Below are 57,253 nucleotides of genomic sequence, written 5' to 3' on the forward strand. Positions count from 1 at the left end.
AAGTCCGGGATGAGTACGACGACGGCGGCGCCGGTACGGGCCGACGCGGACGGATACGTCCTGCGTACCGCCGGACCGGCCGACATCGACGGGGCGCGTGCCGTGATGCTCGACACCGTCTACCGCGATCTGCGGTCGGGATACGTGCCCCGCTGGCACGCCGACATCATCGACCCCGAGGCCGCCTATCTGCGCCCGGCGCGGTGCACGCTGCTGGTGGCCGAGCGGGCGGGCGAGATCGTGGCGACGGGCGCCGTGCGCGACCGGGGGCCGCAGGCGCCGCCCAATCCGCAGTGGGTCGCGGACCGTTTTCCCTCCGGCACCACCGCCCAGCTCTGCCGGATCTATGTCGCCCCGGAGCACCGCAGGCGCGGACTGGCCCGCCGCATGGTGCGCGAGCTGCTCGGCTTCGCGGCGCGGACCGGCGGCTACGAGGCCGTCTACCTGCACACCGACCCGGCCGTGCCCGGCGCCGAACCGTTCTGGCGGTCCCTGGCGATCGAGGTGTGCGACGAGCGCACGCTGCCGGGCGGCGGCCAGGGCATCGTCCACTTCGAGCTGCCGCTGCCCGGGGCCGGTGCACCCCTCCCGGTTAAATGACAATCGTTTTCATATAAGGTCGTTGCCATGCCCCCGCCCCGACGCTCCACGCTGCCGCTGATCCTCTCCGCCACCGCCCTGCTCGTCCCCCTCGCCACCGCCTGCTCCGGCGGCGCCTCCGACGGCAGGAGCGCGGACGGCGGGCAACGGCTCCGGGTCGTCATGGCCTTCCCGCCCGCCCAGGCGATGTCCCCCTACGGCGACGACGCCGTCACCCTCAGCCGCCTCGCGGTCGTCGAGGGCCTGACCACCCTCGGCCGCGACGGCACGGCCCGACCCGCCCTCGCCTCCTCCTGGAAGCGCGAGGACGCGAGGACATGGACGTTCACCCTGCGCCAGGCGGCCTTCCACGACGGCACGAAGGTCGACCCCGCCGCCGTCGTCCGGTCGCTGACCGCCGCCGAGAAGGCGTCGCCCAAGCCCCGCGTCCTGTCCGACACCGGCATCACCGCCACCGCCGAGGGCGCCGACACCGTACGGATCGCCACCGACGAGGCCGACCCCCTGCTGCCCCAGCGCCTCGCCAACCCCTCCCTCACGATCCTGTCCGCCGCCGCGTACACCGGCCGCACCGTCGACCCGGCCGGACACGCCACCGGCCCCTTCGTCCTGACCCGCGTCAAGGGCGCCGTCAGCGCCACCCTGGAACGCAACGACACCTACTGGGGCAACAAGGCCGAGGCCCCCGGCGTCGACGTCACCTTCGTCGCCGACGGCACCGCCCGCGCCAACGCCCTGCGCACCGGATCCGTCGACATCGCCGAGTACGTACCGGTCTCCCAGGCCTCCCTCCTCGGCGACCGCCTCGCCCACGGCTTCCCCTCCGCCCGCACCAACGGCCTCTCCCTCAACACCCGGCGCGGCGTCTTCGCCGACCCCGCGATGCGCGCCGCCGCCCGCGAGGCCATCGACTCCAAGGCCCTCGTCAAGGCCGTCCACGAAGGCCGCGCCGACACCGCGCGGGGCCTCCTCGGCCCCGGAGTGAGCTGGGCCGCCGAAGCGCGCACCGCCCCCACCGGCCGGACCGGGGCCGCCGACCGCGCCCGGGTGGCGCGGACGAAGCCGATCGTCCTCGCCACGTACACCAACCGGCCCGAACTCCCCGAGGCCGCCACCGTCGTCCAGCAGCAGCTCACCGCACGCGGCTTCACCGTCGAGCAGGTCGTCCGCGACTACGCCCAGCTGGAGGCCGACGCCCTCGCCGGGAAGTACGACGCCTTCATCCAGGCCCGCAACACCCTCCTGGACACCGCCGACCCCGCCTCCTACCTCGCCTCCGACTTCACCTGCGACGGCAGCTTCAACATCTCCCAGCTCTGCGACCCGCGCGTCGACGCCGCCGTGGACAAGGCCGCCGCCGCCACCGGCACCGACGCCCGCCACACCGCCGCGGCCGCCGCCGAGGCCGCCGTCCTCGGCACCGACGCACTCGTCCCGCTGCTCCACGAACGCTTCATCCAGGGCTACGACGACAGCCGCGTCCACGGCGTCGCCCTCGACCCCCTGGAACGCACCCTCGTCACCGCGGACACCCGCGTCGGATGACCGGGTGAAACACCTCACCGGCCGGACCGCCGCCCTCCTCGCGGTCCTCGCCGTCATCGGACTGCTGCCCCGGCTGACCCGGACCGACCCCGCCCGCACGATCCTGCACGCCCGCTACCCCGACCGGCCGCCCACCGCCGAGACCCTCGACGCCATCCGCGCCGAGACCGGACTCGACGGCGGCCCGCTCCACCTCCTCGGCGGATGGCTCGGCGGGCTCCTCCACGGCGACCTCGGCACCTCCTGGGTCTCCGGGCAGCCCGTCGCCCCCGACGCCCTGTCCGCCCTCGGCGTCTCCCTGACCCTCATGGGCGCCTCCCTCGCCGTCGCCCTCGCCGTGGCCGCCGCCCTCACCGCCCGCACCCTGCGGCGCGGCGCGCGGAACCGGACCGCCACGGGGGCCGGCACCGGCGCCGCCGTCCTCGCCGCCCTCCCCGAATTCCTGCTCGCCACGGTCCTCGCCGCCGTCCTCGCCGTACGGCTGGACTGGCTCCCCGCCCTCGGCTGGGGCACCCCCGAACAGGCCGTACTGCCCGCCCTCGCCATGGGCATCCCCGCAGGCGCCCTGCTCGGCCGGCTCCTGGACGACGCGCTGCCCGCCGCGTTCGCCGAACCCTGGGCCCGCGCCGCCACCGCGGCCGGACTCCCCGGACACCGCACCGCCCGCCACGCCCTGCGCCGCACCCTGCCCGGCCTGCTGCCCCAGCTCGGCCTGACCGTCGTCGGCCTCACCGGCGGAGCCGTCGCCGTCGAAACCCTCTACGCGATACCCGGCCTCGGCGGCACCGCACTCGCCGCCGCCCTCGCCCAGGACCTCCCCGTCCTCCAGTCCTGCGCCCTGCTCCTGCTCCTCCTCGGCACGGCCGCCGGACTCGCCACCCGCCTCACGGCCCGCACCCTGCTCGGCCCCGCCCTCCACGACGGCGCCCTGCCCGCCCTCGTCCCGCCCGCCCCCCGCGGCCGCCGGTCCCTCGTCGCGGGCGCCCTCCTCCTCGCCGCCCTCCTCACCGCCGTCACCCTCGCCGGACTGCTCCGCGACCCGCTCCACATCGACGCCGCCGCCCGCCTCGCCGGCCCCTCCACCGCCCACCCCCTCGGCACCGACTCCCTCGGACGCGACCTCCTCGCCCGCCTCGGGCACGGCACCGCCCGCACCGTCCTGACCGCCGTCGCCGTGTCCGGCGCCACCCTGCTGCTCGGCCTCGCCCTCGGCGCCGCCGGGGCCGGCGCGCTCACCGAGACCGCCAACGCCCTGCCCGCGATCCTCACCGGCCTCCTCGTCGCCGGCCTCGCCGGCCCCGGCCCCTGGAGCGCGGCCGCCGCCGTCACCGCCGTCGCCTGGGCACCCCTGGCCGCCCACACCGCCGCCCTCTGCGCCCAGGAACGCGCCGCCCCGCACCTCACCGCCGCCCGCGCCCTCGGCGCCGGACGCCTCCACCTGTTGCGCCGCCACCTCCTGCCCGGCGTGCTGCCCCCCGTCGCCCGCCACGCCGTCCTGCGCGTCCCCGCCGTCGCCCTGGCCCTCGCCTCCCTCGGCTTCCTCGGCCTCGGCACCGAGCCCCCCGCACCCGAATGGGGGCGCATGCTCGCCGAGAACCTCCCCTACGCCGAACGCGCCCCCTGGTCCGTCCTCGCCCCCGCCGCCGCCCTCGCCGCCCTCGGCGCCCTGGCCGCCCTCACCACGGCGGCGGTCCGCGCCCGCCGCACCCGGACACGACGCCAGGACGGGAGCGCCCCGGTGGGATAGACGTAGAAGGAACGACGACCCGACCGGAAGGACGCACGCCATGACCGCCGCACTCTCCGAAGAGCTCAAGGCCCTGCTCGACTCCCCGGTCTTCGTCACCGTGGCGACCATCCAGCCCGACGGCAGCCCCCAGGTCTCCCCCGTCTGGGTCAAGCGCGACGGCGAACACGTCCTCATCTCCACCACCACCGGCCGCCGCAAGGAACGCAACCTCGCCCGCGACCCCCGCGTCTCCGTCGTCGTCCAGCCCTTCGACGCCCCGTACACGTACGCCGAGATCCGCGGCACCGCCACCCTCACCACCGAGGGCGGCCAGGCGCTCATCGACGAGCTCTCCCTGAAGTACACCGGCAAGCCCTACGCCGAGTTCAACCCCTCGGCCGACGACGACGCCCCCCGCGTCGTCGTCCGGATCACCCCGCGCAAGGTCGTCGGACGCGTCTGAACCGCGCACCTCGCACCAACAGGCCCCGCATTCCCCCAACGGGTCGCGGGGCACTGGTGCGCGCCCACTACCCTTGAGGCGTGACTATTCGCCTGTACGACACCAGCGCCCGGCAGATCCGTGACTTCGTCCCGCTCACAGCGGGCTGTGTCTCGATCTACCTCTGTGGCGCCACTGTCCAGGCCGCCCCGCACATCGGGCACATCAGGTCCGGACTGAACTTCGACATCATGCGCCGCTGGTTCGCCCACCGCGGCTACGACGTGACGTTCGTCCGGAACGTCACCGACATCGACGACAAGATCATCACGAAGTCCGCCGAACAGGGACGGCCCTGGTGGGCCATCGGCTACGAGAACGAGCGCGCCTTCAACGACGGCTACGCCGCCCTCGGCTGCCTGCCGCCCACCTACGAGCCCCGCGCCACCGGGCACGTCCCCGAGATGATCGAGATGATGCGCGGCCTCATCGAGCGGGGCCACGCCTACGCCGCCGACGGCAACGTCTACTTCGACGTCCGCTCGTTCCCCGGCTACCTCGAACTCTCCAACCAGGACCTGGACGACCTGCGCCAGCCCTCCGGCGACAACGAGACCGGCAAGCGCGACCCGCGCGACTTCGCCATGTGGAAGGCGTCCAAGCCCGGCGAGCCCAGCTGGGAGACCCCCTGGGGCCGCGGCCGCCCCGGCTGGCACCTCGAATGCTCCGCCATGGCGCACAAGTACCTCGGCACCGCCTTCGACATCCACGGCGGCGGCATCGACCTGATCTTCCCCCACCACGAGAACGAGATCGCCCAGGCCAAGGCCTACGGCGACGACTTCGCGCGGTACTGGGTGCACAACGGCTGGGTCACCATGTCCGGCGAGAAGATGTCGAAGTCCCTCGGCAACTCCGTCCTCGTCAGCGAGATGGTCAAGGCCTGGCGCCCCATCGTGCTGCGCTACTACCTCGGCACCCCGCACTACCGGTCCATGATCGAGTACAGCGAGGAGGCCCTGCGCGAGGCCGAGTCCGCCTTCGCCCGCATCGAGGGCTTCGTCCAGCGCGTCACCGAGAAGGCCGGCGAGACCGTCGCCCCCGCCGCCGAGGTGCCGCCCGCCTTCGCCGAGGCCATGGACGACGACCTGGGCGTCCCCCAGGCCCTCGCGATCGTCCACACCACCGTCCGCCAGGGCAACTCCGCCCTCGCCGCCGACGACAAGGAAGCCGCCGTCGCCCGCCTCGCCGAGGTCCGCGCCATGCTCGGCGTCCTCGGCCTCGACCCGCTCGACGAGCACTGGGCCGGCGAGAACGACCGCGGCGACGACCTCCACGGCGTCGTCGACACCCTCGTACGCCTCGTCCTCGACCAGCGCCAGGCAGCCCGCGACCGCAAGGACTGGCCCGCCGCCGACGCCATCCGCGACGAGCTCAACCAGTCCGGACTCGTCATCGAGGACAGCCCCTCCGGACCGCGGTGGACCCTGGGCCCGCGCCCGTAGCGCCCCGAGTGCCGCCCGGCCCGCCGGGCGGCACACTTTCACTTACACGTACGCACGACGAAGCAAGAAACAGGTAGGTCATGGCCGGGAACAGCCAGCGCAGGAACCGCCGCACGTCCAACAAGAAGGGCGCGACGACCGGCAGCGGTGGCCAGCGACGCCGTGGCCTCGAAGGCAAGGGCCCCACCCCGCCCGCCGAAGCCCGCAAGAAGCACAAGAAGAACCGCATCGCCACCGCCAAGGCCAAGCAGGCCGCCAACCGCCGCCCCGCCCCCCGCCGCGGCGGCGTCAAGGGCACCTCCGAAATGGTCGTCGGCCGCAACCCCGTCTACGAGGCCCTGCGCGACGGCGTGCCCGCCACCACCCTGTACGTCCAGCAGTACATCGACAACGACGAGCGCGTCCGCGAAGCCCTCCAGCTCGCCGGCGAACGCGGCAACATCAACCTGATGGAAGCCCCGCGCCCCGAGCTCGACCGCATGACCGGCGGCCTCAACCACCAGGGCCTCGTCCTCCAGGTCCCGCCCTACGAGTACGCCGACCCGCAGGACCTCCTCGAAGGCGCCTACGACAACGGCGAGGAACCCCTCGTCGTCGCCCTCGACGGCGTCACCGACCCGCGCAACCTCGGCGCCATCGTCCGCTCCGTCTCCGCCTTCGGCGGCCACGGCGTCGTCGTCCCCGAGCGCCGCGCCGCCGGCATGACCGCCGGAGCCTGGAAGTCCTCCGCCGGCACCGCCGCCCGCACCCCCGTCTCCCGCGTCACCAACCTCACCCGCGCCCTGGAGGCGTACAAGAAGGAAGGCATCGCCGTCGTCGGACTCGCCGCCGACGGCGAGCACACCGTCGAGGACCTCGAAGCCCTCGACGGCCCCGTCTGCATCGTCATCGGCAGCGAGGGCAAGGGCCTCGGCCGCCTCGTCGGCGAGACCTGCGACTACCGGGTCCGCATCTCCATGCCCGGCGGCGCCGAATCCCTGAACGCCGGCGTCGCCGCCGGCATCGTCCTCTACGAGGTCGCCCGCCGCCGCGCCTGACCACCCGCACGGGCGTCGGCCGACCGGAGCACCACCCCCACCGGCCGACGCCCCCGCACGCCCCCCACAGGGGCGCACTCCGGCACCCGCGCGCCCCGGCACACCCCGCCACCCCCTGTTGACGGGTCTCGGACACTTCGGGCCCGTCAAGGCAGTGTCCTAAACACACATCACTCGGTTAGATGAGTGTGGACACCAGAACGCCTCGGTTCGACGAACAACCCGCCCTGAGCATGGCCAAGGTGGACTGCGACCCCGCGCAGGTCATCGTCAACCACGCCAGCTTCCGGGTGCAGCTCGCCCCCGGCCAGCGCACCCGGCTGCGCGGCGTGGGCCCCGCCGTCGCGCCCAGGATCCCCGCCATGAGCGGCGCCGGAACAGCCCGCGGCCGACGCGCCCCCGTCGTCTGGAGCGGCAAGTCCGCCCCCGGCGACCCCGGCGCCACCGGACTCCTCCAAGCCGTACGCAACTCCACCGCCGGCCACCCCACCACCGGCTACGACCCGTACGAGCCCTACGCCCCGTACGCGTACGACAGCGGCCCCGGCCACCTCTCCCCCCGCGACACGCTCCTGGAGGAGACCCAGCCCAACCCCGTCGTCACCGCACCCCCGCCCCGCACCGGCGGCCCCCTGCTGCCGCCCATGCGCCAGGCCGTCGGCGCCTACGACCCGGTCGAGCCCGGACCGTACGACCCGCACGCCCCCCGCGACGCGTACGACGACCCCTACGACGACCCGGCCACCGACCTCACCGACGACCACGAGGACACCCGCGACCGCCGCGCCGACGACGTCCGGCACGCCTACTACCCCGGCCGCCGCATGAACCTCGGCGTCGTCCTGCTGCCGATGCGCGTCTTCCTCGGCTTCATCTCCATCTACGCCGGCATGGGCAAACTCTGCGACCCCGTCTACTTCGACGGCGGCGAACGCGGCTCCATGGTCAAGTGGCTCAACTCGCTCCACCCCTGGGCCCTCGCCGAACCCCTGCGCGAATTCGCCCTCGCCCACCCCGTCGGCGCCGGACTCAGCATCGCCTTCCTCCAGGTCGTCGTCGGCGTCCTCACCGTCCTCGGCCTCTGGCAGCGCGTCGCCGCCACCATCGGAGCCCTGCTGTCCGCAGCCCTCCTCGTCACCGTCAGCTGGCGCACCGTCGCCGCCTACGACGCGCCCGACATCATCTACCTCGCTGCCTGGAGCCCGCTGATCATCGCCGGCGCCCCCGTCTACTCCATCGACGGACGCCTCGCCGGAGAAGCCTGGCGCAAGCTCGGACCCCGCTCCGAGATCTGGGAGCTGCGCCGCCGCGTCCTGCGCCGCGGCGCCGTCGTCGCCTCCGTCGTCGTCGGCCTCACCCTCCTCATCGGCTCCATGCTCGGCGGCGCCGTCCGCTCCACCGAGGTCGTCACCGTCCCCGGACCCAACGGCGTCCCCACCAACCAGCTCCCCGGCTCCCCCCTCCCCGAGAAGTCCCACCGCGGCAAGGCCTCCCACACCCCCGCAGGCCAGCGCCCCACCCCCTCCCGCAGCACCGCCCCGCAGACCCCGACCGCGGACGCCTCCACCCCCGCGACCGGCGGCAGCCGCCAGACCGCCGGGGCCGGCACGGGAACGAGCGCCGGACAGCCCAGCCAGACCCAGGGCACCGGCCAGACCACCCCGCAGCAGTCCACGCCCCAGCAGCCCCCGTCCACCAGCTCCGGCCCCAGCTCCTCCGGGCCCACCGGCAGCGCCGGAGGCGCAGGCAGCGGCGGCTCCGACCCGGGCAGCGGCTCCTCGGGCGGCTCCTCCGACGGCGGCGGCAGCAGCGGTGGCCGCAACCCCATCGGCGGCCTCCTCGGCTGACGAGCCCCGCACCGCACGACACGAAGGGGGCGGGCACCGGATCCCATCCGGCGCCCGCCCCCTTCCTTCTGCCGTACGGCGCGAGGCCGCCTACTGCCCGTTCAGCTCCTTCGCCGCCTCGGTCAGATCCTTCGCGGTGTCGATGGCCCGCCAGTACGCCCCGTGCGGCAACGGGAACCCGGCCAGACTGCGCTCACGCGCCAACCGGGGAAACGTCGTCCGCTCATGGTCGCCCCGGTCCGGCAGCAGCCCCGTGAACGCCGGCGAGAACACGTACACCCCGGCATTGATCAGATACGGCGAGGGCGGCGCCTCGATGAAGTCCGTGATGTGCCCGAAGGCATCCGTCTCGACGGCACCCCACGGAATACGCGGCCGGGCCAGCGCCAGGGTCGCCGTCGCATCGCGCTCCGCATGGAACGCGGCCATCTCGCGCAGGGAGAAACGGGTCCAGATGTCACCGTTCGTCGCGTACCACGGCTGCCCCGGATCCGGCAGCCGGGCCGCCGCGTACTTCAACCCGCCACCACGCCCCAGCGGCTCGGTCTCCACCACCGTCGTCACCCGCAGCGGCAGCACCGCCTCGGCGAGCCACTCCTGGAGCACCTCGGCGAGATGCCCGCACGACACCACGGCATCGGTCACGCCCTCGGAAGCCAGCCAGGAAAGCTGATGGCCGATGATCGGCGTCCCGGTACCCGGGATCTCGACCATCGGCTTGGGGCGGTCATCGGTATACGGGCGCAGCCGTGACCCCTGGCCACCCGCCAGGATCACGGCCTGCGTCGGAAACGTATGCATGCCAGGCACGATATGCGGTGCCGGGCATGCACCGGTCAGCTGAACTGCGCGACACCCGCAGCGAACGAGGTGTCGCACACCGGACGCGAGAAACGGTGCGCCCGGGTCGGACCGTACTGCCGCACCGCCGCCTTCCCCAGCGCCCGCGCGATCGACATGCAGTGCTTGGCCAGCGACGGACGGCCCTCGACGGCGCGCTGGAGCTCGGTCAGCGCGACCCCGGGGTCCTTCTGCTGGAGCTCGGCCAGCAGCCGGTCCCGCAGGACGTCCTGCGGAGCGGGCGCCTTCGCGGTCTTGGAAACGGTCTGCGAGGACGCGGCGAGGATCTGCGCGTCGGAGTTGGACGCTGCCCACGGCACGGCGGTCACCGCGAGGGTCCCGGACAGAACCATGACGACAGGCAGGACGAAAGCGAGAGTTCGGCCGATACGGCGCGCGGAGTGGGTCACGCAGCGAGCGTAGCGGGCAGTGAGGGAACAGCGACACCGTGTCACCCTCGCGGGCGATGGTTCGATCCCGCCTTTCGAATCCCGTGTTGACGCGAGGAAACGAAATGACCGTTGTGCCGGGGAAAACGGACCCCGCCCGTCCAAACCTCCCGGGCGCTCTTCCGGTACCCCCGGACACGGCGGTGGCCCCGCACGGTCATCGTGCGGGGCCACCGTACAGCGTGCGCGCGGGCGTCAGGCGGTGAGGCGCTCACCGGTCGACGTCGCGAAGACGTGCAGCTCGTCCGGGCGCGGGACGACGTGCAGCTTCGTGCCCTTCTCCGGGACGGCACGGCCGCCGACGCGGACCACCAGGTCCTTGTGCTCGCCACCGACCTCGGCCGCGCCGTAGACGAAGCCGTCGGCGCCGAGCTCCTCGACGACGTTCACGGAGACGGCCAGACCGGCCGGGGCGTCCGAGGAGTCCTTCGAGAGGGCCTTGGCCGCCGCGCCACCGTGCTCGACGATGTCGAAGTGCTCCGGGCGGATGCCGACCGTGACGGTCTTGTCGCCACGGCTCGCGGCGGCGGTCAGCGCCTCGCGGGAGACCGGGACGACGCTGTTGCCGAACTTCACGCCACCGTCGGTGATCGGAACCTCGACGAGGTTCATCGCCGGGGAGCCGATGAAGCCGGCCACGAAGAGGTTCGCCGGCTTGTCGTACATGTTGCGCGGCGAGTCGACCTGCTGGAGCAGACCGTCCTTGAGGACCGCGACGCGGTCACCCATGGTGAGGGCCTCGACCTGGTCGTGCGTGACGTACACGGTCGTGATGCCCAGACGGCGCTGGAGCGAGGCGATCTGCGTACGGGTGGAGACACGGAGCTTGGCGTCGAGGTTCGACAGCGGCTCGTCCATGAGGAACACCTGCGGCTCACGCACGATGGCACGGCCCATCGCCACACGCTGACGCTGACCACCGGAGAGCGCCTTCGGCTTGCGGTCCAGGTACTCGGTGAGGTCCAGCATCTTGGCGGCCTCTTCGACCTTCGCCCGGATGTCGGTCTTGTTCACACCGGCGATCTTGAGCGCGAAGCCCATGTTGTCCGCGACGGTCATGTGCGGGTACAGCGCGTAGTTCTGGAACACCATCGCGATGTCCCGGTCCTTCGGCGGCAGGTGCGTGACGTCGCGGTCACCGATGCGGATCGCACCGCCGTTGACGTCCTCAAGACCCGCGAGCATGCGCAGGGAGGTCGACTTGCCACAACCGGAGGGACCGACGAGGACGAGGAACTCGCCGTCCGCGATGTCGATCTCGAGCTGGTCGACCGCCGGCTTCGTGGAGCCGGGGTAGACGCGGGACGCCTTGTCGAACGTGACACTGGCCATGCTGATGCTTCTCCTTCACCGGCAGGAACGTGCCGGACGGTCCGTTGTAAGGGAGTGGTCTCACCCACTCGGGTGAACCCTCAGCGACGCTACCTGGCGTTTTGGGATCTGTCAGTAGTCACAGGGGTGTGAGATTTCCGCAGAGTCCGGGGGCCGCGTTGGTTACACTGCTCCGGCACGCCTCCTTAGCTCAGATGGCCAGAGCAACGCACTTGTAATGCGTAGGTCGTCGGTTCGAATCCGACAGGGGGCTCGGCCGGGATCCCGGCCCGGGGACCGCGTCCCGGGCCGGGATCCCTTTTTTGTTGCTCTCCGAGGGCTCAGCCCCGTCCCGACAGCTTGTCCGCGAACTTCGCGAGCGGGTCGGTGTCCGGGCGGGCGGTGGCGAGCTCGCGGCGGTCGGCGGTGCGGTAGGCGGCGTAGAGGGCGTGGACGCCGAGCCAGCGGAGGGGTTCGGGTTCCCAGCGGCGGACGTGGTGGTTGACCCAGGGGAGGGTGGTGAGGTCGGTGGCGCCGGCCTGGCCGGAGTCCTGCTGGATGAGGTCGCGGAGGGTGCGGGCGGCGAGGTTGGCGGTGGCGACGCCGGAGCCGACGTAGCCGCCGGCCCAGCCGAGGCCGGTGGAGCGGTCGAGGGTGACGGTGGCGCACCAGTCGCGGGGGACGCCGAGGACGCCGGACCAGGCGTGGTCGATGGCGGCGCCGGCGGTGGCGGGGAAGAGGCGGACGAGGAGGTCGCGGAGGGAGTCGACGGTGGCGGGGTGGGTGCGGCCGTCGTTGTCGGTGGCGGAGGCGTAGCGGTAGGGGTGGCCGCGGCCGCCGAGGGCGATGCGGTTGTCGGCGGTGCGCTGGGCGTACATGTAGGCGTGGGCCGTGTCGCCGAGGGTTTCGCGGTTGTCCCAGCCGAGGGCGTCCCAGGTGGAGTCGGGGAGCGGTTCGGTGACGATCATGGAGGAGTTCATGGGGAGCCAGGTGCGCTTCTGGCCCTTGAGGTCGGCGGTGAAGCCTTCGGTGCAGCGCAGGACGTAGGGGGCGCGGACGGTGCCGTAGGGGGTGACGGCGTGCTTGGGGCGGATCTCGGTGACGGGGGTGTTCTCGTGGATGGTGACGCCGAGGGCCTCTACGGCGGTGGCGAGTCCGGTGACGAGTTTGACGGGGTGGATGCGGGCGCCGTGGGGGGTCCAGGTGGAGCCGACGGCTCCGTGGACGCGGACGCGTTCGGCGGTCTCGCGGGCGCCGTGGAGGGTGCGGTCGGTTTCGCCGAAGGCGATTTCGACGGAGTGGAAGTCCTTGAGGCGGGCGAGTTGGGCGGGGGTGTAGGCGACTTCGAGGACGCCGCCGTGGTGGATGTCGGCGTCGATGTTCTCGGCGGCGGCGGTGTCGATGACCTCGGTGACGGTGTCGTTCATCGCCTGTTGGAGGCGGACGGCGGCGTCGTGGCCGTGGAGGCGGGCGTAGCGGTCGCGTCCGGCGATGCCGTTGTAGAGCCAGCCGCCGTTGCGTCCGGAGGCGCCGTATCCGCAGAAGGAGGCTTCGAGGACGGTGATGTTGAGGAAGGGGACGGCCTTTTTGAGGTAGTACGCCGTCCAGAGTCCGGTGTATCCGCCGCCGACGATGCAGACGTCGGCGTTGCTGTCGCCGGGCAGGGGTTCGCGGGGGTCGGGGATGCCGTGGTCCGCGTACCAGAAGGATATGCCGCCGTTGACGGTGCTGACGGTGCTCATGTTGCCCCTGCTTGTCCGTGTCCGTGTCCGGGTGTGGGGACGGCCGGGTGGCCGGTGTCCGTGTCCGGTGTGGCTGTGGAGTGGGTGGTGCTGCGACGGGAATTTACTGGGCGGGGGTGGGTTTCGTCTCGGGGTGGGTGCGGGTGAGGGGGTAGCAGGCGAGGCCGATGAGGACGGCGGTGAGGTGGCCGAGGTCGGTGAAGGTGGGGCTGGTGGCGAGGGGGATGCCGTAGATGACGAGGACGGCGAAGAGGTAGAGGGGCCGCCAGGGGCGGGCGATGTAGTAGGTGAGGACGGCGACGACTCCGGCGAGTGCGTAACTGACGCCGATGTCGAGGGTGTTGGCGGCGGAGGGCGGGGCGTGGCCGTGGTGGATGGCCCAGGCGAGGACGCCTTCGCTGACGAGGGTGGCGAGGACGTGGGCGCTCGCGGCGACGGTGAGCCAGCGCGGGGTGCCGAGGCGGCGTTCGGCGGGGGCGTGGAAGAGGGTGTAGAGGGCGGCGTAGGGGAGCCATTGTCCGCCGTCGATCCAGAAGGCGCTGCTGATGAGGACGCGGACGGGGTTGCGGGTGAGTTCGTGGATGTTGGTGGAGCGCTGGCGGAGGAAGTCCTCTTCGAAGTCGGGTGACATCTGGTGGACGATGACGGTGGTGACGAAGAGGGCGGCGAGCCAGAGGTAGGTGCCGGGGGCGCTGCGGATCCAGGAGCCGGTGCCGCGGATCCACGTGGCGGGCGCGGTGCGGGGCCGTGTGGGTGGGGCGGGGCGGCTCGGGGGCATAGCCGATTGACGCACGCTCCTAGGATCTGGCACGTGATTGACATTCCGGATGAGCTGATCGCCACTCAGGTTCGGTACAACGGTGCGGCCGGGCGTGCGTTCGTGGCGGGGCTGCCCGCGTTGGTGGAGGGCTTTCTGGAGCGGTGGGGGCTGCGTCGGGACGGGCCGGTGGCGTGCGGGGTCTGTGCGTTGGTGGTGCCGGTGGTGCGGGTGGGGGATGGGCGCCGGGCGGTGCTGAAGTGTCAGTTGGTGGATGAGGAGACGGCGGGGGAGCCGGTGGCTCTGCGGTTGTGGGGGGCCGCGGGGGGTTCGGTGTGTGCGGTGGGCCTGCTGGAGTGGGACGCGGCTACGGGGACGATGCTGCTGGAGCGGTTGGACGCGGGGCGGGCGTTGTCGGGGGTGGCGGAGGCCCGGGAGGCGGTGCGGGTGGTCGCGGGGCTGCTGGCGGGGCTGACGGCCGTGCGGGTTCCGGTGGGGTCGGGGCTGCGGGGGCTCGGGGCGGCGGCGGTCCGGATGCTGGAGGCGGCGCCGGGGGTGGTGCGGGGGCTGGCCGACGCGGAGGAGCGGCGGCTGGTGGCGGACTGCGCGGCGGCGGTGCGGGAGGTGGCGGGGGAGCCGGGGGACCGGTTGCTGCACTGGGATCTGCATTTCGGGAACGTGCTGGCGGCCGAGGGCGGCGGTGGTGGCGAGGCGCGGTGGGTGGCGATCGATCCGAAGCCGTTGGTGGGGGATCCGGGGTTCGATCTGTTTCCGGCGCTGACGGACCGGTTCGACGCCGGGGACGTGGGGTGGCGGTTCGATCTGCTGACGGGGGCGCTGGGGCTGGACCGGGAGCGGGCGCGGGCGTGGACGCTGGGGCGGGTGTTGCAGAACGCGTGCTGGGAGACGGAGGAGGGCGGGCGGCGGCTGGTGCCGGCGCATGCGGAGGTGGCGCGGCGGTTGCTGGCGGGGGGACGGCGGGCGTAGCCGTGGGCGGTTGCTGTGGCGGTGGATGGCTGCGGGGTGCGGTGCGGGGTGCGGGGTGGCGGGCATCGTCGCTGGTGGGCGCGGTGGTGTGCCTTACGCTGCCCTCATGATTCGTACCGCTACCCCTGCCGATGTGCCGGTCATTCACGCCATGGTCCGTGAACTGGCCGAGTACGAGAAGGCGTTGCACGAGGTCAAGGCCACCGAGGAGCAGTTGCGCGAGGCGCTGTTCGGTGAGCGGCCGGCCGCTTTCGCGCACGTCGCCGAGTCCGACGAGGACGGCGAGGTGGTCGGGTTCGCCCTGTGGTTCCTGAATTTCTCGACGTGGAACGGGGTGCACGGGATCTATCTGGAGGACCTGTACGTACGCCCGGAGCGGCGCGGCGGCGGCCATGGGAAGGCGCTGCTGACGGAGCTGGCGCGGATCTGTGTGGAGCGGGGGTACGGCCGGCTGGAGTGGTCGGTGCTGAACTGGAACGCTCCGTCGATCGCGTTCTACGAGTCGCTGGGGGCGCGTCCGCAGGACGAGTGGACGGTGTACCGGCTGACGGGCGGGGCGCTGGAGGGCCTGGGGGCCTGAGGGGCCTGAGGGACTGGCGGGTGGCCGGGGCTGACGGGTCTCGGGCGCCGGCGGGCCCGGGGTGCCGACGGGCTCCGGGGGCCGGATCGGGGGCGTTGTCAGTGGGGTGCGTCACGATGGGGTCATGGTGCGCAGCAGTGGTGGTTCGGGCAGGTCCGGCCGGGGGGCCGGGGGCGGTGTCGTGGGGGCGCGGCGTCCGGAGGTGAGACTGCCGCCGCTGGTGGCGTACGACGGGGGCGGGCTGGAGCCGGACGGGGACTACGACGGGGTGCGGTTCGCGGAGGCGGATCTGGCGGACGAGCCGGGGCGGGGGGCCCGGTTCATGGACTGTGCGCTGGAGGGCTGTTCCCTGGACCGTACGGAGTTGGGGCGTGCCCGGTTCATGGACTCGGTGCTGACGGGGGTCCGGGGGGTGGGCACCGATCTCGCGGGGGCGTCGCTGCGTGACGTGGAGGTGGTCGACGCGCGGCTGGGCGGGACGCAGTTGCACGGGGCGGTGTTGGAGCGGGTGCTGTTCCGGGGCGGCAAGATCGATTACCTGAATCTGCGCAAGGCCCGGCTGAAGGACGTGGTCTTCGAGGGCTGTGTGCTGGCCGAGCCGGATTTCGGGGACGCGCGGCTGACGCGGGTGGAGTTCCGGGACTGTGTGCTGCGCCGGGCGGATTTCAGCGCGGTGCGGATGGAGGACGTGGATCTGCGGACGGTCGCGGAGCTGGACATCGCGCGGGGGGTGGACCGGCTGGCGGGGGCGGTGATCAGTTCGCTCCAGCTGATGGAGCTGGCGCCGGCGTTCGCGGCGCAGATCGGGGTGCGGGTGGAGGACTGAATTCCGGGATGGCCGGGGGGCCTGGGGCGTGAGCCGGAGGCCGGGGCGCCTGGGGCGTCCGGGGTGCCCGGGTGCGAGTCGGGGGCTGGGGCCGGTGGGTTACGAGGTGCTGCCGCGGGGGCGGGGTCTCCGTGGGGGCGGGGCGCCCGGTGGGGTGGGTCAGATGCGGGGGAAGCGGGCCTGCAGGTCCCAGACGACGGGGTTGTCGGCCAGGCCTTCGTGCAGGTCGGCGAGGTCGGCGATGAGGTCGTGCAGGAAGTCCCGGGCCTCGCGGCGCAGCAGGGAGTGGCCGAAGGTGAGCGGGGGCTCCTCGGCGTCCATCCAGTCGGCCTCGATGTCGACCCAGCCGAAGCGGCGCTCGAAGAGCATGCGGTCGGTGGACTCGGTGAAGTCGAGTTCGGCGAACTGGCGGCGGTGGGAGCGGTTGCCGCGCGGGTCGCGGTCGAGCTGTTCGACGATGTCGCACAGCGCCCAGGCGAAGTCGAGGACCGGGACCCATCCCCAGGCTGTGGATACCTCGCGGTCCTCCTTGGTGTCCGCGAGGTAGACGTCCCCGGAGAACAGGTCGTGGCGCAGGGCGTGCACGTCCGCCCGGCGGTAGTCGGTCTGCGGGGGGTCGGGGAAGCGCCGGGAGAGGGAGTAGCCGATGTCGAGCACGGTCCGATGGTGTCATGCCGCCGGGGCGGGCCCGGCGGTGAGGGAGGGCGCGGGGCCGAGGGCGGGCCGCGGTGGGCGGGGCCGGGGAGGGGTGCGGGTGCCCGGCCACGGCGGGCCGGGGCGGTGGTCGCGGGGCGTCGGGCGCGGCGGGCCGGGGGAGGCGGTCGCGGGGCGTCGGGGGAGGTGCTCAGGGGAGGAGGCGTTGTTCCTTGGCGACGGCTACGGCGCCGGCGCGGGTGTCGACGCCGAGCTTGTCGTAGATGCGGCCCAGATGGGTTTTGACGGTGGCCTCGCTGATGAAGAGGGCGCGGGCGATCTCGCGGTTGCCGAGGCCCTGGGAGAGCTGGCCGAGGATGTCGCGTTCGCGGTCGGTGAGGGTGGGCAGGGGTTTGCGCATCCGGGCCATGACGCGGCTGGCGACGGGCGGGGACAGGGTGGTGCGGCCCTGGGCGGCGGAGCGGATCGCGGCGAAGAGTTCTTCGGGCCGTTCGGCCTTGAGGAGGTAGCCGGTGGCGCCGGCCTCGATGGCGCGGGTGATGTCGGCGTCGGTGTCGTAGGTGGTGAGGACGAGGACGTGGGCGTCGGCGGAGGCGGCGACGATGCGCCGGGTGGCTTCGACGCCGTCGATGCCGTCGCCGAGCTGGAGGTCCATGAGGACGACGTCGGGGGCGAGCCGGGCGGCCAGGGCGACGGCCTCCTCGCCGCTGCCGGCCTCGCCGGCGACCTCGATGTCGGGTTCGCTGCCGAGGAGGGCGAGGAGCCCGGCGCGTACGACGGCGTGGTCGTCGCAGAGCAGGATCCGGACGGGCGGGTGCGCGGCGGTCATGCGGGGTCCTGGGGGGTGAGGGGGCCGGTGGAGGTGAGGGGGCCGGTGGGGGCGTCGGGGAGCGGGACGGCGGCGGTGACGACGGTGCCCTCGCCGGGTGCGGACTCGATGGCCAGGGTGCCACCGAGTTGCTGGAGCCGGGCGCGCATCGCGGGAAGTCCGTGGCCGCGTACGCCGGTGGGGGCCCCGGCCGATGCGGCGGGGGTGAAGCCGTGGCCGTTGTCCGCGATGTCGAGGACGGTGCGGTCGTCGAGGTGGGTGAGGGTCAGGGCGGCCTCGGTCGCGCCGGCGTGTTCGCGGACGTTGGCCAGGGCGCCCTGGGCGATCCGCAGCAGTGCGGACTGGGTGCGGTCGGGCAGCGGGGTGTGGGCGGTGCCCTCGACGTGGCAGCGGACGGTGTACCGGCCCTGGGCCTGGGCGGTCTCGCGGGCGGCGAGGGCGTGCAGGGCCTGTTCGAGGCCGCCGCCCTCGGCGAGGTCGGCGGGGGCGAGGTCGTGGACGAAGCGCCGGGCCTCGGCGAGGTTCCGTTCGGCGATGCCGGTGGCGGTGCGGACGTGGCGGCGGGCGGTGTCCGGGTCGGCGTCCCAGGTGCGGTCGGCGGCCTGGAGCAGCATCTGCTGGCTGGACAGGCCCTGGGCCAGGGTGTCGTGGATCTCCATGGAGAGCCGCTGGCGTTCGGCGAGGGTGCCTTCGCGCCGTTCGGTGGCGGCGAGTTCGCGGCGGGTGCGCAGGAGGTCGTCGATGAGTTCGGCCTGGGTGGCGGCCTGGCGCTGCATATGGACGAAGACGGCGGTGGCGACGGCGGCCACGGCGGGCGGGGCGAGGATCAGATTGGGGTCGAAACCGCTCGCCAGGCGCAGTTGTGCGGCGACGACGAACAGGGTGAGCACGGTGACCAGGACGAGGGCGGCGCGCGGCGGCAGGATGCGCAGCCCGGTGTAGAAGAGCGGCACCGCGCACCACGCGAAGCTCGGCGCGAGGACGACCAGGACCATCCATACGGCGACGAGCGCCCCGAGCCAGACGAGGCGGCGGGGCGTCGGGCGGGAGCCGAGGACGGGCCCCAGCACGTACAGGGCGGCCAGTGCGACGGACAGCCCGATGATCCACGGGGTGCGGGTCTCGCCGGGGTGGCGGAGCAGGAAGCGGGTCAGGGAGGCGCCCAGCAGCAGGAAGAACGCGGCGTGCATGAGCCGGGCGAGTGCGCGGGTGCCGGGGTCGTCGGCCCCACCGGCACCGAGCGTGCGCGCGGAGCCGTCCGTACGCGCCGAGCCGCGAGTGGGTGCGGGGGCGTGCGTGCGTGCGGGGTCGTGCGTGCGTGCCGAGCTGTCCCTGCGTCCCGAGCTACCTGTACGCCCGGAGTCGTCCGTGCGTCCCGAATCGCCCGTGTGCCCGGTGCCGTCCGTGCGTCCCGAGCCGTCCGTACGCCCGGAGCCGCCCGCGCCCCCCGACCCACCCGTGCGTCCCGAGCCGCCCACCCGCCCGGAGCCGCCCTTCCTCGGGCTGCCCCGCGTCACCGTGTGTCCCTCGGCCGGGAGCGGTTGTGCCGCGTCACTCGTACCCCTTGCTTCCCGCCGCTCGTAGCGCTCGTTCGTACCGCTCGCTCGTGCCGCTCGCCTGTAGCCCTTGCTCGTACCGCTCGTTCGAAACTGCTCGCCCGCGCCGCTCGCCCGTACCGGTTCGGACCCGTGCTGACCTGCGTGGACATTCCATCGTCACCCCGGCGGCCGACGGGCGCATCAACCGATCGGCCGATGGGGACGTCAGCCGTCCCGCGCGCGGCGTCGAGCCGGTACGACGACGGTCGGGGGGCGATGGCGACCGGAGGATTGATGTCAGAACGCAGGAACCACCCAGCGCGACTCCCGAGGAGCACCCCATGAAGAAGATGACCATGCGTACCCGTGTCCTGACCGGTGCCGTCGCCGCCGCCGCGCTCGGAGCCGGCACCTTCGGCGCCATGTCCGCGAACGCCTCCGCCCCGGCCGCCGCGCCCGCCACCACGGTCAAGGCGGACACCGCGAACCGGAACCTCCAGCAGACCACGCACCTGACGCTGGACGCCGCCACCAAGGCCGCGCAGGCCTCCCTGGACGCGGCGAAGAAGGAGAACCAGCGCGTCGCCGTCTCGGTCGTCGACCGCAACGGCAACACCATCCTGACGCTGCGCGGCGACGGCGCCGGCCCGCAGGCGTACGAGTCGGCCGTGAAGAAGGCGTACACCGCCGTGTCCTGGAACGCCCCGACCTCCGAGCTGGCCAAGCGGCTCGCCCAGGCCCCGACGCTGAAGGACATCCCTGGCACCCTGTTCCTCGCGGGCGGCGCCCCGGTGCAGGTCAAGGGTGCCCCGGTGGCGGGCATCGGCGTGGCCGGCGCCCCGAGCGGCGACCTCGACGAGAAGTTCGCCCAGGCCGGCGTCGCCGCCCTCGCGAAGTAACCGCACCGACCCACGGGAGACCGGGATGAACGCCCTCGACCAGCAGTTGCTCGACGCCGCGCGCACCGGCGACACCGATGCCGTGCGGGCCGCGGTCGAGGGCGGTGCCAGGGTGGACGTCCGCGACCAGGAGCTGCGCACCCCGCTGCTCCTGGCCGTCCACGGCGACCATGTCGAGACCGCCCGGGTGCTGGTGGCGGCGGGGGCGGACCCCGACGCGCAGGACACCCGCGAGGAGAGCCCCTGGCTGGCGACCGGGGTCACCGGCAGCGTCGCGATGATGCGCGTCCTGCTGCCGGCCGGGCCCGATCTGGGGCTGCGCAACCGGTTCGGCGGGATCGCGCTGATCCCGGCGAGCGAGCGCGGCCACGTCGCGTACGTACGGGAACTGCTCCGGGCCACCGACATCGACGTCGACCACGTCAACCGGCTGGGCTGGACCGCACTGCTGGAGGCCGTGATCCTCGGCGACGGCGGGCGGGCCCACCAGGAGATCGTCGAACTGCTGCTGACGGCCGGGGCGACGCCGGGGCTGCCGGACGGCGACGGGGTCACGGCGCTGGCCCATGCGGAGCGCCGGGGCTTCACCGGGATCGCCGCGCTGCTGCGGGCCGCCACGGGTGGCCGGGCGGCCGAGGGCGGGGATCCGCGGTGACCGGGCGTGGCCGCCGAGGGCGGGGACCCACGGTGACCGGGCGTGGCCGCCGAGGGAGGGGATTCCTGGTGACCGGCCGCCGTTCCGGGCCGCTGCGTGCCGCGCCCGTGCTGGCCGCGCTCGCCGCCACCGCGGTGCTGGCCGGCTGCGCCGCGGAGTCCACCGGTACGCCGGACCGGCCGGCCGCGCGGAGCGCGGCGGAGCCGACGGCGGCGGCCGCCCCGTCGGTGACGCCGTCACGGGGGGAGACCCCCGGGGGCACGCTGCTGGTGGCCGACTTCGGCGGTGACACGGTGACGTTCGTCGATCCGGAGCGCGGCGCGTTCGACCGGGTCGAGGTCGGGACCGCGCCGTACGGTCTGGTCGTCGGCAAGGACGGCCGGGCCTGGGTGGCCACGGCCGAGGGCGTCGCGGTCGTCGACACGAAGACCCGCACCCGGCAGGCGCTGATCCCGTACCGGACGGGGACCGGGCCCGTCACCACCGGGGAGTACCGGGGCGGCGGCATGGGCATCGCCCTGGCCCCGGACGGCCGGCACGTCTACGTGGGCGTGAACGTCCCCGACGCCCACGGGGTGTTGGAGGTCGTCGACACGGCGGCGCTGAAGGTCACCGGCACGGCGGACGTGGGCCGGCGCCCGTTCGACGTGGACGTCTCGCCGGACGGCGCGGAGGTGTACGCCACCGGCCACGACTCGTTCGACGTCACGTCCGTGCGGACGGACACCCTGCGGACCCGGCGCGCGGAGGTCGCCCCGTACGGCACCGAGGGCGGGCTCGGTTCGTGGCTGAAGCCGCACTACGCGGTGGTGCGGCCGTCGGACGGGAAGCTGCTGCTGCCGTTCGAGGGCGAGCGGCTGGCCGTCCTCGATCCGCGCACCGGCCGGGTGGTCGTCGAGCCGATGACGGCCGACACCCATCAGCACGGGGCGGCCCTGGCCCCGGACGGCACGCTGCTCGTGGTCGGTACGGGTCCGATCGCCTCCGACGACGAGGAGGCCTCGCTGACGGTGCGTTCGCCGGACGGCTCCGAGCGCGTCGTGCCGCTGGACGGTCCGCACGAGGACGTCGCCGTGTCGCGGGACGGCCGTACCGCGTACGTCACCGGCGGGTTCACGCGTGACGGCTACTGGAACGGGATCACCGTCGTGGACCTGGCCGGGGAGAAGGCCCCGGTACGGCTGGCGGCGGGCGAACGGCCGCTGGGCATCGCGGTCCTCTGAGCGGCGGGGGTGCCGGGCGGCCCGCCGCCCCCGTGCCGGGCGCCACCCCTGCCCCGGCACCCCCGCGTCCGGCTCCGCCGCGGGCCGCGGCTCCGTCTTCCGGGAATCCGAACCCCCGGAGCGCGACATTCCACGCATAGGATCCCTGGTGTGGATCACCGAAACCCGGTCCGGGCCGGGGCCGCCGCGCTGCTGCTCGTCCTCGCCGTTCCCGCCTGTTCGGGCGGCACCGGCGGGGTGGAGGGGAAACCGGGCGCGTCCGGGGTGCGCGATCCGCTCTTCCCGAAGCTCGGCAACGGCGGCTACGACGTCACGCACTACGCGCTGACGCTCGACGTCGATCCCGACGAGCAGACCCTGCGCGGCACGGCCGAGATCACCGCCCGCGCCACCCAGGACCTCAGCTCCTTCAACCTCGACCTCGCCGGGCTCACCGTGGACTCCGCGACCGTGGAGGGCCGCCCGGCGGCCGTCAACCGGGCGGGGAACGAGCTGACGCTGCGTACGGACGCGAAGGTCGAGGACCGGCTCCGCAAGGGCGAGACCTTCCGCACGGTCGTCCGCTACTCGGGCTCCCCGAAGACCCTCACCGACGCGGACGACTCCGAGGAGGGGTGGCTGCCGACGGACGACGGGTCGGTGGCGCTCGGTGAGCCGGCCGGTTCGATGACCTGGTTCCCCGGCAACAACCACCCGAGCGACAAGGCCGCGTACGACCTCACCGTCACCGTTCCCAAGGGGCTGACGGCGGTCTCCAACGGGGTGCTCGCCGGGCCGCCGGTGACGGAAGGGGACCGCACCACGTTCCACTGGCACACGGCCGAGCCGATGGCGAGCTATCTGGCGACGCTGGCCGTCGGCCGCTTCGAGCTGAAGACCTCCACCATGGCCGGCGGCACCACGGTGATCACCGCCGTCGATCCGGAGGTGGCCGCGGCGAGCGCGCGGACCGTGGCGCGGGTCCCCGAGGTGGTGGCGTGGGAGGCCGAGCACTTCGGCCCGTACCCCTTCTCCGCCACCGGTGCGATCGTCGAGCGGAAGGACGACGCGGGGTACGCGCTGGAGACGCAGAACCGTCCCTTCTTCCCCGGCCCGCCCGGTATCGGGCTCCTCGTCCACGAGATGGCGCACCAGTGGTTCGGGAATTCGGTCACCCCGAAGAGCTGGCGCGACATGTGGCTCAACGAGGGGCTCGCCACGTACGCGGAGTGGCTGTGGGAGGAGGAGAAGGCGGACACCCCGGCGCAGGAGTCGTTCGACGAGGCGTACGAGGACGAGGACAACTGGGCCTTCCCGCCGGCCGATCCGCCGAGCGCGGCGGACGTCTCGGCGGATCCGGTGTACGGGCGGGGCGCGATGGTGATCCACAGGATCCGGGAGGCCGTCGACGACGACGAGGAGTTCTTCGCGCTGCTCAAGGGCTGGGCGACGGCCCACCGGCACGGGAACGTCTCGACGGAGGACTTCACCGCGTACGTCGAGGAGGAGACCGGGCAGGATCTGTCGGACCTGTGGAAGGACTGGCTGTACGGCAGGAGCCGGCCCGCCGCGGACGGCTGACCGGCTCCTGGGTGGGGGGTGCGGGGCGTCAGCCGACGTTGACGGCGCTCCAGGCGGCGTCCACGGCGGCGAGTTCGGCGCTGTCGGCGCCGTAGAGGTCGGTGGCCGCCTTTTCGGTGGCGGTGCGGGCGTCCGCGTAGTCGGTGGTCGAGGTCATGTAGACGGAGAGGGCCTTGTACCAGATCTGGACGGCCTTGTCCCGGCCGATGCCGGTGACGGTGGAGCCGTCGGCGGTCGGCGAGTCGTAGTCCACGCCGTTGATGGTCTTCGCGCCGCTGCCCTCGGACAGCAGATAGAAGAAGTGGTTGGCGACGCCGGAGGAGTAGTGGACGTCGAGGTCGCCGACGCCGCTGTCCCAGTAGTCGGCCGAGCCGCCGTCCTTGGAGGGCTCGTCCATGTAGCGCAGCGGGGTGCCGTCGCCGTTGATGTCGATCTCTTCGCCGATGAGGTAGTCGCCGACGTCGGTGGAGTTGTCGGCGGCGAACTCCACGGAGGTGCCGAGGATGTCGCTGGTGGCCTCGTTGAGCCCGCCGGACTCGCCGCTGTACTCCAGGTTGGCGGTGGACGAGGTCAGACCGTGGCTCATCTCGTGGCCGGCGACGTCGAGCGCGGTGAGGGCGCTCTTGTTGTCGGCGCCGTCGCCGTAGGTCATGCAGAAGCAGCTGTCGTCCCAGAAGGCGTTGACGTACGCGTCGCCGTAGTGGACCCGGGAGTAGGCGGCCTTGCCGTCGCCGGCGATGCCGTCGCGGCCGAAGGCGGACTTGTAGAAGTCCCAGGTCTGGGCGGCGCCGTAGTGGGCGTCGACGGCGGCGGTCTGGCGGTCGTTCCCGGTGCCGTCGCCCCAGGTGTCGTCGTCGTCCGTGACGAGGTCGCCGGTGCCGCTCTCGCCCTGGTTCAGGTCGTACGTCGAGTGGCCGCCGCGGTCGCCGTCGGTCAGTTCGAAGCCGGAGCCGGAGGCGGTGGTGGAGAGGTCGACGGTGCCGCTGTACTGGCTGTTGCCGACGCCGGAGGTCTCGATCTCCTCGGTGCTGCGCAGGGTGGCGCCGGTGGTGGCGTCGGTGAGGACGCGCACGCGGCTCGGGGTCCCGTCCTTGCGGACGCCGGTGCGGACCGACTCCAGGGCGAGGACGGGGGTGCCGTCGCCCGCCCAGATCACCGTGCGCGCCCCGGCCGCCGTCTTGATCCCGGGTGTGGTGGAGGGCACCGATATCCGGGCGCCGGTCGCCTTGGTGACGCTCTTGAGGGTGCCGCCGGCCGTGGTGTGGGTGACCAGGTCGCCGCCGAGCACGGGCAGTCCGGCATAGGTGCGTTCGTAGCGGGTGTGCACCGTGCCGTCGGCGTCCTTGACGACGTCGCGGGCGATCAGCTTCTCCTGCCCGCCCAGGCGCAGGGCCTTCGCGGTCGTGGAGGCGTCGCCCTGCGCCGACTTGATCGCGGCGGTGCGGGCGGTGGCGCTCTGGAAGGCCTGCGCGGTGGGGGCGGAGGCGGAGGAGGAGTCGCCGGGCGTCTGCTGTCCGGCGCTGGCCGTACCGGTCTGGAGTCCGACGACGGTCATCGCGGCGACGGCGGCCAGGGCCGCGGCGCGGCGGGTGCTGCTGTGGGGGGACATACGTGCTCCGTTGCTCGTTCCGTGGGGGGTTACGAGCCGAGAGCGTGCCACCGAATGACCAGTTTTGACGGTGTACCAACAATTGCCTCACAAATCTTTGACCACTTCTTGTCCGACTGGAGGCGGTCTCTGTCCGCTATCCGGCGGGGTTCTGCCGGGGTGTCAGAGGCTTGCGGGCCGGGCCGGATCGGGAGTCGCCGGAGGCGTGCGGGCACGCGGAAGCCCCCGGCCGCAGGACGTTCGGCCGGGGGCTTCCGTGGGGCGTGGGGCGGGTGTCAGATGCTGACGCCGAAGTCCTGGGCGATGCCGCGCAGGCCCGAGGCGTAGCCCTGGCCGACGGCGCGGAACTTCCACTCGGCGCCGTTGCGGTACAGCTCGCCGAAGACCATGGCGGTCTCGGTGGCGGCGTCCTCGCTCAGGTCGTAGCGCGCGATCTCGGCGCCGCCGGCCTGGTTGAGGATGCGGATGTACGCGTTGCGGACCTGGCCGAAGTTCTGGCTGCGGGTCTCGGCGTCGTAGATCGAGACCGGGAAGACGATCTTGTCGATGTCGGCCGGGAGGGCCGCCAGGTTGACGTTGATCTGCTCGTCGTCGCCCTCGCCCTCACCCGTGACGTTGTCACCGGTGTGGACGATGGACTGGTCCGGCGTGGACTTGTTGTTGAAGAAGACGAAGTGGGCGTCGGAGAAGACCTTGCCCGCGGTGTTGACCGCGATCGCCGAGGCGTCGAGGTCGAAGTCCGTGCCGGTGGTGGTGCGGACGTCCCAGCCGAGGCCGACCGTGACGGCGGTGAGGCCGGGGGCCTCCTTGGTGAGGGAGACGTTGCCGCCCTTGGACAGGCTTACTGCCATGGGAAGTCCCTTTCATCTGTCGAGTCGGGCTTCGTGCCATCACGAAGCTACCGTCACAGGTCATAACGCAGGCAGGGGACCGCCAGGTTCCATCCGGCTTTACTTTCTTTACCGAACGATGAGAGTTACGCCGTACGGGTGAGAGGCCCGCACCGGGAAGCCCCGGGGAAACCGGGGTGACGAACCCCCCGTCCGCCGGGGACCATGGGGGCATGTCCGGTCCCTATGTCATCCGCGGAGCGGTCTCCCTGCCGGAGGCCGAGCTCATGTGGCGTTTCTCGCGGTCCTCCGGGCCCGGCGGCCAGCACGTCAACACCAGCGACTCCCAGGTGGAGCTGCGCTTCGACCTCGCGGCCACCGGCGCGCTGCCCGAGGTGTGGAAGGAGCGCGCGCTGGAGCGGCTGGCGAACCGGCTGGTCGACGGAGTGGTGTCCGTCCGCGCCTCGGAGCACCGCTCCCAGTGGCGCAACCGCGAGACGGCCGCCGTACGCATGGCCGCCCTGCTCGCGGAGGCCACGGCGCCGCCGCCGCGGCCCCGGCTGAAGAAGAAGATCCCGCGCGGGATCAACGAGCGCCGGCTGCGGGAGAAGAAGCAGCGCGCCGAGACCAAGCGCGGCCGCTCCGGACGGGACTGGTAGCGCCGGTCCCGTGCCCGGAGGGCTCTCGGTCCGGCTGCCGGGTTCGTATCCGGAAGGCTCTCGGTCCAGCTGCCGGTGGCGTCGCCGGAAGGCTCTCAGCCCAGCTGCCGGTAGCGTCCCCGGAAGTACGTCAGCGGGCCGCCGTCGCCGGTCGGCAGGTGGGCCCCCAGCACGCGGCCGATCACCAGGGTGTGGTCGCCGGCCGTCACGCGCTGCTCGGTGCGGCACTCCAGCGTCGCGAGCGCGCCGCCGACCAGGGGCGCCCCGCTGACCTCGCCCCGTACGTACGGGATGTCCTCGAAGAGCAGCCGGTCGCTGATCCGGCCCTTCATGGCGAAGCGGCCGGCGATGTGCCGCTGGCTCTCCGCGAGTACGGAGACCGCCCAGAGGGGCTGCTCGGCCAGCAGGTCGTCCATCCGGGAGCCGTCGCGGAGGCTGACCATGACGAGCGGCGGGTCCAGCGACACCGACATGAAGGCGGTCGCGGTCATCCCGACGTCCTCGCCCCTGCCGTGCTCGTCGAGCGGCGGCTCCTGGGCGGTGATCAGCACCACTCCGGCCGCCAGCCGGGCGAGGGCGCCGCGGAACTCGTCGTTGCTCACCCCCTCAGCATGGGGGACGGGCTCGGTACGCGGGGCGGGGGTCTTCGTCTGCAACACATCCGGAACGCTAACCGCGTACGGTGGGCCCCCGCATCGGGCCAAGGGACCAGGCAGGTCCTAGGACCGGCCCCCGGCGTCACGGGCCGGGTTTGCGTTTTGCGTTCATGAAACGGATGTGCGGACCGGCACGGCTCACGAGGCCCTTTTGGCACCTGTTGTGACTTGAGTCACAGAGCGCGATAATTGTTGACCCTGTGTACCGGGTGCACAGCTCACTGTGATTCAGTGGCCGTGACACTGCAGTAAGTACGTCAAGTGCGTCGATATGACATCTGGAGTGCTGTCGAGGTCTCGGGGAGTGCGAGCGATGGAGGCCGAGTCGGAGCCGTACGTCCGTCTTGCGACGATGCGGCAGTTGCACCAGGTCGTGACCGATCTCAACACGGCACGGAGCCTGGCCGACACGCTGCAGACCGTGGCCGACGGCATCGTCGCCGGTCTCGGCTACGAGCTTGCCTGCGTCAACCTCGTCCGCCCCGACGGCGATCTCGTCGTCGCCGCCTTCGCGGGCAACGCCGCCGCCGAGGCCCTGATCACCGGCCGCGTCGGCTCCCGCACCTCCTGGGAGCGCCGGCTGGCCATGGGCGAGCCCTGGGACGAACTGCGGTTCATACCCCACACCGACGGCTGGGTGCTCCTGGACGACGACGTCCCGCAGTGGCACACCGAGGGCCCCGAACCCCGCTTCGAGGACGAGTGGCACCCGCAGGACCGGCTCTACGCCCCGATGTACGCCACCGGCAGTGGTGTGGACCTCCTGGGCGTCATATCCGTCGACCGCCCCCGCAACGGACGCCGCCCCGGCGCCTGGGGCCGCGAGGCCCTCCAGATGTACGCCTCCCAGTCCGCCATTGCGATCAGCAACGCCAAGCTCCGAGCAAACATGCAGCGGGCCCTGGTCCGCCTGGAGCGCGAGCAGCAGGCGCTGCGGGCCAGCGAGGAATCCTTCCGCCAGGCCTTCGAGTACGCCCCCAGCGGCATGGCCATCGCCGAACTCGGCGGGGACCAGCACGGCCGGCTGCTGCGCACCAACGACGCCCTGTGCCGGCTGCTGGGCCGCCCCGCCTCCGTACTACGGCGCTACTCCTTCGCCGATCTGGTCCACCCCGAGGACATCGGCACCCTGCTGCGCACCTCCGCCGAGGGCGGCCGGGCCGAGTTGCGGCTGGGCCGCCGGGACGGCACCTATCTCTGGGTCTCGCTGCGCAACTCGGTGGTCGCGGACACGGCGGACGGGCCGCGCTTCCTGCTCACGCACGTCGAGGACATCGAGGAGCGCAAGCGCCACGAGCTGAACCTGGCGCACCGGGCCTCGCACGACGCCCTGACCGGGCTGCCCAACAGCGCGGAGCTGCGCGCCCGGCTCGGCGCCCGGCTCTGCGAGCGCCCGCACGCGGCGATGTCCTCGGACGTGGAGGCGCTGGACGCGGCCTACGGGGACGTGGACGAGGCCCGTGCGCACCACTTCCCCTCCGACGGATTCGACCCGGCCCGGGGCGTCGCCCCGTACGACCACCATGTGCACACCGTCGCGCCCGACCCGGACCACGACGACGGGGCCAAGGGGCTCGCGGTGCTCTTCTGCGATCTGGACGGCTTCAAGTCGATCAACGACCGGTTCGGACACCACACGGGTGACGCGGTTCTCATCGAGGTCGCCCGCCGGCTGACCACCTGTGTCCGCGACGGTGACACCGTCGCCCGGCTCGGGGGTGACGAATTCGTCGTGCTCGCGGACGGGCTGGGGTCCGCGGACGCCGCCGACCTGGCCGTTCGGCTGCGGAACGCCATCATTCCGCCCATTCGGGTCGACGGCCGCGCGGTCCGCGTCGGGGCGAGTTTCGGGATCGGCTGGGCGGCCTGCGGGATGACGGCCGAAGAGGTGCTGCGCTCCGCCGACCAGCGGATGTACGTGGAGAAGCGGTCCCGGTCGAAGGTTCACCGGAGGGCCGGCTGAGGTTCTCCGGGACGTCGGGCGCGGCCGGCGGGTCCCGCCCTCCGGCAATTCTTGACGTGAGCCGTTCGGGGTAGGCTCGGCCGGTCGGCGACGGCTGGCGAGATTCGGCGACGGCTGGCGACATGGTGAGGAGTGACCCAGGGATGGCCGGGAACAACGGCGCGAGCACACCCGAGGACGACGATCCGTTCGGCTACCTCTACGAGGACGGTCAGGCGGCCGGCGCGCAGCCGCCGGGCGGCCAGGGCGGCTACGGCTACCCGGGCCCCGCCGCGCAGCCGGGACGGCCGCGGACCTCGTACAACCAGGTCCGGACCGTCGGTGAGCGCCAGTACGGCCAGGTGCCGCCGCAGCAGGCGTACGGGCAGCCGCAGCAGCCCTACGGCCAGCCGAATCCGCAGTACGCGGCCCCGGAGACGTATCCCGGCGGCCCCGCCACGCAGGTGCCGCGCCAGGGCGGGCACGGCGGCGGCTCCGGCAAGGGCGGTCCGAACACCAAGGGCCTGCTGATCGGCGCGGTCGCGGTGGTCGCGGTCGTGCTCATCGGCATCGGTGCGGCGCTGATGACGGACGACGGCGACAAGGGCAAGAAGGACGAGGCCGGGTCCTCGTCCACGTCCGGCCCGGCCGGTGAGGTCGAGGAGTCGCCGACGCCCGAGGCGAGCACCAGCTCCTCCGCCCCGCCCGAGCTGCCCAAGCAGGACGCGGCCTCGCTGAAGCTCGGCGGTGACGCGGCGCTGGACAACTCCGTCAAGGGCGCCAAGAGCAACAACGGTCAGTACATCAACCTCAACGCGGTGGGCCGCTCGGCGACCTGGTCCGTGGAGGTGCCGGAGGCCGGCGAGTACACGCTGTTCGTGACGTACGGCGTGCCGGGCAAGGACGCCAAGACGTCGCTGACGGTCAACGCCGAGGACCCGCGCTCCATCAACATGAAGAACTTCGCCAACGCCCCCGAGGGCGATCTGGAGAAGGGGTGGACGACGACCTACGCGTACGTCAACCTCACCAAGGGTGCGAACACCCTGATGATCTCCTGCAACGAGGGCGACCAGTGCGACGCCAATCTGGACCAGCTGTCGTTGAAGGCCGGTCACCAGACGCGCTGATCCGCGCCGGTACGTACGCCGACGGCCCCGCACCTCCCTCGGAGGGTGCGGGGCCGTCGGCGTTCCGGCGCGGGGTCTCAGCCCATCAGGGCGAGGAAGCCGGCGACCGTGGCGGCCATGGCCTCGCGGCCGGGGGCGAGGTACTTGCGGGGGTCGACGCCGGTGGTGTGCTCGGCGAGGTGGGCGCGGACCGCAGCGGTGAAGGCGGTGTTCAGGGCGGTGCCGACGTTGACCTTGACCATGCCGGAGGAGGCGACGGCGCGGCGGATCTCGTCGTCGGGGACGCCGCTGGAGCCGTGCAGGACGAGCGGGACGGGGACGGCGTCGCGCAGCCGGGCGATCAGCTCGTGGTCGAGGGCGGCGGTGCGTTCGGTCATGGCGTGCGAGGAGCCGACGGCGACGGCCAGCGCGTCGACGCCGGTGGCCGCGACGTACGCGGCGGCCTCGTCGGGGTCGGTGCGGACGCCGGGGGCGTGGGCGTCGAGGGGTGCCTCGCCCTCCTTGCCGCCGACCTTGCCCAGCTCGGCCTCGATCCAGATGCCGTGGTCGCGGCCCCAGGCGACGGCGGCGGCGGTGGCCCGTACGTTCTCCTCGTAACCGAGCTTCGAGGCGTCGAACATCACCGAGCCGAAGCCCGTCTCATGGGCCTGGTGGAGCAGTTCCACGGATTCGACGTGGTCGAGGTGGAGGGCGAGCGGGGCGGTGGAGGCGCGGGCGACGGCGGCGGCCGCTGCGGCGACGGGGGCGAGCCGGCCGCCGTGGAACTTCACGGCGTTCTCGGAGATCTGGAGGACGGCCGGGGCTCCGGCGCGCTCGGCCCCGGTGGCGATGGCCTCCGCGTGCTCCAGCGTGATGACGTTGAAGGCGGCGATCCCGTGGCCCCGTGCCTGGGCGGCGGAGACGAGTTCACCGGTGCTGACGAGCGGCATGCTGACCTCTGTGTTTTCTCCGGGCCCGGAGAGGGCCCGGCGCGGCGTTCAGGCGGCTCCTGGTGCGTGCCGCTCGACGGTGACGCGCGGCAGCAGTTCCTCGTAGGCCGCGCGGTCGAAGTCTCCGGCGGCGGGGGCCAGCACGGTCGCCGTCGACAGTGCCACCGCCCTGCGCAGCCGGTCGGGCCAGGCCAGCTCCTCGACGAGGCCGGACAGCAGTCCGGCCACCGCGGAGTCACCGGCCCCGGTCGGGTTGCCCTTGACGGGGGCGGGCGGGGACGCCTGCCAGCCGCCGTCCGGGGTGAGGGCCAGCAGGCCGTCGGGGCCGAGCGAGGCGATCACGGTGTGCGCGCCCCGGCGGCGGGCGTCCCGGGTGGCGCGCAGGGGTTCGCGGGAGCCGGTGAGCTGGGCCAGCTCGTCGGCGTTGGGCTTGATCAGGTCGGGGCGGGCGGCGATGCCCCGGCGGAGCGGTTCGCCGCTGGTGTCCAGCAGGGCGGGGACGCCGGCGGCGCGGGCGAGCCGGATCAGTTCGGCGTAGGCGCCGACGTGGATGCCGGGCGGCAGGCTGCCGCAGAGCGCGACGGCGCCGGCGCCGGCCAGCAGCTCCCGGTAGGTGCCGAGGAAGGCGGTCCACTCCTCGGCGGTGATGTGCGGTCCGGGCTCGTTGAACTGGGTGGTGTCGCCGGTGGCCCGGTCGACGACGGCCAGGGTGCGCCGGGTGTCGCCGGACACCGGGACGAGGGCGTCGGTGAGGGTGCCGGGGGCGGGTGCGGGTGCGGCGGGGCGGGCGTCCGCGGGCGGTGCGGGGTGCGCGTGCGGTGCGCCGGCGGGCGCGGCCGACGTGCCGGGGGTTCCGGAATGTGCGGCGAGGTGGCCGGGGGTTTCGGAATACGCGGCGAGGTGGTCGCGCAGGACGGCTCCGGTGCGGCCGCCGGCGAAGCCGGTGACGACGGTGTCGTGGCCGAGGGCGGTGAGCACCCGGGCGACGTTGACGCCCTTGCCGCCGGGGCGTTCGACGGGGGCGGTGACGCGGTGGCTGGTGTGCGGGACGAGGGCCGGTACGCCGTAGGTCAGGTCGAGTGCGGTGTTCAGCGTGACCGTGAGGATCACCTCGGCCGCCCCCTCCCGATTCCTTGCCGGAACGCGCTTTCCCCCGTCTGTTTCCCAGGCGGGCCCGTCTTCCGGGTGATCATGCCAAAGGGAAGGCGGTCGGCCCAGTCCCGCAGGCCAACCGCCGTCTCTTCGTTACGTACGCCCGCCGCCCGGCGCGGGCGTCCGCCGTGGCCTCAGACGTTCTTCGGCCGGACGATCCACTCGCCCTTGCGCATGACTCCGGCGAGGCGGAAGTCCTCGTCGAGCACGACGAGGTCGGCGTCCTTGCCGGGCTCCAGCGAGCCGACGCGGTCGTAGACGCCGAGGAGCCGGGCGGGGTTGGCGGAGATGGACTGCACCACGTCGCCGACCGGGATGCGGTCGATGGTGACGGCCCGGTGGAAGGCGGTGTCCAGGGTGAGGGTGGAGCCGGCGATGGAGCCGCCCTCGACGAGCCGGGCCACGCCGTCCTTGACCTCGACGGCGAGCGGGCCGAGCTGGTACTGGCCGTCGCCGAAGCCGGCCGCGTCCATGGCGTCGGTGATGAGCGCGACGCGGTGGGCGCCCGCGTGGTGGTAGGCGAGCTCCAGCGCGGCGGGGTGCAGATGCGTCCCGTCGTTGATCAGCTCGACCGTGATCCGCTCGTCCTCCAGGAGCGCGGCGATCGGGCCGGGCGCGCGGTGGCCGAGTCCGGGCATCGCGTTGTAGAGGTGCGTGGCGACGGTGGCGCCCGCGTCGATGGCCTCGGTGGTCTGCTCGTACGTGGCGTCGGTGTGGCCGATCGCCGCGATGACGCCGTGCTCGGCGAGCAGCCGTACGGAGTCGATGCCGCCGGGCAGTTCGGTGGCGAGGGTGAACATCTTCGCGGTGCCGCGCGCGGCGTCCATCAGCTTGCGGACCTCGGCCGGGTCCGGGTGGCGCAGCAGGCTCTCGCTGTGGGCGCCCTTGCGGCACGGCGAGATGAAGGGGCCCTCGAAGTGGATGCCGGCCAGGTCGCCCTGTTCGACGAGCTCGGAGAGGATGCCGGCCCGCTCGGCGAGGAAGTCCATCTCGCCGGTGACGGTGGAGGCGACCAGGGTGGTGGTGCCGTGCTCGCGGTGGGTGCGGACGCCGGTGAGGACCTCGTCCACGGTGCCGGAGGTGAAGGAGGCTCCGCCGCCGCCGTGGTTGTGCATGTCCACGAAGCCGGGGACGATCCAGTGGCCCGTCAGGTCGACGCGGGGTGCGTCGTCCGCGGCGCTGCCGGCGATGCGGGTGCCTTCGACGATCACCCGGCCGTTGTCGACGGTGCCGGTGGGCAGTACCACCCGGGCACCGGCGAGAACGGTGCTGTCTGCGCGTCCGGCCATCAGGCGGATACCTCCGTGGAGAGAAGATCCCAGGCGAGCAGCCCTGCGCCCAGGCATCCGGCGGTGTCCCCGAGGGCCGCCGGGACGATGTGGGGCAGCTTCTGGAACGAGACGCGTTCCTCGACGGCCGCACGGAGTGGTGTGAACAAGGTTTCCCCGGCCTCGGCGAGCCCGCCACCGATGATGATCGTCCGGGGGTCCAGCAGGGTGAGGGCGGTGACCAGCCCGGCGGAGAGCGCGTCGACGGCGTCGAGCCAGACCGCGACGGCCTTGGGGTCGCCGGATTCGACGGCCTTGGCGCAGTCGGCGGCGTCGGCCTCGGGGTCGCCGGACGCGGCGGCCCAGGCGCGGCTGACGGCGGAGGCGGAGGCCAGGGTCTCCAGGCAGCCGCGCTGGCCGCAGGCGCAGTCCGGGCCGTCCGGCCGGACCACGACATGGCCGATCTCGCCCGCGTAGCCGTGGGCGCCCTCCTCGATGGTGTCGCCGATCCCGATGGCGCCGGCGATGCCGGTGCCCAGCGGGACGAAGAGGAAGCGGTCGGCGCCCTTGCCCGCGCCGATGCGGCCCTCGGCGAGTCCGCCGGTGCGGACGTCGTGGCCGAGGGCGACGGGCACGTCACCGAGCCGTTCGCCCAGCAGCCGGCGGAGCGGGACGTCGCGCCAGCCCAGGTTGGCGGCGTAGACCGCGACGCCGTGGGCGGCGTCCACGATGCCGGGCACGACGATGCCCGCGGCGACGGCGCTCTCGCCGAAGTGCTCCTCTCCGTACGCGCGCAGATCCGCGGCGAAGGTGAGGATGGACTCGACGACGGCGTCGGCGCCGCGCTCTCTGCCGGTCGCCCGCCGTGCCTCGTGGAGCAGGGCGCCGTCGGCCCCGACCAGTGCGGCCTTCATTCCGGTGCCGCCCACATCGAGGGCGATGACGTGTTTCACGGGAAACAGTTTCGCCCGACGGACCCCAAAAGGTCTAGTCCACTAGCGCTGTTTGTTGCGCATCCATACAAAAGAGGGGCGCCCACCCGGCGTGATCACACCGCGTGAGCGCCCGTGCGCTACCCCGGCAGGATGACGCTCCTCGAAAGGTTGCGCGGATGGTCCGGGTCGTACCCCTTCGCCTCGGCGAGCGTCACCGCGAGCCGCTGGATCCGGACGAGATCGGCCATCGGGTCCGCCGTCCGGTGGGCCACCAGCGTGCCGCCGACCCCCGCCACCTCGCCGGCCAGCCCGTCCGGCAGCGGGCCCAGCACCCAGGCGACACGGTGCGGCCCGGTGATCGCGATCGGTCCGTGGCGGTACTCCATCGCCGGATACGACTCGGTCCAGGCGCCCGCCGCCTCGCGCATCTTCAGCCCGGCCTCCAGCGCCAGCCCGTACGTCCAGCCGCGCCCCAGGAAGGTCCACTGCTCGGCCGAGACCACCGCCTCGTCCAGCGGTTCGGCCACCGCCAGCTCCGCGTCCACCGCCGCCTCGGCGACCGTCTTCACGCCGGCCGGCAGCGGGCCGGCCGCTTCGAGTCCGGCGCGCAGGAAGGCCAGCGCGGTGGTGGCGAACCGGGTCTGGACGACCGACTCCTCGTCCGCCCAGTCCAGTACGGCCACCGTGTCGGCCGCCGTCATGACCGGGGTCGCCGGGTCCGCCGTCAGCGCGACCGTCGCCGTCTGCCCGCGCACCTGTGCCAGCAGCGCCAGCACCTCGCTGGTCGTGCCCGAGCGGGTGATCGCCACGACCCGGTCGTACGTCCGTCCGGTGGGGAACTCCGAGGAGGCGTAGGCGTCGGTCTCGCCCTGTCCGGCCGCCTCCCGCAGCGCGGCATAGGCGATCGCCATGAACCACGAGGTGCCGCAGCCGGTGACGGCGACGCGCTCGCCGGGGCGCGGCAGCCCCTCGAAGGCCGCGCCCGCCTGGGCGGCACGCCGCCAGCTCGCGGGCTGGGTGGCGATTTCCGATGCGGTACGGGACATGCTGGTCGGCTCCTCGGAGGGGGATTCTGACGACAGGGCCGGGACCTCCTTAGCAGCCGCCGCGCGCCGCGTGCAATGGCCCCGCTTTGCGGAAGCGATATCGAAGTGGTGTAGACCTCCTGGGGCGGGGTGGTGCAAAATCGCAGCTCATCCGGAGGGCCCCACGACGAGGTGGGCGCCGCGGGTGGCGTGATCCTGTCGGATGGCGCAAACAATGAGGACGGACTTGGCTGTGCAGCGGCGTTACAAGGGACTGACAGCGGCGGTCGCCGCACTGGGGATGGCGGCCACCCTGACGAGCTGCTCGGGCGGAGGTCCGGACGAGGACGTCACGCTGAAGGTGGTCGCGGCCGACTACGGCACCGGCGAGGCGGACAAGTCCGATACCTACTGGAACGGCGTCGCCAAGAGCTTCGAGGCCTCCCACCCCGGCATCAAGGTCCAGGTGACCGTCCTGCCGTGGACGGATATCGACCGCAAGGTCTCCGAGATGGTGGCGTCCGGCCACGCCCCCGACATCGCCCAGATCGGCGCGTACGCCGACTACGCCAAGGCCGGCAAGCTCTACTCCGCCGACCAGATGCTCTCCATCCCCACCCAGGCGAACTTCCTGCCCAAGCTCGCCGACGCCGGCCGGGTCGACCGCGTCCAGTACGGCCTGCCGTTCGTCGCCAGCACCCGGCTCCTCTTCTACAACAAGGACCTCTTCTCCCAGGCCGGGCTGACCGCCCCGAAGACCTGGGGCGACATAGCCGCCGACGCCGCCGCGCTCAAGGGCCGCGGGGTGCGCTACCCGTTCGCCCTGCCGCTCGGTCCGGAGGAGTCCCAGGCCGAGACCCTGCAGTGGGTGCTCAGCGGCGGCGGTGGCTACACCGACGACGTCGGCACGTACACCATCGACTCGCCCGAGAACGTCCGCACCTTCGGCTGGCTGAAGGAGAACCTGGTCGACAAGGGCCTCACCGGCCCCGTCGCCCCCCGCGCGCTCAACCGGGCCAAGGCCTTCGAGGCCTTCGGCAAGGGCCAGGTCGGCATGCTCAACGGCCACCCCACGCTGATGGAGGACGCCGAGAAGAAGGGCGTGCACGTCGGGATGGTGAAGCTGCCCGGCCCGAACGGGCCCACCAAGACCTCGATGGGCGTCGCCGACTGGATCATGGGGTTCAAGCAGAACGACCACCGGGTCGAGATCGGGAAGTTCTTCGACTTCCTGTTCACCGACAAGAACGTCATCGAGTTCGCCGACACGTACGACATGCTGCCGGTCACCGACAGCGCCTCGGCCGCGATGGAGGACGACCCGCAGTACAAGCCGCTGCACCAGTTCCTGGCCACGCTGTCCAGCGCCGAGTTCTACCCCTTCGGCAAGACGTCCTGGGCGAAGGCCAGCGAGTCGATCAAGGAGAACATCGGCAAGGCGGTGGACCCCGGAGCCACCCCCGGACTGGTTCTCGAACACATCGCGCAGGAGGCGACCGCCGCCGAGAAGGCGGAGTAGGGCCTTTCGGCAGGGGCGCTCCGGCCGCCGTGGCGGTGTCCGTCCCGCGCAATATATTGGCTGATATGACCGCCCTCCCCCCGAACGGCCCCGACGAGCCCGAGGTCCCGCTCTCCGAGCGGGACCTCGCGGTGCTCGCGGTCGAGCGGCGCTCCTGGACCGGCCCGGGGGCCAAGGAGCGGGCGATCAGGGAGCAGCTCGGCATCTCCCCGACCCGCTACTACCAGCTGCTCAACGCGCTCCTGGACGACCGCCGCGCCCTGGCGGCCGATCCGGTGACGGTGAACCGGCTGCGCCGGGTCCGCGAGGCCCGGCGCGGACGGCGCTGACCCCGCGCACCGGGCCCCGCGCACCTCGCGGCGTCCGGCGAAGCCCGGACGATAAGCGTCCGAAGCCGCCCCTCCCTAGCGTCGCCTGACGCACGCAGCGCCCTGCGTGCGCAGGCTTCCAGGGAAAGGGATGCACGCATGCCCGAACGGAGCAGCAACGGACCGCACCGGGAGAGACGGCCACGGGCACGGACCGGGAACCGACGGCGGATCGGGGGGCTGCTCCTCGCCCTCGGTGCCGTCGTCGCCTCGCTGACGGCCGCCCCGTCCGCGCAGGCCGCCGGTGACGGGATCATGGCGGTCACCCGGGCGCCGATCGACGTGCCCGGCGCGGGCCCAGGACGCGACGCGCAACGGGCCGCGCTGCGGGCGTACTGGACGCCCGAGCGGATGCGCGAGGCGATCGGCGACGGGGACGCGGACACGGCGGCGGCCGGGACCGCGCGGCGGAGTCCGGCCACGGCGGCCGTCGCGGAGGGGGCGCTGTCCGAGACCGTCGGCTATCTGCTCTTCAATCATCCGGACGGGACCCCGTCGCACTGCACGGGCACGGCCGTCGACACCGCCTCGCAGATGCTCGTGCTGACCGCCGCGCACTGTCTGCACGAGGGCCCGGACGGCGGCTGGATGAAGAACATCGTCTTCGTCCCGGCCTACGACAACGGGCCCGGTGCGTACGGGCTGTTCGAGGCGTGGAACATCGCCACGGACTCCCTGTGGTCCAGCGGTTCCGAGTCCGACCCCGAGCACGACTACGGCATGGTCATCACCGAGGACAACAGCCGGGGCCAGCGGCTCGGCGAGGCGGTCGGCGGCCAGACCCTGGTCACCAAGGACGACGTCCGCACCGGTGAGCCGATCGCCCTCATCGGCTACTCCGGCACGCCCTACGACGGGGAGCACCAGGAGCTCTGCGAGGACCTGATCCTGCCCGTGCCGCCGCCCGAGAACCTGTGGCACACCGACTGCCCCAACATCACGGGCGGGGCGAGCGGCGGTCCCTGGATGCTCGACTACGATCCGGCGACCGGCAGCGGATACGTCGCCGGACTGACCAGTCAGGGCATCCCCGGCGGCACGGCGATCTCGCCTCAGTTCGACGACAGGACCGCCGCGTTCGCCGATCTGATGGAGCAGTTGACCGCGGCCCGGCCCTGACGCCTCGAAGGCCGGGGGAGCCGCGGTCGTACGGTGGAGGAGTACGGAGGGAGCGCGATGCGGGACGAACCGGACCCCGGGAACGGGCCCGCCGCCACGCCTCCGTACGCCTGGACCCCCGAGCGGATGCGGGCGAGCCGGCCGCTGCCCCTCCCGTCCCGGCCGCCGTGGCCGGGACGGGACGGGGACCGCGCCCGGCTCCCCGCCGCCGCGCTGGACCTCACCGCGCCCCCGGAGCGGTGCCGCCGCGCGCCGGAGGGGGCACGGGTGTGGACGCTGCTCCTGCCGGAGCAGGGTCCGGCCGAGGAGGCCGCCGGGGCCGCCGCGCTCACGGCGGGCGAGCGCCGGGCGTACGCCGGGCTCGAACCCGGCCCGGAGCGGCGCGCGTGGGCCGTCGTGCGCGGCGGACTGCGGCTGCTCGCCGCCGCCCACCTGGGGTGTTCGCCGGACCGGATCACCGTCCTGGACGGGCCCTGCCCGCTGTGCGCGCGGTGGCACGACGGCACGGCGGCGGGCGGGGACGGCGGGCCGCTGCGGCTCTCCTGGGAGCGGTGCGGCGGGCTCGTCGTCTACGCCCTGTCCACGACGACGGTGGGCGTGGGCGTCGTTCGGCTCCCGGAGGACGGCGATCCGGCCGCCGTCCGGGAGGCGCACCGGGCGGCGCGGCTCGCCGCGGGGCGCCGCGCGCTGATCCGCGGCGGGTGCGCGGCGGGTCCGGGGGTCACCGGGGACCGGTCCGTGGAACGGGTCGCGGTGCCCGACGGGTACGGCGCCGCGGTGGTCCGCCACATGTCCGGGGCCGGGGCTCCGGGGCGGTCCGCCGGTAGCCTGTGAACGCCGTCCGGGGCTTTCACGGTCCCCGATCGAACGTGTGGTTGGGTACCGTGATCGACGGATGTCCTCGGGGGGCGGGGCAGACGGCAGGGGGAATCGTGGGGGAACGGCTGAGTTTCAGGATTCTGGGACCACTGGCGGTGGCGGACGCCGAGAGCCGGGTCCCGGTCGGGGGCGCACGCCAGCGCACGATCCTCGCGCTCCTCCTTCTCAGCCCCGATCGCGTCGTCTCCGTCGACACCATGGTGGACGTCGTCTGGAACGGCCGCCCGCCCGCGACCGCCCGGACCCAGATCGCGATCTGCATCGCGGCGCTCCGCAAGACCTTCCGCTCCCAGGGGGCCGGCGAGGAGATCATCGCCACCGCGCACCCCGGCTACCAGCTGAACACCACCGGGCACGACATCGACGCGGTGGACTTCGGCCGCCTCGTCCAGGAGGCCGAACTGGCCGCGGGCGAGGGGCGGACGGCCGAGGCCGCGCACGCCTACGCGCAGGCGCTCGGCCTGTGGCGCGGCCCCGCGCTCACCGGGGTGTCCGGGCGGCTCATCGAGGACGAGGCGGGCCGGCTGGAGGAGCTGCGGCTCAACGTCTTCGACGATTCCACCCTCGTACAGCTGGAACTCGGCCGCCACCAGGAGCTGGTGCCCGAACTGACCGCCGTCGTCCGCGAACACCCCCTGCGGGAGCGGACCCGGCACCATCTGATGCTCGCGCAGTACCGCTCGGGCCGCCGCGCGGAGGCGCTGGAGACCTTCCGCGACGCCCGGCGCCACTTCATCGACGAACTCGGCCTGGAACCCGGCCCCGACCTCCAGGAACTGCACGACGCGGTCCTGGCCGACGACCCCGCGCTCGCGGTGGTGGCCGCCGAACCGGCGGAGCCGGCGCCGCAGCGGGCGCCCGCCGTCGAGGAGGTCGTCATCATCCCCTCGGAACTCCCGCCGGACGTCCCCGGGTTCGCGGGCCGCGAGGACGAACTGGCCGCGCTGGACTCGCTGATGGACGGGACGGGCGAGGAGAACGTCACCCCGGTCGGGCTGATCACCGGCGTCGCCGGGGTCGGCAAGACGGGGCTGGCGATGCGCTGGGCCCACCGGGTCGCCGAGCGCTTCCCCGACGGCCGGCTCTTCGCCGATCTGCGCGCCTACGACGAGGACCACGAGGCCACCTCGTCGACCGAGGTGCTGGGCCGGCTGCTGCGGTCGCTGGGCGTGCCGAGCCAGCAGGTCCCGGCCGCCCTGGAGGAGCGGGTCTCGCTCTACCGCAGCGTGCTGGCGAGCCGCAGCGTGCTGATCGTCCTCGACAACGTCCGCACCCTGGCGCAGATCCGGCCGCTGCTGCCCGGCAGCGGCAAGTGCTGTGTGCTGGTCACCAGCCGGGAGCAGCTGGAGGGGCTGGTGACCTCGCCGCAGCGGGCCCGGGTGCATCTCGGCGCCCTGTCCGAGCCGGAGGCCCTGCGACTGCTGGGCCATGTGGTGGGCACCGCCAAGATCGACGCCGTGCCGGGCGATTCCGTCCGGCTCGCCGAACTGTGCGACCGGCTGCCGCTCGCCCTGCGGATCGCGGCGGCCCGGCTCGCCTCCAAACCGCACTGGACCGTCCGCCATCTGGTGGCCCGGCTCAGCGACGAGCGGCGCAGGCTCGACGAGCTGAGCCAGGGCGAGTCCCAGGTGCGCGCGGGGTTCGCGCTCAGCTACCGCTATCTGCCGCTGGACGCGGCCCGGCTCTACCGGCGCATCGGCCTGCTGGACGCGCCGGACTTCACCGCCTGGGTCGGGGGCGCTCTGCTGGACATCGACGACCTGGAGGCGGAACGGCTCATCGAGCACCTGGTCGACGCGCAGTTCCTCGAAGTCATCGGCACCGACGCCACCGGCCAGCTCCGCTACCGCTTCCAGAACCTGCTGCGCCTCTACGCCCGCGAACGCGCCCAGGAGGAGGAGGCCGAGGCCGACCGGCTGGCCGCCTGCGAGCGGGTCTTCCGCACCTGCCTCACGCTGGCCGAGGAGGCCCACCGCCGGGAGTACGGGGGCGACTTCAGCATCGTGCACGGCCGGGCGCCGCGCCGCCCCACCGACCCCGGGCTGCGGGAGGCGCTGCTCGCCCAGCCCCTGGAGTGGTACGAGGCCGAGCGGCTGCCGCTGGTCGCGGCGGTCGGCCAGGCCGCCCGGATGGGCCTGGCGGAACTGGCCTGGGACCTGACGCTGTCGATGACGGTGCTCTTCGAGACCCGCAACTACATCGACGACTGGCGGGCCTGTGCCGAACAGGCGCTGGAGGCCGCCCGCGCCTGCGGTGACGTGCTGGGCCGGGCCGCGATGGCGCACAGCCTGGGCGCCGCCGATCTGCGGCTGCGCAAGCTGGACGACGCGGAGAAGCACCTCGGGACCGCGCTGGAGCTGTACGGGACGGTCGGTCAGGAGCTGGGCCGGGCCCTGGTGCTGAAGAGCCTGGCGGTCATCGACCGGATCCGGGGCGACGTCGGCGCCGCGATGCGGCGCCTGGAGGAGGCGCTGCCCGTCTTCCGCGCGCACGGCGACCTCTCCTCGGAGGCGTACGCCTTCAGCGGGATGGCCCAGCTGGAACTGGAACGGGACCGGCCGGACACCGCCCTGGAGCTGGGGCTCGAAGCGGTGCGGGTCTCCGAGAGCATCGGGGAGGGCGGGGAGCGCAACCTCGCCCAGTCGGCGTACCGGGTGGCCTGCGCGCATCTCGCCCTGGAGCGCTGGGAGCCCGCCGAGGAGACCTTCCTGCGGGTGGTGATGATCGTCAAGGAGAAGTCCGACATGGTCGGGCTCGCCTACGCCCTGCTGGGGCTCGGCCAGACCCGGTTCGGCGCCGGCTCGCTCCAGCTCGCGGAGATCACCCTGCTGGACGCGCTCGACATCGCGCAGCGCGTGGACAGCCCGCTCGTGGAGGGCATGATCGGCCTGGCCCTGGCCGAGACCGCCCGGCGCGGCGGCCGCACCGCGGAGGCCCGGGACTGTCTGACGGCGGCCGAGGCGCTGTTCAGCCAGGTCGGCGCACCGCGCTGGCAGGAGCGCGCCCAGCAGCTCCTGGACGAGCTCGGCCGTACCGACTCCTGACGGCCGCACCCCCTCTGAGCACGGCCGATATCGTTCGGCGCGTCGCTTGAAAGCCGGTCAATACCGCCTCGAAGCCCGGTCTTCCTACGGTTCATCCCGACAAGAGATCCGCATGTCGGCGGAGTCCGGTCCACGGGAGAGGGAACGACCATGCAGCGCACCTGGGGTACCCGCATCAAGTGCACCACCGCCGCCCTGATCGGCGCGACGGCCCTGCTGACCGCCGTCCAGTCCGGTACGGCCGCGGCCGGTACCCACGCCGGTGTGCCGACGGCCGCTTCCCTGTCGTCCCCGGTGACCGTGGCGCCCGCGGACGAGGACTGGAACTGACCGCGGGCCCGGCCCGCCGCTGATTCCACAGGGAGATACGGTGACCGCTGGAACCGCTTCACTCACACGCATCCACCCGCCCACCTGGCCACGGCTGCTCCACGCCACCATGAACGGGCGTGATCTGACGGGCGCGGACGCCTCCTGGATGATGGACCGCGTCATGCGGGGCGAGGCGTCGCCCGCCCAGATCGCCGGCCTGCTGGTCGCCCTGCGTGCCAAGGGCGAGACCGTGCACGAGCTGGAAGGGCTCGTCGACGGGATGCTCGCCCACGCCGTGCGCATCGAGGTGCCGGGGCCGTGCGTCGACGTCGTCGGCACCGGCGGCGACGGCGCCCGCACCGTCAACATCTCGACCATGTCCGCGCTCGTCGTGGCGGGCGCGGGCGTGCCCGTCGTCAAGCACGGCAACCGCGCCTCCAGTTCCGCCTGCGGCTCCGCCGATGTGCTGGAACGCCTCGGCGTGACCCTGCGGCTCGCCCCGGAGCGGGTGGCCGCCCTGGTCGCCGAGGTCGGCATCACGTTCTGCTTCGCCCCGGACTTCCACCCGGCGATGCGGCACGCGGCCGGCGCCCGCCGCGAACTCGGCATCCCCACGGTCTTCAACGCGCTGGGACCGCTCACCAATCCGGCCTCCCCGACGGCCCTGGCCGTGGGCGTGGCCGATGCCCGGCTGCTGCCGCTGATCGCGGGTGTGCTGGCCCGGCGCGGGTCCACGGCGCTGGTCTTCCGGGGCGACGACGGGCTCGACGAACTGACCGTCACCACCACGTCGACCGTGCTGAGCGTCGAGGACGGTGCCGTACGCCGGGAGAGCTTCGACCCGCGCGACCTCGGCCTCCCGTACGCCTCCGCCGAGGCACTGCGCGGGGCGGACGCGGCGTTCAACGCCGGGGTCGCCCGCCGGGTGCTGGCGGGCGACCCCGGCCCGGTGCGGAACGCGGTGCTGCTCTCCGCCGCCGCCGCGCTGGCGGCGGCCGAGCCGTCCGGGGGCCGTACGGTGACGGAGCGGCTGGCGCCCGCGCTGGTGCGCGCCGCGCACTCCGTCGACTCGGGGGCCGCGGCCGCGGTGCTGGACCGCTGGGCCGGCGCGACCGCCCGGTACGCCATGGAGCCCGCCGCCTGACCGGAATTCTCCGCCCTATTCTTTTCGCTCATGAATGCGAGCCGCCCCGATCGGTGAATCGGGGCGGCTCGTATTCATTTCTCTGCCCTTTTCGTGTCCGAAATTATAAGGAAAACCCACCTGTTCGCCGGCGCTTCCTTTCACTAGCATGGGGACAACAGGGGGAAAGAAATTCCGACGACTGGGCAGAGTGCCCCCAAGGAGGCGAGACCGTGAATTCCGCCGCGAGTGCTGTCATCGCGAGTTCGATCATGCTGAGCAGTACGATCCTGGTACTCGCGGGCCTGTTCTGGTTCACCTCGGACCGGGCCAGGGAGCGGAGCCGGTCCGCCCGGAGGGCCACGGCCGAGCAGGAGGGCCTGCGGGCCGAGCTGGCCGAGGTCTCCGCGCGGGTGGTGGCCATCCAGCGGCTCCTGGAGGACGCGGCCGAATAGCACCGGCACCGCGCGGGACGCGGACGCACGAGAAGGGCCCCGGACCGAAGTCCGGGGCCCTTCTCGTGGTGCCGGGGAGGCTCAGACGTCGCGCCGCTTCAGCAGGACCGCGGCGGCGGTGAGCAGCGCCACGCCCCACAGGGCGCAGACGGCCAGGCCCTGCCAGGGGGAGAGCACCGCCTCCGGGTCGGGGACGGCGAAGACGATGAGCTGGCCCGCGTTGGTCGGCAGGTACGCGGAGAGGTGCTTGCCCACCGTGCCCGGCAGGGTGGAGGCGAGCGGCGAGAGCACCAGCACGAAGCCGATGACGCCGGCGATCGCCCCCGCGGTGTGGCGGACGAGCGCGCCCACCCCGAGCGCGACCAGGCTCATCGCGGCCAGGAACAGCCCCGTTCCGGCGACGGCCCGCAGCACGCCCGGGTCGTCCAGTGTGACCGTGACGTGGTCGCGCAGCAGCGCGGCGCCGGAGAAGAACGACGCGAACGAGGCGATCTCGCCGACCACCAGGGCCATGGCCGCGAAGACCAGCGCCTTGGCGACCAGCATGGGCGAACGGCGCGGTACGGCCAGGACGCTGGCCCGGATCGTGCCCGTGGAGTACTCGCTGGTGACGACGAGGACGCCGAGGACGCAGATCACGAGTTCGGCGAGGCCGAGGGCCCCGAAGATGGTGCCGACCGGGTCCTCCACGATGCCCTGGCGGTCGGCCGCGGAGGAGTCCTTCCACTGCGCGGCGGTGATCGCGGAGATGAGGACCGAGACGCCGACGGCGGTGGCGGTCATCAGGGCCAGCGTCCACAGGGTGGAGCGGACCGAGGTCAGCTTGATCCATTCGGCGCGCAGCAGTCCGGTGAAGCCGCCGCCGCGCGCGGTGAGCGGGGCCGTGGGGGTGACGAGGGCGGTGGTCATGCGGCGCTCCTGGAAGGCGAGGTGTCTCCGTACTCGACGCTGTCGCTGGTCATGCGCATGAACGCCTCCTCCAGGGAGGCGCGCTGCGGGGTGAGTTCGAGGACGACGATGCGGTGCTCGGCGGCGATCCCGGCGATCCGCGCGGTGTCGACGCCGGTGATCACGAGTTCGTCGGGTCCGGCGGTGACGTCGCCGCCGGCCGCCGTGACCAGGTCGGCGAGCCGGACCGCGTCCGGGGTGCGGACCAGGACCGAGGAGGTCGAGTTGGCCTCGATGAACTCGGAGACGGGGCAGTCGGCCAGCAGGGTGCCCCGCCCGATGACGACGAGGTGGTCGGCGGTGACGGCCATCTCGTTCATCAGGTGGCTGGAGACGAAGACGGTCCGGCCCTCCTCGGCCAGGGACTTCATCAGATTGCGGATCCAGAGCACGCCCTCCGGGTCGAGGCCGTTGACCGGCTCGTCGAGCAGGAGGATCTGCGGGTCGCCGAGGAGGGCTGCGGCGATGCCCAGGCGCTGGCCCATGCCGAGCGAGAAGCCGCCGGCGCGCGCCTTGCGGACCTCGGTGAGCCCGACCCGCTCCAGCACCTCGTCGACCCGGGTCAGCGGCAGGCCCTGGGTCAGGGCGAGGAAACGCAGGTGGTTGTAGGCGCTGCGGCCCTTGTGGACCGCCTTGGCCTCCAGGAGGGCGCCGACGGTGCGCAGCGGGCTGGTGAGTTCGGCGTAGGGCCTGCCGCCGATGGTGGCGGTGCCGCTGTCGGGCCGGTCCAGGCCCAGCAGCAGCCGCATGGTGGTCGACTTCCCGGCGCCGTTGGGGCCGAGGAAGCCGGTGACCTTGCCGGGACTGATGGTGAAGCTGAGATCCCGTACGGCGGTCTTGCCGCGGTACTTCTTGGTGAGTCCGCGGGCTTCGACCACGGGGGCCGTCGCAGTCATCAACGGGTCCTTTCCTGGTGGGGGCGGGGTGTCACAGCGGTGAGCCGGGCGGCCACGTCCTCGGTGAGGGCGGTGGCGTGCGGCACGAGGTAGAAGTGGCTGCCGTCGAATCCGCGCGCGGTGAAGCGGTCCGGGGAGATCTCGGACCAGGCGTGTACGGCGTCGGGGGCGACGTGCTCGTCGTGTGTGCCGTAGTAGGCGGTGACCGGGATGTCGAGGGTCCGCGGCCGGGCCTTCGGGGCGTAGTCGTCGAGCAGGGCGTAGTCGGAGCGGATGGCCGGCAGGACGAGGTCCAGCAGATCGGGGTGGTCCAGCGCCTCGGCCAGCGGTCCACCGCGCCGGCGGACGTCGGCGACGAGGGCGTCGTCGTCCTGGTCCGCGAGCCCGTTGCGGACGAGCCGGTGGGGCGCGGCACGGCCGGAGACCAGCAGCGCGGCCGGGGTGCCGGTGCCCCGGTCCGCCAGCCGCAGCGCCGTCTCGTACGCGACGGAGGCGCCCATGCTGTGGCCGAAGAAGACCACCGGCCGGTCGAGGAGCGGGGCGAGGGCGTCGGCGAGGGGTTCGGTCAGCTCCTCCATGGTCCGGGCGAGCGGCTCCGCGATCCGGTCCTCGCGGCCGGGGTAGCGGACGGCGTACACCTCGGCGGCCGGGCCGATCAGCCCCGGCCAGTTCCGGAAGAAACTGGCGGCGCCGCCGGCGTGCGGGAAGCACACCAGGCGGACCGGGGCGCCGGAGGCGGTGGCCGGGGCGCGCAGCCAGGGCGAACGGGCGGCGGCGGAGCCGGACGGGCCGGTCACTTGCGGTTCCGGTACTGCCGGACGGAGAGCGGCACGAGGATCGCCATCATGCCGACGCTCCAGGCCAGCGCGGTGATCACATGGGCGGCGACCGGCCCGCCCAGCATCAGGTTGCGGGCGGAGTCGACCACGGCGGACATCGGGTTGTGCTGGACGAGGAAGCCCAGCCACCCGGGCATGGTGCCGGGCGCGGCGAAGATGGAGCTGCCGAACTGGAGCGGGACCATCGCCAGCATGCCGACGCTCTGCACCGTCTCGATGGAGCGGGCGGTCAGTCCGATCAGGGCGTGCAGCCAGGACAGGGCGACCCCGTACAGCAGGATCAGCCCGATCGCGGCGAGGGCCTGGAGCGGTCCGGTGTGCACCCGGAAGCCGATGAGGAGCGCGAAGCCGAAGACCGTCAGCAGGGAGACCAGCATCCGGATCGTGTCGGCGAGGATCCGGCCCGTCAGGACCGCGGAGCGGGCCATCGGCAGGGAGCGGAAGCGGTCCATCACCCCGGTGGTGAAGTCCACGTTCAGGGTGGTGCCGGAGGTGCGGGAGGCGATGGTCGTGGTCAGCGCCATGATGCCGGGCATCACGTACTGCTTGTAGGCGCCGCTGCTGCCGGAGATCGCGCCGCCGAAGACGTACACGAAGATCAGGGCGAAGATCACCGGCATCAGCGTGGCGTCGAGGACCTGCCCCGGACTGCTCAGCACCTTGCGCAGATTGCGCCGGCAGATGGCCAGCGAATGGCGCACGGTCTCCTGCGGTCCGGAGATCCCGGTCACGGACAGGGCGACGCTCATGCCGCACTCCTCGTCAGTTCGTCGTGCGTGGCGGACCGGTCGGACGGTGTGTCCGCCCCGGCGTTCCCGGTGAGGGTCAGGAACACCTCGTCCAGGCTGGGTACGTGGGTGTCGACCCCGGCGAGCGGAAGGCCGGCCTCGCCGAGCACCCGGATCGCGGAGGTCAGTTCGTGCCCGCCGGCGCTCAGCGGCAGGGAGACCCGCTCGGTGTCGCGGTCGCCGGTGGCGGGGCGCAGCCCGGCCGAGACCAGGGCGGTGCGTACGGCGGTGAGGTCGGCGGGGCGCTCCGGGGTGATCCGCAGCACCGGTCCGCCGATCCGCTCGCGCAGTCCGGTGCTGGTCCCCGAGGCGATGACCCGGCCGTGGTCGATGACCACGATCGCGTCGGCGAGGGCCTCGGCCTCCTCCATGTACTGGGTGGTGAGGAGCACCGTGGCGCCCTTCCGGGCGAGGGTGCGCACCTCGTCCCACAGCTCGTTGCGGCTGTGCGGGTCGAGTCCGGTGGTCGGCTCGTCGAGGAAGAGCACCCGGGGCTCGCCCATCAGCGAGGCGGACAGGTCGAGCCGGCGCCGCATGCCGCCGGAGTAGCCGCCGACGGGGCGGTGCGCGGCGTCGGTCAGCCGGAAGCGCTCCAGCATGGCGTCGGCGGCGGAACGGGCCTCCTTACGGCCCATGTTGAGCAGCCGGCCGATGAGGTACAGGTTCTCCCACCCGGAGATGTCCTCGTCCACGGCGGCGTACTGACCGGTCATGCCGATCAGCGAGCGCACCTCGCGGGACTGGGTGGCGGTGTCGTAGCCGTGCACGAGGGCGCGGCCGCCGTCCGGCTTCACGAGCGTGGACAGCATGCGGACGATGGTGGTCTTGCCGGCGCCGTTGGGGCCGAGCAGTCCGAGGACCGTGCCGGTCGGAACCTCAAGGCTCACACCCCGCACGGCGGGAGTGTTCCCGAAGTTCTTGACGAGATCTTCGGTCCGTATCGCAGGGTGCGTGCTCATCGGGTCCTCTCGGTCTTCCGCGGGACGGTCAGTGACACACGAACGTAGGCGCGCGCCTTATCGGCGCCATATCACCGGCTTATGCGGGCCGCCGGGCGGCCGCTGAAAGGCTTTCAATAACGCGCTGAAATGGCGCGTTCCTAGGTTGTGCCTCCAGGTCGAATGCGAGCGGACCGTGCAGACGCGCGAATTGAGGAGTCGGACCCATGGCAGGTGTGGTGATACGGGACCTGGAGCGATCCGGACCCGGCCCGGTGGCACGGCTTTCCGGACACGCCCGGCTCACGCCGGACCGGGTGGCGGTGTCCGGTCCCGGAGTCTCCTGGAGCTACCGGGAGTTCGACCGGGCGACGGACCGGATCGCCGCCGCGCTGCGGGCCCTCGGGGTGACCGCCGGCGACACCGTCGCGGTGCACGCGCGACGCACCCCGCTGCTGGCCCTGGCGCTCCTCGGCATCGCGAAGAGCGGCGCCGCCTTCACCGTGCTGGACGCCTCCCACCCCCGGGAGCGGCTGGCCGCCTGCGCCCGCGCGGCCCGCCCCGCGGCGTGGATCGCCTGCGATCCGGCCGGTGTCCCCGGGGAGACGGCGGACGGCGCCCCGGTGCTGTACGCCGGGGACTTCCCGCCGGGCCTCCCGGAGCGGGACGGGGCCCCGGAGCCGTCCGCGCCGCCGGCCGCCGACGGTCCCGCCTATCTGGCCTTCACCTCGGGCACCACGGGCGAGCCGCGTGCCGTCCTCGGTGACTGGGCCCCGGTCGAGCACTTCCTCGACTGGTACACCGCGCGCTTCTCCCTCGGCTCCGGCGACCGCTTCGCCGTGCTGTCCGGTCTCGGCCACGACCCGCTGCTGCGCGACGTGTTCGCGCCGCTGTGGGCCGGCGGCACCCTGGTCTTCCCGGACGCCGAGGTGCGCGAGGCGGACCGGACCGCCCGGTGGCTGGCCGACGCCGGCATCACCGTCGCGCATCTGACCCCCGGACTGGGCGCCGTGCTGGCCGAGGAGGCCCCCGAGGGCGGCTGGCCGGCGCTCGCCGTGGCCGGATTCGGCGGTGAGCCGCTGGGCTGGGCCACCGCCGACGCCTGGGCGGCCCTCGCCCCGCACGCCCGGGTCCTCAATCTGTACGGCACCACGGAGACCCCGCAGGCCGTCTCCGTCCTGGTCGCCCGCGAGCCCGGCACCGCCCCGGACCCGGCCGCCCGCCACGGGGCGCTCGTGCCGCTCGGCCCCGGCATCGACGGGGTGCGGCTGGAGCGCGCCGAGGACGGCGAACTGACCGTCCGCACCGCGTACCTCGCCCGCTACGCCGACGACGCCCCGGCCGGTTTCGGCGGTGTCTACCGCACGGGCGATCTGGTGCGGGAGCTGCCGGACGGCACCTTCGCCCCCGAGGGGCGGCGCGACGACCAGGTCAAGATCCTGGGCTTCCGGGTGGAGCCCGCCGAGATCGAGTCCGTCCTGCTCGGCGCCCCGGGCGTGGCCCGTGCCGCCGTCGCCGTACGGGACGGCTCGGTCACCGGCTATGTGGTCGCGGACCGGGACACCCTCCTCGACCCGGAGGCCGTCGTCCGGTTCGCCGCCGCGCGGCTGCCCGGATACAGCGCCCCGGCCCGGGTGCTGGTCCTCGACGCCCTGCCGTTGACCGCGAACCACAAGGTCGACCGGGCGGCGCTGCCCGTGCCGTCCGCGACCGGGGGCCCGGAGCGGGCGCCGCGCACCGTCCGCGAGGAGCTGATGTGCGGGCTGTTCGCGGAGGTGCTGGGGCGGGACCGGGTCGGCCCGGACGCCGACTTCTTCGCCCTGGGCGGCCACTCCCTGAAGGCCAACCGCCTCACCAACCGGATCCGCCGCGTCTTCGGTGCGACGCTCCGGGTCGGTGACGTCTTCGAGGCCCCGACGCCGGCGGCGCTGACCGCCCTGCTCGACGCGGCCGTCCCGGGCCGCCCCGCCCTCGCCCCCGTGGAGCGCCCGGAGTCGGTGCCGCTCTCGGCCGCCCAGCGCCGGCTCTGGTTCGTCTCGCAGCTGGACGCCGAGGACACCTCGTACAACACCGCGTACACGCTGCGGCTGACCGGCCGCCTCGATATCGCCGCGCTGCGCGCCGCGTTCGCCGATCTGGCCGCCCGGCACGAGATCCTGCGGACGGTGTACCGGGAGTCCGGCGGGGAGCCCCGCCAGGTCGTCCTGGACGCGGCCCCGGTCCCGTTCTCCGTCACCGAGGTGTCCGAGGAGGAGCTGCCCGCGCGGCTCACCGCGGCCTCCCGGCACCGCTTCGACCTGGCCGCCCGGCCGCCGGTCCACACCGCCCTGTTCACGACCGGCGAGGACCGCCACGTCCTGCTGATCGTGGTCCACCACATCGCGGTGGACGGCGGTTCGCTCGGCCCGCTCGCCTCGGACCTGTCCACGGCGTACGCGGCCCGGCTGGCCGGGGAGGCCCCCGGCTGGGCACCGCTGCCCGTCCAGTACGCCGACTACACGCTGTGGCAGCGCGCCCACGACCGGGGGGAGGCGGACCTCGGCTACTGGGAGGAGCGCCTGGCGGGGCTGCCCGACGTGCTGGACCTGCCCACCGACCGCCCCCGCCCCGCGGTCGCCGGGACCCGCGGCGGCCGGGTGGCGTTCGCCCTGGACGCCGGGGTGCGCGGCAGGCTCGACGCGCTGGCCCGGCGTACCGGCACCACGCTCTTCATGACCGTCCAGGCGGGCATCGCCGCCCTTCTCACCCGGCTCGGCGCGGGCACCGACATCCCGCTGGGCACGGCGGCGGCGGGACGCGACGACGAGGCGCTGGACGGGGCCATCGGCTGCTTCGTCAACACCGTGTGCCTGCGCACCGACACCTCGGGCGACCCGTCGTTCCGCACCCTGCTGGCCCGGGTCCGGGAGGGGTCGCTGGGCGACCTCGCCCACCAGGAACTGCCCCTGGACCGGCTGGTGGAGCACCTCAACCCGGTGCGCTCGCTCGCGTACCACCCGCTGTTCCAGACCATGCTGACCTTCCAGGGGGGCGACAGCCGCACGGAGTTCGCCCTGCCGGGGCTCTCCGCCGACCTGGGCACCGTGGACCGGGGATCGGTGAAGGTCGACCTCTCGTTCCTCTTCGAGGAGGAGGCCGCGGCCGACGGCGGACCGACCGGACTCGCGGGCACCCTCGAATACGCCTCGGCGCTCTTCGACGCCCGGAGCGCGGAGGACATCGCCGCCCGGCTGGTGCGGCTGCTGACCGCCGCCGCCGACCGCCCCGATCTGCCGATCGGCGCGCTTCCCGTGCTGGACCCGGCCGAACGCGAACGGCTGACGGTGGAGTGGAACGACACCGCGCACCCGGTCGCGGAGGCGACCCTGCCGGAGCTGTTCGAGGCGCAGGCCGCCCGCACCCCGGACACCGTGGCCGTCGAGCACGAGGGCAGCACCCTCACCTACCGCGAGCTGGACGCCCGTGCCGGACGCATCGCCGAGGAGCTGGCCGGACTCGGCGTGGGGCCCGAGACGTTCGTCGCGGTCGCCCTGCCCCGGGGCGTCGACCTCGTGGCCACGCTCCTCGCGGCCGGCAAGGCGGGCGGCGCCTATCTGCCGCTGGACCTCGACCACCCGGCCGACCGCATCGCGTTCATGCTCGACGAGGTCGGCCCGGTCGCCGTCGTCACCACCACCGCCCTCGCGGACCGGCTGCCGGAGGCGTACCACCGGGTGGTGCTCGACGACCCGGAGACGGCGGCACGGCTCGCCGCCCCCGCGCCGCGGCCCGTCCGTATCCGCCGGGCCGGACCCTCCAACACCGCGTTCGTCATCTACACCTCGGGCTCCACCGGCCGCCCCAAGGGCGTCATGGTCGAGCACCGCTCGCTGAACGTGTACCTCGCGTGGACCCGGCAGGCGTACGACAGCGTGGCGGAACGGGCCCTGGTCCACTCCCCGGTCTCCTTCGACCTCACCGTCACCGGCCTGTTCGCCCCGCTCACCTCGGGCGGCACCGTGCAGCTGGCCGCGCTCGACGGCACCGCCCGGCCCGACGCGCTCACCGAGGCGCCCGCGTTCGTCAAGGCCACGCCCAGCCATCTGCCCCTCCTGATGGAGACCGACGCCACCTACTCACCGACCCGGCAGCTCGTCCTGGGCGGCGAATCCCTCATGGGCGAGGTGCTGGACGCCTGGCGGGCCCGGCACCCCGGTGCCACCGTCATCAACGAGTACGGCCCCACCGAGACCACGGTCGGCTGCACCGAATTCCGCATCGCCCCCGGCGACCCGGTCCCCTCCGGCGTCGTGACCATCGGCAGGCCCGTCTGGAACACCCGGATGTACGTTCTGGACCGCCGGCTCCAGCCCGTGCCGGCCGGGGTCTCCGGCGAGCTGTACATCGCCGGTGACCTGGTCACCCGCGGCTACCACGCCCGCCCCGGACTGACCGCCGGCCGGTTCGTCGCCGACCCCTTCGGACCGCCGGGCGCCCGGATGTACCGCTCGGGCGACCTGGCCCGCTGGAACCGCGACGGGCTCCTGGAGTTCGCCGGCCGCGTCGACCACCAGGTCAAGGTGCGCGGCTTCCGCATCGAGCTGGGCGAGATCGAGTCCCTGCTCGGCACCCACCCGGACGTCCGGCAGGCCGCCGTGATCGTCCGCGAGGACCGGCCCGGCGACAAGCGGATCGTCGCCTACGCCGTCCCCGAGGGCCCCGGAGCCGACGCGGCGGCGCTGCGCTCCTTCGCGGCCGGGCACCTGCCGGACTACATGGTCCCGGCCGCCGTGGTGCTGCTCGACGCCTTCCCGACCACCGCCAACCGGAAGCTGGACCGGGACGCGCTGCCCGTCCCCGAGGCGGTGCCCGAGGACACCGGGAGCACCGCCCCGCGCACCGCCCGCGAGGAGATCCTGTGCGGGCTGTTCGCCGAGGTCCTGGACCTCGAACGGGTCGGCGCCGACGCCGACTTCTTCGCCCTGGGCGGCCACTCGCTGCTCGCCACCCGGCTGATCAGCCGCATCCGCACGGTCTTCGGCGTCAAGGTGTCGCTGCGCACCCTGTTCGAGGCGCCGACCCCGGGCGGCATGGCGGCCCGCCTCGTGGACGCCGACACCGCGCCCGTCCCGCTGGGCCCGCAGCCGCGCCCGGAACGCGTCCCGCTCTCCCCGGCCCAGCAGCGGCTGTGGTTCCTGAACCGGCTCGACGACGCCGGCTCCACGTACAACGTCCCGCTCGCCCTGCACCTCGACGGCCCGCTCGACGTGACCGCGCTGGGCGCCGCCCTCGCCGACCTCACCGCCCGCCACGAATCGCTGCGCACCCGGTACCCGGAGAGCGGCGGCGAGCCCCACCAGCAGATCCTGCCGCCGGAGGAGGGCGCCCCCCGCCTGTCCACCGTCACCTGCGACGCGGAGGAACTGCCCGCCGCCCTCGCCGCCGCGTCCCGCTGCGCGTTCGCCCTCGACCAGGACCTGCCCGTCCGGGCCACCCTGTTCGCGCTCGCGCCCGAACGGCACGTGCTGCTCCTGGTGATCCACCACATCGCCGCCGACGGCTGGTCCACCCGGCCCCTGCTGCGCGACCTGTCCCGGGCGTACGCGGCACGGGCCGGCGGCCGGGCGCCCGACTGGCGGCCCCTGCCCGTCCAGTACGCCGACTACGCGCTCTGGCAGCGCGGCACCCTCGGCGACGCCGACGACCCGGCGAGCCCGCTCGCCCGGCAGTGCGCCTACTGGACGGAACAACTGGCGGGCCTGCCCGACGTCCTGGAACTGCCACTGGACCGGCCCCGGCCCGCCGTGGCCGACCACCGGGGCGAACAGGTCTCCTTCCGGCTGGGCGCCGACGCCCACCGCGCCCTGACCGCGCTGACCCGCTCCACCGGCACCACCGTCTTCATGGCGGTGCAGGCGGCGGTCGCCGCCGTGCTGACCCGGCTGGGCGCGGGCACGGACCTGCCGATCGGGACCGCCGTCGCGGGCCGCTCCGACGAGGCGCTCGACGACGTCGTCGGGTTCTTCGTGAACACGCTGGTGCTGCGGACGGACACCTCGGGCGACCCGGGCTTCCGGACGCTCCTGGAACGGGTCCGCGCGACGGACCTGGCCGCCTTCGCCCACCAGGACGTGCCCTTCGAGCGGCTGGTGGAGGCGGTCAACCCGGCGCGCTCGCTGGCCTACCACCCGCTGTTCCAGGTGATGCTGGTCCTCCAGGACCCCGCGTCCGCGCCCACCCTGCCCGGACTGACGGCCCGCGCCGAGGACCTGAGCGCCGGGGCCGCCAAGTTCGACCTCACCTTCAGCGTCGAGGAGCACGACGACGGCCTCGCCGGCACCCTCGGCTACGCCGTCGACCTCTTCGACCGGGACACCGCCCGGTTCGTCGCGGACGCCCTGGTGCGCGTCCTGGAAGCCGCCGTGGCCGACCCGGACCTGCCGATCGGCGATCTGGAGATCCTTCCGGCCGCCGAACGCGACCGGGTGCTGCACCGCTGGAACACCACGGCGACCCCGCTGCCGCAGGGCTCGCTGCCCGCGCTGTTCCGGGCGCAGGCGGCCCGCACCCCCGACGCCACCGCCGTCCGGCTCGGCGCCGACACCCTCACGTACGCCCGGCTCGACCGGCGGGCCAACCGCATCGCGCACCGGCTCATCGCGGCCGGTGCCGGGCCGGAGACCCGGATCGTCCTCTTCCAGGACCGGTCCTTCGACGCGGTCGCCACGATCCTCGGCGTTCTCAAGGCGGGGGCGATGTACGTCCCGCTGGACACCCGCTACCCCGCCGACCGCATCCGCACGATCCTCGGCCAGGCGGACGCCACGCACGTCGTCCTCGACCGGGGCCACCCGGCCGCACCGGCCCTGCCCGACGGCACGACGGTCCTCCACACCGACGGCCTCGCGGCCCCCGGACCGGACCACGACCCGGACCTCCCCGTCCACCCCGGCCGGCTCGCCTACGCCATGTTCACCTCCGGGTCCTCCGGCGTCCCCAAGGGCGTCGCCGTCACCCACGCCGACGTGGCGGCCCTCGCCGCCGACCGCTCCTTCGCCGGAGGCGGCCACGCCCGGGTCCTGCTGCACTCCCCGCTCGCCTTCGACGCCACCACGTACGAGATGTGGGTGCCGCTGCTCAGCGGCGGCGAGATCGTCATCGCCCCGCCCGGCGCCACCGACCTCGACACCCTGACCGGGCTGCTCACCGGCGGAACGCTCACGGCGGCCTTCTTCACCACCGCCCTGTTCAACGTCCTCGCCGAGGCGGAGGGCAACCCGCTCGGCGCCCTGCGCGAGGTGTGGACGGGCGGCGAGGCCGGCTCACCGGCCGCCTTCCGCCGGGTCTCCGATAACTGCCCGGACACCCGGGTCGTCCACGTCTACGGGCCCACCGAGTCCACCACGTACGCCACCCGCCACCAGGTGCGCCGCCCGTACGCCTACGACGGGACACCGCCCATCGGCGGCCCCATGGACAACACCGCGGCCTACGTCCTGGACACCCGGCTGCACCCGGTCGCCACCGGGGTCCCCGGCGAGCTGTACCTCGCCGGAGCCGGGCTCGCCCGCGGCTACCTCGGCCGCCCGGACCTGACGGCGGGACGCTTCGTCGCGAACCCGTACGGCGGGCCGGGGGAGCGGATGTACCGCACCGGAGACGTCGTGAAGTGGACGGCGGACGGGCAGCTGGAGTTCGTCGGCCGCGCCGACGACCAGGTGAAGGTGCGCGGGCTGCGCATCGAGCTCAGCGAGATCGAGGCCGAGATCAACAGCCACGCCACCGTGCTCCGGAGCACCGTCGTGGTCCGCGAGGACCGGCCCGGCGACCACCGGATCGTCGCCTATGTGGTCCCCGGCCCCGGCTTCGACGCCACGGCCGTGCGGACCGCCGCCGGAACCCGGCTGCCGGAGTACATGGTCCCGTCCGCGTTCGTCACGCTGGACGCCCTGCCGCTCACCCCGAACGGCAAGGTCGACCGCAAGGCGCTCCCGGCCCCTCAGCAGAGCACGGAGCGCGCGGGCCGCGCCCCCCGGACGGCACAGGAGGAGATCCTGTGCGGCCTGTTCGCCGAACTCCTGGGCCTGGAGGGCGTGGGAGCCGACGAGAGCTTCTTCGAGCTGGGCGGGCACTCGCTGCTCGCGACCCGGCTCATCAGCCGGATCCGCACGGTGTTCGACGCCGAACTCGCGATCCGCGCCCTGTTCGAGAACCCGACGGCCGAAGCCCTCGCGGGGATGCTGGCCGGCGCCGAGAAGGCACGGCCCAGGCTGCGGCCCATGAAGAGGACTGAGGAGACGTCATGATTCCGCTCTCGTACACCCAGCAGCGGCTGTGGTTCCTCCACCGTCTGGAG

The 57,253-nt window shown here is 73.4% G+C and carries 48 protein-coding genes and 1 tRNA gene (1 of these 49 only partly in view); 28 read left to right on the forward strand and 21 right to left on the reverse strand.

The features are described 5' to 3' along the window. Positions 1-9 precede the first annotated feature (9 nt). The 7 genes from ACFVDM_RS31405 to ACFVDM_RS31435 all read left to right on the forward strand — a co-directional run bounded on the left by ACFVDM_RS31405 (position 10) and on the right by ACFVDM_RS31435 (position 8,705). Entirely contained in the window at positions 10-600 is a 591-nt protein-coding gene (locus tag ACFVDM_RS31405) for a GNAT family N-acetyltransferase (protein ID WP_383648299.1), read from the forward strand. 27 nt (positions 601-627) lie between these two features. Next, positions 628-2,145, forward strand: a complete 1,518-nt coding sequence (locus tag ACFVDM_RS31410; protein WP_383648301.1) for an ABC transporter substrate-binding protein — start codon at positions 628-630, stop codon at positions 2,143-2,145. Positions 2,146-2,149: 4 nt separating this feature from the next. Next, on the forward strand, positions 2,150-3,892 hold the full coding sequence (locus tag ACFVDM_RS31415) for an ABC transporter permease subunit (protein WP_383648305.1): 1,743 nt from the start codon (positions 2,150-2,152) through the stop codon (positions 3,890-3,892). Positions 3,893-3,932: 40 nt separating this feature from the next. Then, the gene (locus ACFVDM_RS31420; RefSeq protein ID WP_383648309.1) at positions 3,933-4,337 is read left to right on the forward strand and encodes a PPOX class F420-dependent oxidoreductase; all 405 of its coding nucleotides are present in this window, start codon (positions 3,933-3,935) and stop codon (positions 4,335-4,337) included. An 80-nt stretch (positions 4,338-4,417) separates the two neighbouring features. Beyond that, a complete protein-coding gene (cysS, locus tag ACFVDM_RS31425) occupies positions 4,418-5,821 on the forward strand; it encodes a cysteine--tRNA ligase (RefSeq protein WP_383648313.1) in 1,404 nt (467 codons plus the stop codon). 80 nt (positions 5,822-5,901) lie between these two features. Beyond that, on the forward strand, positions 5,902-6,858 hold the full coding sequence (rlmB, locus tag ACFVDM_RS31430) for a 23S rRNA (guanosine(2251)-2'-O)-methyltransferase RlmB (protein WP_383648317.1): 957 nt from the start codon (positions 5,902-5,904) through the stop codon (positions 6,856-6,858). Between the two features lie 182 nt (positions 6,859-7,040). Continuing rightward, on the forward strand, positions 7,041-8,705 hold the full coding sequence (locus ACFVDM_RS31435; protein WP_383648320.1) for a DoxX family membrane protein: 1,665 nt from the start codon (positions 7,041-7,043) through the stop codon (positions 8,703-8,705). Positions 8,706-8,795: 90 nt separating this feature from the next. Here ACFVDM_RS31435 and ACFVDM_RS31440 read toward each other — a convergent pair whose 3' ends face one another. The 3 genes from ACFVDM_RS31440 to ACFVDM_RS31450 form a co-directional block, all read right to left on the reverse strand. Continuing rightward, on the reverse strand, positions 8,796-9,506 hold the full coding sequence (locus tag ACFVDM_RS31440) for an NDP-sugar synthase (RefSeq protein WP_383648324.1): 711 nt from the start codon (positions 9,504-9,506) through the stop codon (positions 8,796-8,798). 35 nt (positions 9,507-9,541) lie between these two features. Next, complete coding sequence (locus tag ACFVDM_RS31445; protein ID WP_383648328.1) at positions 9,542-9,955, reverse strand: hypothetical protein; 414 nt, start codon at positions 9,953-9,955, stop codon at positions 9,542-9,544. Positions 9,956-10,189: 234 nt separating this feature from the next. Then, entirely contained in the window at positions 10,190-11,326 is a 1,137-nt protein-coding gene (locus ACFVDM_RS31450) for an ABC transporter ATP-binding protein (RefSeq protein ID WP_383648332.1), read from the reverse strand. A gap of 179 nt (positions 11,327-11,505) precedes the next feature. On the opposite strand from ACFVDM_RS31450, the gene ACFVDM_RS31455 reads away from it, so the two are divergent. Further along, positions 11,506-11,579 (forward strand) — tRNA-Thr (locus ACFVDM_RS31455). 67 nt (positions 11,580-11,646) lie between these two features. On the opposite strand, the gene ACFVDM_RS31460 is transcribed toward ACFVDM_RS31455, so the two are convergent. Both ACFVDM_RS31460 and ACFVDM_RS31465 read right to left on the reverse strand, forming a co-directional pair. Beyond that, positions 11,647-13,047: an NAD(P)/FAD-dependent oxidoreductase gene (locus ACFVDM_RS31460; protein ID WP_383648336.1), complete on the reverse strand. Its 1,401-nt coding sequence runs from the start codon at positions 13,045-13,047 to the stop codon at positions 11,647-11,649. Positions 13,048-13,150: 103 nt separating this feature from the next. Then, positions 13,151-13,825, reverse strand: coding sequence for a rhomboid-like protein (locus tag ACFVDM_RS31465; RefSeq protein WP_383648455.1), 675 nt, complete (start codon positions 13,823-13,825; stop codon positions 13,151-13,153). Positions 13,826-13,849: 24 nt separating this feature from the next. Here ACFVDM_RS31465 and ACFVDM_RS31470 point away from each other — a divergent pair, with 24 nt between their 5' ends. The 3 genes from ACFVDM_RS31470 (at position 13,850) to ACFVDM_RS31480 (ending at position 16,197) form a co-directional block, all read left to right on the forward strand. Further along, positions 13,850-14,791: an aminoglycoside phosphotransferase family protein gene (locus ACFVDM_RS31470; protein WP_383648459.1), complete on the forward strand. Its 942-nt coding sequence runs from the start codon at positions 13,850-13,852 to the stop codon at positions 14,789-14,791. Positions 14,792-14,897: 106 nt separating this feature from the next. Next, a complete protein-coding gene (locus ACFVDM_RS31475) occupies positions 14,898-15,371 on the forward strand; it encodes a GNAT family N-acetyltransferase (RefSeq protein ID WP_383648339.1) in 474 nt (157 codons plus the stop codon). Between the two features lie 124 nt (positions 15,372-15,495). Continuing rightward, the gene (locus tag ACFVDM_RS31480; protein WP_383648342.1) at positions 15,496-16,197 is read left to right on the forward strand and encodes a pentapeptide repeat-containing protein; all 702 of its coding nucleotides are present in this window, start codon (positions 15,496-15,498) and stop codon (positions 16,195-16,197) included. A 159-nt stretch (positions 16,198-16,356) separates the two neighbouring features. On the opposite strand, the gene ACFVDM_RS31485 is transcribed toward ACFVDM_RS31480, so the two are convergent. The 3 genes from ACFVDM_RS31485 to ACFVDM_RS31495 all read right to left on the reverse strand — a co-directional run bounded on the left by ACFVDM_RS31485 (position 16,357) and on the right by ACFVDM_RS31495 (position 19,197). Continuing rightward, a complete protein-coding gene (locus ACFVDM_RS31485) occupies positions 16,357-16,854 on the reverse strand; it encodes a hypothetical protein (RefSeq protein ID WP_383648344.1) in 498 nt (165 codons plus the stop codon). 187 nt (positions 16,855-17,041) lie between these two features. Continuing rightward, complete coding sequence (locus tag ACFVDM_RS31490) at positions 17,042-17,680, reverse strand: response regulator (RefSeq protein ID WP_383648346.1); 639 nt, start codon at positions 17,678-17,680, stop codon at positions 17,042-17,044. Continuing rightward, a complete protein-coding gene (locus tag ACFVDM_RS31495) occupies positions 17,677-19,197 on the reverse strand; it encodes a sensor histidine kinase (RefSeq protein WP_383648348.1) in 1,521 nt (506 codons plus the stop codon). Before ACFVDM_RS31495 ends, ACFVDM_RS31490 begins: the two co-directional genes overlap by 4 nt. Positions 19,198-19,559: 362 nt before the next feature. On the opposite strand from ACFVDM_RS31495, the gene ACFVDM_RS31500 reads away from it, so the two are divergent. The 4 genes from ACFVDM_RS31500 (at position 19,560) to ACFVDM_RS31515 (ending at position 23,555) form a co-directional block, all read left to right on the forward strand. Further along, entirely contained in the window at positions 19,560-20,117 is a 558-nt protein-coding gene (locus ACFVDM_RS31500; protein ID WP_383648350.1) for a heme-binding protein, read from the forward strand. Positions 20,118-20,142: 25 nt separating this feature from the next. Next, positions 20,143-20,772: an ankyrin repeat domain-containing protein gene (locus ACFVDM_RS31505; protein ID WP_383648352.1), complete on the forward strand. Its 630-nt coding sequence runs from the start codon at positions 20,143-20,145 to the stop codon at positions 20,770-20,772. 68 nt (positions 20,773-20,840) lie between these two features. Continuing rightward, positions 20,841-21,995 (forward strand): YncE family protein, encoded by a 1,155-nt coding sequence (locus tag ACFVDM_RS31510; protein ID WP_383648354.1) that lies wholly within the window; start codon positions 20,841-20,843, stop codon positions 21,993-21,995. 150 nt (positions 21,996-22,145) lie between these two features. Then, on the forward strand, positions 22,146-23,555 hold the full coding sequence (locus ACFVDM_RS31515; RefSeq protein ID WP_383648356.1) for a M1 family metallopeptidase: 1,410 nt from the start codon (positions 22,146-22,148) through the stop codon (positions 23,553-23,555). Between the two features lie 28 nt (positions 23,556-23,583). Here the strand turns inward: ACFVDM_RS31515 and ACFVDM_RS31520 are convergent, their stop codons facing one another. Then, positions 23,584-25,164: a M4 family metallopeptidase gene (locus ACFVDM_RS31520; protein WP_383648358.1), complete on the reverse strand. Its 1,581-nt coding sequence runs from the start codon at positions 25,162-25,164 to the stop codon at positions 23,584-23,586. Between the two features lie 275 nt (positions 25,165-25,439). After that, positions 25,440-26,015, reverse strand: coding sequence for a TerD family protein (locus ACFVDM_RS31525; RefSeq protein ID WP_383648360.1), 576 nt, complete (start codon positions 26,013-26,015; stop codon positions 25,440-25,442). A gap of 212 nt (positions 26,016-26,227) precedes the next feature. On the opposite strand from ACFVDM_RS31525, the gene arfB reads away from it, so the two are divergent. Continuing rightward, positions 26,228-26,653, forward strand: a complete 426-nt coding sequence (gene arfB, locus ACFVDM_RS31530) for an alternative ribosome rescue aminoacyl-tRNA hydrolase ArfB (protein ID WP_383648362.1) — start codon at positions 26,228-26,230, stop codon at positions 26,651-26,653. Between the two features lie 95 nt (positions 26,654-26,748). Here the strand turns inward: arfB and ACFVDM_RS31535 are convergent, their stop codons facing one another. Further along, positions 26,749-27,255, reverse strand: a complete 507-nt coding sequence (locus ACFVDM_RS31535; protein WP_383648364.1) for a flavin reductase family protein — start codon at positions 27,253-27,255, stop codon at positions 26,749-26,751. Between the two features lie 367 nt (positions 27,256-27,622). On the opposite strand from ACFVDM_RS31535, the gene cdgB reads away from it, so the two are divergent. Then, positions 27,623-29,272 carry a diguanylate cyclase CdgB gene (gene cdgB / locus ACFVDM_RS31540; protein WP_383648366.1) on the forward strand — a complete coding sequence of 550 codons (1,650 nt, stop codon included), beginning with the start codon at positions 27,623-27,625 and terminating at the stop codon, positions 29,270-29,272. A 143-nt stretch (positions 29,273-29,415) separates the two neighbouring features. Beyond that, a complete protein-coding gene (locus ACFVDM_RS31545; protein WP_383648368.1) occupies positions 29,416-30,381 on the forward strand; it encodes a carbohydrate-binding protein in 966 nt (321 codons plus the stop codon). 77 nt (positions 30,382-30,458) lie between these two features. Here the strand turns inward: ACFVDM_RS31545 and ACFVDM_RS31550 are convergent, their stop codons facing one another. The 5 genes from ACFVDM_RS31550 to ACFVDM_RS31570 all read right to left on the reverse strand — a co-directional run bounded on the left by ACFVDM_RS31550 (position 30,459) and on the right by ACFVDM_RS31570 (position 35,711). Further along, positions 30,459-31,310, reverse strand: a complete 852-nt coding sequence (locus ACFVDM_RS31550) for a ketose-bisphosphate aldolase (protein ID WP_383648370.1) — start codon at positions 31,308-31,310, stop codon at positions 30,459-30,461. Between the two features lie 48 nt (positions 31,311-31,358). Further along, positions 31,359-32,420: a 1-phosphofructokinase family hexose kinase gene (locus ACFVDM_RS31555; protein ID WP_383648372.1), complete on the reverse strand. Its 1,062-nt coding sequence runs from the start codon at positions 32,418-32,420 to the stop codon at positions 31,359-31,361. A gap of 176 nt (positions 32,421-32,596) precedes the next feature. After that, on the reverse strand, positions 32,597-33,751 hold the full coding sequence (gene nagA, locus ACFVDM_RS31560; RefSeq protein WP_383648374.1) for an N-acetylglucosamine-6-phosphate deacetylase: 1,155 nt from the start codon (positions 33,749-33,751) through the stop codon (positions 32,597-32,599). Beyond that, the gene (locus ACFVDM_RS31565) at positions 33,751-34,683 is read right to left on the reverse strand and encodes an ROK family protein (protein WP_383648376.1); all 933 of its coding nucleotides are present in this window, start codon (positions 34,681-34,683) and stop codon (positions 33,751-33,753) included. The genes nagA and ACFVDM_RS31565 overlap by 1 nt, the downstream gene beginning before the upstream one ends. Before the next feature lie 119 nt (positions 34,684-34,802). Next, positions 34,803-35,711 carry an SIS domain-containing protein gene (locus ACFVDM_RS31570; protein ID WP_383648378.1) on the reverse strand — a complete coding sequence of 303 codons (909 nt, stop codon included), beginning with the start codon at positions 35,709-35,711 and terminating at the stop codon, positions 34,803-34,805. Between the two features lie 280 nt (positions 35,712-35,991). Between ACFVDM_RS31570 and ACFVDM_RS31575 the strand changes: the two genes are divergently transcribed. From ACFVDM_RS31575 to ACFVDM_RS31610, 8 genes are all read left to right on the forward strand, one after another. Further along, on the forward strand, positions 35,992-37,209 hold the full coding sequence (locus ACFVDM_RS31575; RefSeq protein ID WP_383648462.1) for an ABC transporter substrate-binding protein: 1,218 nt from the start codon (positions 35,992-35,994) through the stop codon (positions 37,207-37,209). 65 nt (positions 37,210-37,274) lie between these two features. Further along, entirely contained in the window at positions 37,275-37,538 is a 264-nt protein-coding gene (locus tag ACFVDM_RS31580) for a DUF3263 domain-containing protein (protein ID WP_383648380.1), read from the forward strand. 138 nt (positions 37,539-37,676) lie between these two features. Further along, the gene (locus ACFVDM_RS31585; RefSeq protein ID WP_383648382.1) at positions 37,677-38,696 is read left to right on the forward strand and encodes a trypsin-like serine peptidase; all 1,020 of its coding nucleotides are present in this window, start codon (positions 37,677-37,679) and stop codon (positions 38,694-38,696) included. A 57-nt stretch (positions 38,697-38,753) separates the two neighbouring features. Further along, positions 38,754-39,530, forward strand: a complete 777-nt coding sequence (locus ACFVDM_RS31590) for a hypothetical protein (protein WP_383648384.1) — start codon at positions 38,754-38,756, stop codon at positions 39,528-39,530. 140 nt (positions 39,531-39,670) lie between these two features. After that, positions 39,671-42,619, forward strand: coding sequence for a BTAD domain-containing putative transcriptional regulator (locus ACFVDM_RS31595; RefSeq protein WP_383648386.1), 2,949 nt, complete (start codon positions 39,671-39,673; stop codon positions 42,617-42,619). Between the two features lie 150 nt (positions 42,620-42,769). Then, positions 42,770-42,949: a hypothetical protein gene (locus ACFVDM_RS31600; protein WP_383648388.1), complete on the forward strand. Its 180-nt coding sequence runs from the start codon at positions 42,770-42,772 to the stop codon at positions 42,947-42,949. Between the two features lie 109 nt (positions 42,950-43,058). Continuing rightward, positions 43,059-44,075, forward strand: coding sequence for an anthranilate phosphoribosyltransferase (gene trpD, locus ACFVDM_RS31605; protein WP_383648465.1), 1,017 nt, complete (start codon positions 43,059-43,061; stop codon positions 44,073-44,075). 212 nt (positions 44,076-44,287) lie between these two features. Then, a complete protein-coding gene (locus tag ACFVDM_RS31610; protein WP_383648390.1) occupies positions 44,288-44,509 on the forward strand; it encodes a hypothetical protein in 222 nt (73 codons plus the stop codon). 81 nt (positions 44,510-44,590) lie between these two features. On the opposite strand, the gene ACFVDM_RS31615 is transcribed toward ACFVDM_RS31610, so the two are convergent. From ACFVDM_RS31615 to ACFVDM_RS31635, 5 genes are read right to left on the reverse strand one after another with little or no spacing between them, the layout of a single operon-like run. Beyond that, on the reverse strand, positions 44,591-45,418 hold the full coding sequence (locus ACFVDM_RS31615; RefSeq protein WP_383648392.1) for an ABC transporter permease: 828 nt from the start codon (positions 45,416-45,418) through the stop codon (positions 44,591-44,593). After that, positions 45,415-46,335: an ABC transporter ATP-binding protein gene (locus tag ACFVDM_RS31620; RefSeq protein ID WP_383648468.1), complete on the reverse strand. Its 921-nt coding sequence runs from the start codon at positions 46,333-46,335 to the stop codon at positions 45,415-45,417. The genes ACFVDM_RS31615 and ACFVDM_RS31620 overlap by 4 nt, the downstream gene beginning before the upstream one ends. A 17-nt stretch (positions 46,336-46,352) precedes the next feature. After that, positions 46,353-47,150, reverse strand: a complete 798-nt coding sequence (locus tag ACFVDM_RS31625; protein WP_383648394.1) for a thioesterase II family protein — start codon at positions 47,148-47,150, stop codon at positions 46,353-46,355. Continuing rightward, the gene (locus tag ACFVDM_RS31630; RefSeq protein WP_383648396.1) at positions 47,147-47,941 is read right to left on the reverse strand and encodes an ABC transporter permease; all 795 of its coding nucleotides are present in this window, start codon (positions 47,939-47,941) and stop codon (positions 47,147-47,149) included. Before ACFVDM_RS31630 ends, ACFVDM_RS31625 begins: the two co-directional genes overlap by 4 nt. Next, positions 47,938-48,939 carry an ATP-binding cassette domain-containing protein gene (locus ACFVDM_RS31635; RefSeq protein WP_383648398.1) on the reverse strand — a complete coding sequence of 334 codons (1,002 nt, stop codon included), beginning with the start codon at positions 48,937-48,939 and terminating at the stop codon, positions 47,938-47,940. Before ACFVDM_RS31635 ends, ACFVDM_RS31630 begins: the two co-directional genes overlap by 4 nt. 206 nt (positions 48,940-49,145) lie before the next feature. Here ACFVDM_RS31635 and ACFVDM_RS31640 point away from each other — a divergent pair, with 206 nt between their 5' ends. Both ACFVDM_RS31640 and ACFVDM_RS31645 read left to right on the forward strand, forming a co-directional pair. After that, entirely contained in the window at positions 49,146-57,203 is an 8,058-nt protein-coding gene (locus ACFVDM_RS31640; protein WP_383648400.1) for an amino acid adenylation domain-containing protein, read from the forward strand. Then, a protein-coding gene (locus tag ACFVDM_RS31645; protein WP_383648404.1) for an amino acid adenylation domain-containing protein crosses the window boundary here: on the forward strand, positions 57,200-57,253 show its 5' portion. Its footprint extends 7,725 nt past the window's final position; 54 of the gene's 7,779 nt are visible here — the first part of the coding sequence; it begins with the start codon at positions 57,200-57,202; its stop codon lies off the right edge, out of view. Before ACFVDM_RS31640 ends, ACFVDM_RS31645 begins: the two co-directional genes overlap by 4 nt.

The organism is Streptomyces sp. NPDC057682 (genome assembly GCF_042799575.1).
Classification (GTDB): Bacteria; Actinomycetota; Actinomycetes; order Streptomycetales; family Streptomycetaceae; genus Streptomyces.

What these genes read in the sequence shown, in the direction of transcription:
- ACFVDM_RS31480 (WP_383648342.1), top strand. Translation starts at nt 15,496, where the DNA reads ATGGTGCGCAGCAGTGGTGGTTCGGGCAGGTCCGGCCGGGGGGCCGGG.
- ACFVDM_RS31450 (WP_383648332.1), bottom strand. Translation starts at nt 11,326, where the DNA reads ATGGCCAGTGTCACGTTCGACAAGGCGTCCCGCGTCTACCCCGGCTCC.
- rlmB (WP_383648317.1), top strand. Translation starts at nt 5,902, where the DNA reads ATGGCCGGGAACAGCCAGCGCAGGAACCGCCGCACGTCCAACAAGAAG.
- ACFVDM_RS31475 (WP_383648339.1), top strand. Translation starts at nt 14,898, where the DNA reads ATGATTCGTACCGCTACCCCTGCCGATGTGCCGGTCATTCACGCCATG.
- ACFVDM_RS31585 (WP_383648382.1), top strand. Translation starts at nt 37,677, where the DNA reads ATGCCCGAACGGAGCAGCAACGGACCGCACCGGGAGAGACGGCCACGG.
- ACFVDM_RS31505 (WP_383648352.1), top strand. Translation starts at nt 20,143, where the DNA reads ATGAACGCCCTCGACCAGCAGTTGCTCGACGCCGCGCGCACCGGCGAC.
- ACFVDM_RS31545 (WP_383648368.1), top strand. Translation starts at nt 29,416, where the DNA reads ATGGCCGGGAACAACGGCGCGAGCACACCCGAGGACGACGATCCGTTC.
- ACFVDM_RS31410 (WP_383648301.1), top strand. Translation starts at nt 628, where the DNA reads ATGCCCCCGCCCCGACGCTCCACGCTGCCGCTGATCCTCTCCGCCACC.
- ACFVDM_RS31615 (WP_383648392.1), bottom strand. Translation starts at nt 45,418, where the DNA reads ATGACCACCGCCCTCGTCACCCCCACGGCCCCGCTCACCGCGCGCGGC.
- ACFVDM_RS31580 (WP_383648380.1), top strand. Translation starts at nt 37,275, where the DNA reads ATGACCGCCCTCCCCCCGAACGGCCCCGACGAGCCCGAGGTCCCGCTC.
- cdgB (WP_383648366.1), top strand. Translation starts at nt 27,623, where the DNA reads ATGGAGGCCGAGTCGGAGCCGTACGTCCGTCTTGCGACGATGCGGCAG.
- ACFVDM_RS31520 (WP_383648358.1), bottom strand. Translation starts at nt 25,164, where the DNA reads ATGTCCCCCCACAGCAGCACCCGCCGCGCCGCGGCCCTGGCCGCCGTC.
- ACFVDM_RS31440 (WP_383648324.1), bottom strand. Translation starts at nt 9,506, where the DNA reads ATGCATACGTTTCCGACGCAGGCCGTGATCCTGGCGGGTGGCCAGGGG.
- ACFVDM_RS31600 (WP_383648388.1), top strand. Translation starts at nt 42,770, where the DNA reads ATGCAGCGCACCTGGGGTACCCGCATCAAGTGCACCACCGCCGCCCTG.
- ACFVDM_RS31435 (WP_383648320.1), top strand. Translation starts at nt 7,041, where the DNA reads ATGAGTGTGGACACCAGAACGCCTCGGTTCGACGAACAACCCGCCCTG.
- ACFVDM_RS31525 (WP_383648360.1), bottom strand. Translation starts at nt 26,015, where the DNA reads ATGGCAGTAAGCCTGTCCAAGGGCGGCAACGTCTCCCTCACCAAGGAG.
- ACFVDM_RS31490 (WP_383648346.1), bottom strand. Translation starts at nt 17,680, where the DNA reads ATGACCGCCGCGCACCCGCCCGTCCGGATCCTGCTCTGCGACGACCAC.
- arfB (WP_383648362.1), top strand. Translation starts at nt 26,228, where the DNA reads ATGTCCGGTCCCTATGTCATCCGCGGAGCGGTCTCCCTGCCGGAGGCC.
- ACFVDM_RS31500 (WP_383648350.1), top strand. Translation starts at nt 19,560, where the DNA reads ATGAAGAAGATGACCATGCGTACCCGTGTCCTGACCGGTGCCGTCGCC.
- ACFVDM_RS31630 (WP_383648396.1), bottom strand. Translation starts at nt 47,941, where the DNA reads ATGAGCGTCGCCCTGTCCGTGACCGGGATCTCCGGACCGCAGGAGACC.
- ACFVDM_RS31570 (WP_383648378.1), bottom strand. Translation starts at nt 35,711, where the DNA reads ATGTCCCGTACCGCATCGGAAATCGCCACCCAGCCCGCGAGCTGGCGG.
- ACFVDM_RS31590 (WP_383648384.1), top strand. Translation starts at nt 38,754, where the DNA reads ATGCGGGACGAACCGGACCCCGGGAACGGGCCCGCCGCCACGCCTCCG.
- ACFVDM_RS31405 (WP_383648299.1), top strand. Translation starts at nt 10, where the DNA reads ATGAGTACGACGACGGCGGCGCCGGTACGGGCCGACGCGGACGGATAC.
- ACFVDM_RS31420 (WP_383648309.1), top strand. Translation starts at nt 3,933, where the DNA reads ATGACCGCCGCACTCTCCGAAGAGCTCAAGGCCCTGCTCGACTCCCCG.
- ACFVDM_RS31460 (WP_383648336.1), bottom strand. Translation starts at nt 13,047, where the DNA reads ATGAGCACCGTCAGCACCGTCAACGGCGGCATATCCTTCTGGTACGCG.
- ACFVDM_RS31575 (WP_383648462.1), top strand. Translation starts at nt 35,992, where the DNA reads ATGGCGGCCACCCTGACGAGCTGCTCGGGCGGAGGTCCGGACGAGGAC.
- ACFVDM_RS31640 (WP_383648400.1), top strand. Translation starts at nt 49,146, where the DNA reads ATGGCAGGTGTGGTGATACGGGACCTGGAGCGATCCGGACCCGGCCCG.
- ACFVDM_RS31550 (WP_383648370.1), bottom strand. Translation starts at nt 31,310, where the DNA reads ATGCCGCTCGTCAGCACCGGTGAACTCGTCTCCGCCGCCCAGGCACGG.
- ACFVDM_RS31465 (WP_383648455.1), bottom strand. Translation starts at nt 13,825, where the DNA reads ATGCCCCCGAGCCGCCCCGCCCCACCCACACGGCCCCGCACCGCGCCC.
- ACFVDM_RS31635 (WP_383648398.1), bottom strand. Translation starts at nt 48,939, where the DNA reads ATGAGCACGCACCCTGCGATACGGACCGAAGATCTCGTCAAGAACTTC.
- trpD (WP_383648465.1), top strand. Translation starts at nt 43,059, where the DNA reads ATGAACGGGCGTGATCTGACGGGCGCGGACGCCTCCTGGATGATGGAC.
- nagA (WP_383648374.1), bottom strand. Translation starts at nt 33,751, where the DNA reads ATGGCCGGACGCGCAGACAGCACCGTTCTCGCCGGTGCCCGGGTGGTA.